This window comes from Sphingobacterium sp. CZ-UAM, assembly GCF_002000245.1.
Classification (GTDB): domain Bacteria; phylum Bacteroidota; class Bacteroidia; order Sphingobacteriales; family Sphingobacteriaceae; genus Sphingobacterium.
The window spans coordinates 57,672-111,462 of sequence record NZ_MTCM01000011.1 but is presented as its reverse complement, the minus strand read 5'-3'; the positions used below and the strand labels follow the sequence as shown (position 1 = coordinate 111,462).

41 protein-coding genes (1 of these 41 running past the window's edge) are annotated in these 53,791 nt (G+C 40.4%); 16 read left to right on the top strand and 25 right to left on the bottom strand.

All coding sequences use genetic code 11. The features are described 5' to 3' along the window. Positions 1–76 precede the first annotated feature (76 nt). The gene (locus BWD42_RS24185) at positions 77–382 is read right to left on the bottom strand and encodes a hypothetical protein (RefSeq protein ID WP_139351156.1); all 306 of its coding nucleotides are present in this window, start codon (positions 380–382) and stop codon (positions 77–79) included. A 793-nt stretch (positions 383–1,175) separates the two neighbouring features. On the opposite strand from BWD42_RS24185, the gene BWD42_RS24180 reads away from it, so the two are divergent. Then, positions 1,176–1,943 (top strand): hypothetical protein, encoded by a 768-nt coding sequence (locus tag BWD42_RS24180; protein ID WP_077439038.1) that lies wholly within the window; start codon positions 1,176–1,178, stop codon positions 1,941–1,943. Positions 1,944–2,158: 215 nt separating this feature from the next. Here the strand turns inward: BWD42_RS24180 and BWD42_RS24175 are convergent, their stop codons facing one another. From BWD42_RS24175 to BWD42_RS24155, 5 genes are all read right to left on the bottom strand, one after another. Next, complete coding sequence (locus BWD42_RS24175) at positions 2,159–3,757, bottom strand: M60 family metallopeptidase (protein WP_254846313.1); 1,599 nt, start codon at positions 3,755–3,757, stop codon at positions 2,159–2,161. A gap of 120 nt (positions 3,758–3,877) precedes the next feature. After that, positions 3,878–4,945: a DUF5007 domain-containing protein gene (locus BWD42_RS24170; RefSeq protein ID WP_077439034.1), complete on the bottom strand. Its 1,068-nt coding sequence runs from the start codon at positions 4,943–4,945 to the stop codon at positions 3,878–3,880. 17 nt (positions 4,946–4,962) lie between these two features. Continuing rightward, on the bottom strand, positions 4,963–5,658 hold the full coding sequence (locus BWD42_RS24165; protein ID WP_077439032.1) for a hypothetical protein: 696 nt from the start codon (positions 5,656–5,658) through the stop codon (positions 4,963–4,965). Positions 5,659–5,668: 10 nt separating this feature from the next. Then, positions 5,669–7,189: a RagB/SusD family nutrient uptake outer membrane protein gene (locus BWD42_RS24160; RefSeq protein ID WP_077439030.1), complete on the bottom strand. Its 1,521-nt coding sequence runs from the start codon at positions 7,187–7,189 to the stop codon at positions 5,669–5,671. Positions 7,190–7,200: 11 nt separating this feature from the next. After that, positions 7,201–10,374 (bottom strand): SusC/RagA family TonB-linked outer membrane protein, encoded by a 3,174-nt coding sequence (locus BWD42_RS24155; RefSeq protein ID WP_077439028.1) that lies wholly within the window; start codon positions 10,372–10,374, stop codon positions 7,201–7,203. 215 nt (positions 10,375–10,589) lie between these two features. On the opposite strand from BWD42_RS24155, the gene BWD42_RS24150 reads away from it, so the two are divergent. Beyond that, positions 10,590–10,850, top strand: coding sequence for a hypothetical protein (locus tag BWD42_RS24150; protein WP_077439026.1), 261 nt, complete (start codon positions 10,590–10,592; stop codon positions 10,848–10,850). A 133-nt stretch (positions 10,851–10,983) separates the two neighbouring features. On the opposite strand, the gene lepB is transcribed toward BWD42_RS24150, so the two are convergent. Both lepB and BWD42_RS24140 read right to left on the bottom strand, forming a co-directional pair. Next, positions 10,984–12,561 (bottom strand): signal peptidase I, encoded by a 1,578-nt coding sequence (lepB, locus tag BWD42_RS24145; protein ID WP_077439024.1) that lies wholly within the window; start codon positions 12,559–12,561, stop codon positions 10,984–10,986. Between the two features lie 20 nt (positions 12,562–12,581). Beyond that, positions 12,582–13,316 carry a hypothetical protein gene (locus tag BWD42_RS24140; protein ID WP_077439022.1) on the bottom strand — a complete coding sequence of 245 codons (735 nt, stop codon included), beginning with the start codon at positions 13,314–13,316 and terminating at the stop codon, positions 12,582–12,584. 356 nt (positions 13,317–13,672) lie between these two features. Here BWD42_RS24140 and BWD42_RS24135 point away from each other — a divergent pair, with 356 nt between their 5' ends. Continuing rightward, the gene (locus BWD42_RS24135) at positions 13,673–16,099 is read left to right on the top strand and encodes a TonB-dependent receptor (RefSeq protein ID WP_077439020.1); all 2,427 of its coding nucleotides are present in this window, start codon (positions 13,673–13,675) and stop codon (positions 16,097–16,099) included. Positions 16,100–16,309: 210 nt separating this feature from the next. On the opposite strand, the gene BWD42_RS24130 is transcribed toward BWD42_RS24135, so the two are convergent. Further along, positions 16,310–16,783 carry a hypothetical protein gene (locus BWD42_RS24130; RefSeq protein WP_077439018.1) on the bottom strand — a complete coding sequence of 158 codons (474 nt, stop codon included), beginning with the start codon at positions 16,781–16,783 and terminating at the stop codon, positions 16,310–16,312. Between the two features lie 264 nt (positions 16,784–17,047). Between BWD42_RS24130 and BWD42_RS24125 the strand changes: the two genes are divergently transcribed. Genes BWD42_RS24125 through BWD42_RS24115 form a run of 3 tightly spaced genes read left to right on the top strand, consistent with a single transcriptional unit; the run spans position 17,048 to position 20,836 of the window. After that, positions 17,048–19,225, top strand: coding sequence for a TonB-dependent receptor (locus BWD42_RS24125; protein ID WP_077439016.1), 2,178 nt, complete (start codon positions 17,048–17,050; stop codon positions 19,223–19,225). A 37-nt stretch (positions 19,226–19,262) separates the two neighbouring features. After that, on the top strand, positions 19,263–19,760 hold the full coding sequence (locus BWD42_RS24120; protein WP_077439044.1) for a DUF4625 domain-containing protein: 498 nt from the start codon (positions 19,263–19,265) through the stop codon (positions 19,758–19,760). Positions 19,761–19,819: 59 nt separating this feature from the next. After that, positions 19,820–20,836 carry a DUF4625 domain-containing protein gene (locus BWD42_RS24115; RefSeq protein WP_175992141.1) on the top strand — a complete coding sequence of 339 codons (1,017 nt, stop codon included), beginning with the start codon at positions 19,820–19,822 and terminating at the stop codon, positions 20,834–20,836. Positions 20,837–20,918: 82 nt separating this feature from the next. Here the strand turns inward: BWD42_RS24115 and BWD42_RS24110 are convergent, their stop codons facing one another. The 3 genes from BWD42_RS24110 to BWD42_RS24100 all read right to left on the bottom strand — a co-directional run bounded on the left by BWD42_RS24110 (position 20,919) and on the right by BWD42_RS24100 (position 23,394). Further along, complete coding sequence (locus BWD42_RS24110) at positions 20,919–21,368, bottom strand: PepSY-like domain-containing protein (RefSeq protein ID WP_077439012.1); 450 nt, start codon at positions 21,366–21,368, stop codon at positions 20,919–20,921. 65 nt (positions 21,369–21,433) lie between these two features. Continuing rightward, positions 21,434–22,720, bottom strand: a complete 1,287-nt coding sequence (locus BWD42_RS24105) for a sensor histidine kinase (protein WP_077439010.1) — start codon at positions 22,718–22,720, stop codon at positions 21,434–21,436. Then, positions 22,717–23,394, bottom strand: a complete 678-nt coding sequence (locus BWD42_RS24100; protein WP_077439042.1) for a response regulator transcription factor — start codon at positions 23,392–23,394, stop codon at positions 22,717–22,719. Before BWD42_RS24100 ends, BWD42_RS24105 begins: the two co-directional genes overlap by 4 nt. 211 nt (positions 23,395–23,605) lie before the next feature. On the opposite strand from BWD42_RS24100, the gene BWD42_RS24095 reads away from it, so the two are divergent. From BWD42_RS24095 to BWD42_RS24085, 3 genes are all read left to right on the top strand, one after another. Continuing rightward, positions 23,606–24,466 carry a helix-turn-helix domain-containing protein gene (locus tag BWD42_RS24095; RefSeq protein ID WP_077439008.1) on the top strand — a complete coding sequence of 287 codons (861 nt, stop codon included), beginning with the start codon at positions 23,606–23,608 and terminating at the stop codon, positions 24,464–24,466. A 122-nt stretch (positions 24,467–24,588) separates the two neighbouring features. Then, complete coding sequence (locus BWD42_RS24090) at positions 24,589–25,938, top strand: amidohydrolase (protein ID WP_077439006.1); 1,350 nt, start codon at positions 24,589–24,591, stop codon at positions 25,936–25,938. Between the two features lie 125 nt (positions 25,939–26,063). Further along, a complete protein-coding gene (locus BWD42_RS24085) occupies positions 26,064–27,305 on the top strand; it encodes an amidohydrolase (RefSeq protein WP_077439004.1) in 1,242 nt (413 codons plus the stop codon). A gap of 143 nt (positions 27,306–27,448) precedes the next feature. On the opposite strand, the gene BWD42_RS24575 is transcribed toward BWD42_RS24085, so the two are convergent. The 4 genes from BWD42_RS24575 to BWD42_RS24065 all read right to left on the bottom strand — a co-directional run bounded on the left by BWD42_RS24575 (position 27,449) and on the right by BWD42_RS24065 (position 31,286). Then, positions 27,449–27,892, bottom strand: a complete 444-nt coding sequence (locus BWD42_RS24575) for a hypothetical protein (RefSeq protein ID WP_139351273.1) — start codon at positions 27,890–27,892, stop codon at positions 27,449–27,451. A gap of 184 nt (positions 27,893–28,076) precedes the next feature. Continuing rightward, complete coding sequence (locus tag BWD42_RS24075; RefSeq protein ID WP_077439000.1) at positions 28,077–29,021, bottom strand: FimB/Mfa2 family fimbrial subunit; 945 nt, start codon at positions 29,019–29,021, stop codon at positions 28,077–28,079. An 11-nt stretch (positions 29,022–29,032) separates the two neighbouring features. Then, complete coding sequence (locus tag BWD42_RS24070; RefSeq protein WP_077438998.1) at positions 29,033–29,944, bottom strand: hypothetical protein; 912 nt, start codon at positions 29,942–29,944, stop codon at positions 29,033–29,035. Between the two features lie 295 nt (positions 29,945–30,239). Next, complete coding sequence (locus BWD42_RS24065) at positions 30,240–31,286, bottom strand: acyltransferase family protein (RefSeq protein ID WP_077438996.1); 1,047 nt, start codon at positions 31,284–31,286, stop codon at positions 30,240–30,242. Positions 31,287–31,497: 211 nt separating this feature from the next. Here BWD42_RS24065 and BWD42_RS24060 point away from each other — a divergent pair, with 211 nt between their 5' ends. The 3 genes from BWD42_RS24060 to BWD42_RS24050 are packed head-to-tail and all read left to right on the top strand — an operon-like array spanning position 31,498 to position 34,242. Then, positions 31,498–32,022 carry a hypothetical protein gene (locus tag BWD42_RS24060; RefSeq protein WP_077438994.1) on the top strand — a complete coding sequence of 175 codons (525 nt, stop codon included), beginning with the start codon at positions 31,498–31,500 and terminating at the stop codon, positions 32,020–32,022. 23 nt (positions 32,023–32,045) lie between these two features. Beyond that, entirely contained in the window at positions 32,046–32,849 is an 804-nt protein-coding gene (locus BWD42_RS24055) for a molecular chaperone (RefSeq protein WP_077438992.1), read from the top strand. Then, positions 32,824–34,242, top strand: coding sequence for a hypothetical protein (locus BWD42_RS24050; RefSeq protein WP_175992140.1), 1,419 nt, complete (start codon positions 32,824–32,826; stop codon positions 34,240–34,242). Before BWD42_RS24055 ends, BWD42_RS24050 begins: the two co-directional genes overlap by 26 nt. On the opposite strand, the gene BWD42_RS24045 is transcribed toward BWD42_RS24050, so the two are convergent. The 4 genes from BWD42_RS24045 to BWD42_RS24030 all read right to left on the bottom strand — a co-directional run bounded on the left by BWD42_RS24045 (position 34,239) and on the right by BWD42_RS24030 (position 41,854). Then, complete coding sequence (locus BWD42_RS24045) at positions 34,239–37,070, bottom strand: hypothetical protein (protein ID WP_077438988.1); 2,832 nt, start codon at positions 37,068–37,070, stop codon at positions 34,239–34,241. The genes BWD42_RS24050 and BWD42_RS24045 overlap by 4 nt on opposite strands. A gap of 85 nt (positions 37,071–37,155) precedes the next feature. Further along, the gene (locus tag BWD42_RS24040; protein ID WP_077438986.1) at positions 37,156–37,764 is read right to left on the bottom strand and encodes a LuxR C-terminal-related transcriptional regulator; all 609 of its coding nucleotides are present in this window, start codon (positions 37,762–37,764) and stop codon (positions 37,156–37,158) included. Between the two features lie 549 nt (positions 37,765–38,313). Then, on the bottom strand, positions 38,314–39,375 hold the full coding sequence (locus BWD42_RS24035; protein WP_077438984.1) for a hypothetical protein: 1,062 nt from the start codon (positions 39,373–39,375) through the stop codon (positions 38,314–38,316). A gap of 502 nt (positions 39,376–39,877) precedes the next feature. Then, positions 39,878–41,854, bottom strand: a complete 1,977-nt coding sequence (locus BWD42_RS24030; protein WP_254846312.1) for a polysaccharide biosynthesis protein — start codon at positions 41,852–41,854, stop codon at positions 39,878–39,880. A 391-nt stretch (positions 41,855–42,245) separates the two neighbouring features. On the opposite strand from BWD42_RS24030, the gene BWD42_RS24025 reads away from it, so the two are divergent. Continuing rightward, complete coding sequence (locus tag BWD42_RS24025; protein ID WP_077438980.1) at positions 42,246–43,043, top strand: tyrosine-protein phosphatase; 798 nt, start codon at positions 42,246–42,248, stop codon at positions 43,041–43,043. 161 nt (positions 43,044–43,204) lie between these two features. Here the strand turns inward: BWD42_RS24025 and BWD42_RS24020 are convergent, their stop codons facing one another. Both BWD42_RS24020 and BWD42_RS24835 read right to left on the bottom strand, forming a co-directional pair. Continuing rightward, positions 43,205–44,710, bottom strand: coding sequence for a hypothetical protein (locus tag BWD42_RS24020; protein ID WP_077438978.1), 1,506 nt, complete (start codon positions 44,708–44,710; stop codon positions 43,205–43,207). Between the two features lie 45 nt (positions 44,711–44,755). After that, positions 44,756–44,929, bottom strand: coding sequence for a hypothetical protein (locus tag BWD42_RS24835; protein ID WP_175992139.1), 174 nt, complete (start codon positions 44,927–44,929; stop codon positions 44,756–44,758). A gap of 1,205 nt (positions 44,930–46,134) precedes the next feature. Here BWD42_RS24835 and BWD42_RS24830 point away from each other — a divergent pair. Both BWD42_RS24830 and BWD42_RS24015 read left to right on the top strand, forming a co-directional pair. Then, positions 46,135–46,308 carry a hypothetical protein gene (locus BWD42_RS24830; protein ID WP_175992138.1) on the top strand — a complete coding sequence of 58 codons (174 nt, stop codon included), beginning with the start codon at positions 46,135–46,137 and terminating at the stop codon, positions 46,306–46,308. Positions 46,309–46,344: 36 nt separating this feature from the next. After that, complete coding sequence (locus BWD42_RS24015; RefSeq protein WP_077438976.1) at positions 46,345–48,162, top strand: hypothetical protein; 1,818 nt, start codon at positions 46,345–46,347, stop codon at positions 48,160–48,162. A gap of 473 nt (positions 48,163–48,635) precedes the next feature. On the opposite strand, the gene BWD42_RS24010 is transcribed toward BWD42_RS24015, so the two are convergent. From BWD42_RS24010 to BWD42_RS24000, 3 genes are read right to left on the bottom strand one after another with little or no spacing between them, the layout of a single operon-like run. Further along, the gene (locus BWD42_RS24010; protein WP_077438974.1) at positions 48,636–49,424 is read right to left on the bottom strand and encodes an HAEPLYID family protein; all 789 of its coding nucleotides are present in this window, start codon (positions 49,422–49,424) and stop codon (positions 48,636–48,638) included. Between the two features lie 39 nt (positions 49,425–49,463). Beyond that, positions 49,464–50,654 carry an aminopeptidase C gene (locus tag BWD42_RS24005; RefSeq protein WP_077438972.1) on the bottom strand — a complete coding sequence of 397 codons (1,191 nt, stop codon included), beginning with the start codon at positions 50,652–50,654 and terminating at the stop codon, positions 49,464–49,466. Between the two features lie 9 nt (positions 50,655–50,663). After that, a complete protein-coding gene (locus BWD42_RS24000) occupies positions 50,664–51,791 on the bottom strand; it encodes an acyltransferase family protein (RefSeq protein ID WP_077438970.1) in 1,128 nt (375 codons plus the stop codon). A 301-nt stretch (positions 51,792–52,092) separates the two neighbouring features. Here BWD42_RS24000 and BWD42_RS23995 point away from each other — a divergent pair, with 301 nt between their 5' ends. Then, positions 52,093–53,791: the 5' portion of a TonB-dependent receptor gene (locus BWD42_RS23995; RefSeq protein WP_077438968.1), read on the top strand. It continues 623 nt past the right edge of the window; only the first 1,699 of its 2,322 coding nucleotides appear in the window; it begins with the start codon at positions 52,093–52,095; the stop codon falls past the right edge of the window.

Genomic DNA, 53,791 nt, shown 5'->3' with positions numbered 1-53,791 from the left:
AAATGAAGTTTTTGATTCTAACTATTTACATAATCAGAATTCTTTTTTTATATCTCTGATCTTGGATCGAATTGAACTAATTCTTGAATTTGTTCATGACTTTCGTTTGTCTACTCGTCACGCTACATGATTGTGTTTTCTTAAAGAACTTTTTGCGCTTCAACTTCCGTATCCGCTTTATTCCGATGGACATTGCATCCCTCTTTATCTTTTTCTGTTTCCCTCCGTTTCCGTTGGGACTGCAAAGGTAGAAATCTTTTTTGAACTTCCAAAAAACTTTTGAAGTTTTTTTTTCTTTTTCTCTTTTCTGATTTCCGCGTTTAAAATAAGCTGAACGGGATTTTAAATCCTGCCAGGCTCTCTTAAACCTTTCTTTTTTCATGGCTGCCTGCTCTGGCGGCAACCGTCCCTCCCTTGCGGAGTGGTGCAAAGATAGGGAGTTTTTATAATCACTTCCAAGACTTTTGTTCTTATTTCTTTTGTTTTTCTGCTAACTGGCTGGAACGGTGGGGGATTGTTTTTCCCAGCAGGGGGTCTAGTGGGGCCGTGAGGCTCCGGCGGGGGCCGACAGCGGCGAAGGGGGTGTCGGTAAAGACAGATGGTGGGTTATTACCGGATCTGCGGCGGGATTGGGGGCGGGATTGGAGTGTAATCTGACGATTGGCCACAACGGGGGTGAAAATAGCTCGCTGGCGAGGGTATCTCCATCAGAGCCGTTGCAGATCTACTAGTTACCAAAACGCAAATCGGCTCTAACCAACACAGAAACTGAAATGAACAGGAAGCCTATTCGGAACCTCGCATCCAAATGTTTATAGGCAGCATACTCTTAACTTATGAACACGTTACGACTTTATTTTGCATTCATTTAGACATCGTTTAGGTTTTGCTTAGATAAAAATTAAACGTTATTTAAATGAATAGCTAGAGCTAGCTTAAATCTAACTTATCGCTAGTTAATGAAAGATTTCATGAAAAGAAGCAGCAATAGAGTGACAGGGGGCCAAAAGTCTATTAATAAATCCCTCCACCTAGTTTGTAGCGAGAAGATTGATTATAACATTTTATTGCAAACTACAATTAAAAAGCAAAAATAAAACCATACAAAGAAATCAAAACTCTTCTATGATTTAAACATAAATAAGTATATTTAAGTATATTAAACCAATTCAATTATGAAAGTCAAATTAATAGTATTTATCTTATTGGGGATATGCATCTTTGCATGCAAAAAAAATGAAACTTATCCTTCCCAAAACTTGGAAGCAAAACCACAAAAAAAAGTAGGATCTACCTTTAGCTCACCAAAAATCGAAATTCAATTATCTAAAAACGGTACGAGTATAACAGTGAATGTGACAACCTCTGGCTACGTCAGCACAACCCCTCCTTCAGTAGAAGTTGGTATAAGCGGTTCCGACGGATTTATGACTAGTCAAACACTTGGTCCAGCAGGTGGAAGTTTTATCTTCAATGGTACTGCGGGGGTAAGTTATACGTTTACAGGACAAATGCTAATAGGAAGTGTAAAAGTAACCACAGTTCGTTTTATTTCATTATCTCCTAATAGCCCAACCACTAGTTGTACCTATCCAAGCTCGTTAGCAACTCCATCATTTCCAGAATCAATACCTTACGCATCTCCAACTGGAGAAACTTTATATCAAGGAGATGGAGAGCTTTTACTTCTTTTTCCTACGGATGCACAACTAGGCGTAAAAATTGTTTTGAGGTATAAGAAACAATATTCCGCTGAAGACTGGCGTTACACAGCACCATTTACCTGTGCAGGAACTCAATTACAAAACGGAGATATAAAAACATTTTATATCATAAACAACTTAGAATCTGGCACCACCTATACTGTTCAACCCGGCATTTTATGTAACGACAAATTCATCGAATGTCCCAATACATTCAACAGAACAACAATAGTACTCTAACCAGGTTCATATTAAGCTTAAAAAATTGTGTTTCCAAACAGTAAGGTCTTTTTTTCGGCTGTAGTTCGAGTACTGTTCAGAGTTAACCCTGAATCACTATGGAAAAATACGGATTCATTCCGAGACTGCACCCACTTTATCTTTAAATAAAGATAAAACTAAAAAATGTAAAGCTCCGAACGACAATAGTCATCCGGAGTTTTACAATTATATTATTAATTATCTCTTAGCGCAGTAAGATCTACTTTGGGTTGAGGCAAGTTCATATTCCTAATAGCCTTCTTACATTCATCAACCATTTCCTGCGTCATCGTATACGTATACTTTCCGTAATCATCATACTCCAATGTACCGACATAAAAGAAGCCATACTTATCAAAGAAATCTGTCAGATCTATTTTAGCAACCTCACACGCTGTTTTGACAAAGTTTAATTGATTAACAGCTGGATTCCGCTCCCCCATCATCCGATCGGAACTCCAATCCGAGCGTCCTCTTCTGGACGGTTTACTCTTATTCTGCTGACGAAAAGCCTCAAACAGATCGGCATAAAAATCCGGGCGCTTTCCAATTCCCTCAAAGTACAACTGCAATTGCCAGAAAGGGATCAAACGGTTAAATACATCAGGATCGGATAAGTAAGAAATTCTCTTTTCAATTATACTGGCTTTAGCTTTTTCAAAGTTATTCTGCTCAGAAACCCGTGTTTTATTACCAAATGATCGTGTTACATACAGGGAAAATAGATTGTTGCTCACTTCGCCCAGGCCACCCCAATTAAACATTGGTCGCGTCTGGTGCACATGCCCGACTTCATGACTAAAGCCCCAGCAGGGATCTCCTTTAATTACCGAAGCAGGATCAACAACCATACGCATAGCATAACCGACCTTATCCCCCATGTAAGCAACCCCATCTCCATCACGGAACATGTAATAATTATAGTTGACCCGTGCGAGAATACGATTCTTAGGAACTTTCTTATATTTTTCCAAGCCCATCAAGCGATGCTGCCTGAACAGCAGAGAATCATAATTGCGAATAAGCTCAACGCCTTTTCCATAAGCATATTTCTTCATTGCCTCAATGGGATAAACAGTTTGTATATGTTCACCTTTGGCATCCATAATCGGAAATACCGCATGATCAATCAAACTATCCCATTCTTTATTCCCCTGTGTTTTAAGATCAAAGTAACCGTTTACCTGTCCTGTCGGAAAGTGAACCGTAATCGGGTTTTCTTTTTCTGGTTCGTCTGAGAAATAATCAATATAAGCTAAGCTTCCATAATCATTGAGTTGGATAATATTTACGCCGTTGTGTAATCTAAACTCCTGTTTCTCCACCCCCCATCCTTTCGGGTCTTTTGTTGGCTCCTGCGGATTAGGAGCTTTCCGCAACCAGTTGGGCACAACAAGATTTACTTCTTTACCTGTTGCAATGCCATCTACGATGACGATATGCTTGCCTTTGGGAAGATACACACCGGTCATATTTTCATATTTACTATAACCGTCTCCAATACTTAATTGACGGCCCAAGGTGGATGGATTTAACAAGGCCGAATAAGTCGCATATCTATAGTCTTTATTGTACTTGCCTGCAAATATAGACAAGGCTACGCTGCGCAATGCTGTATCAGCCATCTGATCGATCTGTTTTTTCTTAATACCTTTTTTTAATTTTAACGCGAGCGCATCTTCGAACACGGAAAGGTCTGTATAGGTCTGTTTAACATCTTGCGCAGATTGTGCCATTAGATTTGCACTCATCAATAGGCCCAAACCAAAAGCTATAAATTTTCTTCTCATCATTAATTAATGTAAATATATTAGAGGTTATAATTCTCTGTTAGCGAAAAAAGGGGGAGTATTATTTCAAAACTCCCCCTTGCTGTATATTCAGTTATATATAGGATCTAAACAAAGCGGTTCCTACTTCGCTGTGGGATTTTTCGTCGCTTTTAAATGTAGCTCATAAATATACTTTCCGGCTTTGTAAATCTTCGTATTAAATCTTATGTTAAGTTTAACAGGTTGATCATAAGTCAAATACTTCATATCTGTTGGCGGGTTCCAGTTTTTAGTATCCGCATAGTCTATTGACTGAATCCATTTCGATTGGATTCTGTAATAGCAGTTGATACCATTCGACTGACTATCCCAATATACATCCGGGAATCTCACTTGTGCATAATCGTAGACCACAGCAGTATCTGTAACTGTTGTTTTATAAGCGAAGGTCGCTAATGTTTTAAGGAAATCATTGCCAGATGGCCTTCTGTCCAAAGCACTACCAGGAAATAATGCTCCATTTTTGTCGTAAACCTTCAAAACAATTTGATTTGGTCCATCAGCAACACGTTTAATTTTTAACGTCAAGCTAGTACTCTGCCCTTTGGTCTGATCAATCCATTGATCATCATACGGAAAGCGAATTCCAGTTTCACTATTTGCATCGACCGCAATAAAGTAAGGTACATTTTCATAAGTATATTCTTTTACTGGAGATAACTTGATAGTTGTTATATTCTTATAATCTTTTGTACCTTTTGGATTTTGGACACGTATATCAACCTCATATTCGCCCGTCGGAACATGATCTGTCGCCTGGGTGAACATAAACTGACCACTTTTCTCTAAAACCGTAAATGGTAACTTCTTCTCTATACCGCGTTTACTATTAATCAATTCAAGTGTTGTATCTGTTTTCGGATCGTATTTCTCTTTCCAAACAGTAACATCATATTCCTTAAAAAAAGTTTCTTCCCTCTTGCCTGTTGCTTTATTACGGACGTCCAATAGCGTGACAGTAAACGGCGGCGTTGAAGCGTCAGGAATAATTCCTGTTGCTATATAAAAAGTTCCCTGATCTACAGCAATCGGATTTGATCCATAACGGATATTGTCACTCAGATATCCAACTTCAATTTTCTTACAACCTGCATACATCAAGGATGTCAATACACCGATGTATGCAAATATCTTATATCTATTTTTCATATTAATACCAATTAAATTTATCTTCTAAATGCCCAAATATGCTGGTTGTTCAACACATGGATTATCCCTGTTGTGGAAATAATGCCTGATGTCTGACAGATCAGTTTCGTATCATTGAGGCTTGCTTTTCCTGAAGGGTCGGATAGTGAACCGTTTTTCATGACATCGCGTTCGCCATAGATCTTCGTCAAATAGAGCAATTTTGGCCCCTGAGAAATGATACCATCCTCCAAATAATCACCACTAGTTGATTTTTCCAATGTTACCAATAGTTTGGTCGCTGGTTCCTGTGTTTGGAACATTGTTCCAGATTCGGTTAAATTATCCCGAACGATACGATCAGAGAAAAGATAGACACTCATTGTGTCCTGGAGCATTTTTTGCGGATAGTATTTAAACAATGAATCCAGATTAAAATTAAGTCGTTCATCCTTTTTGCGCCATTCATTCTGTTTTGCTAACAGGAAATTACGAATGGAATAATTTGTAGGTACAAAAAAAGTTCCCGCACTATTCACTTTATCTTTTAATCCAGCCTTATCGATAATCATCAAGGTAGTATCGAATAAGTGCTGCGGATGCGATTTCAAGAAATCATAGGTTGTCATGTTGACATGTGGATCACTTACGCCACCATCTATTACAGCTTCTTTTTTACAACTAAAAATTGTTACCAAAGCAATAATACTTAAATATATAAATGTATTTTTCATGTTGATTCGCTTAATATTTACCCATCCAATAAGGATTCTGAGAGATTAATCGGTTTGAATTTAAAATGCTGTTCTCGATTGGGAACAAATAGCCTTTTTGTTCCATACGTGTAGCATCCATACTCCAGGAAGCCAACTGTACGAAAAGGTTATTATTTTTTGTTTTCCAGGCATTTCGAACAATATCAAAATAACAATGACCTTCGCCAATCAATTCGCGTTGTCTTTCTTTCAGTATATCCCGCTTAAGATTTGCGCCAGCGCTGCTAATCAAGGTTTTGGCACCAGCTCTACTTCTAATCGAATTTACGGCTGTCAATGCTTCAGCATCTTTTCCTAGCGCATTTAAAGCCTCCGCTTTTAATAAGACCATATCTGCCAACCTAAAAATCACTAAATTACTTTCAACCCTAGGATCTGAATTTGTCGCCGCATTCTTGTATACGATATCAGAATACTTCATCAGTGAATTATTCTCCGAATTGGTAATATTCCTGAAGAAGTCTGTTCTTCTGGTATCACCATCTTCCTCTTTGCCATACATTTCTTCCAGCTTTGTATTAGTCACATAGTATGTTGGTAGTAAATCTGGCATATTTACATAGATTGTATTGCTTACTGTAATAAAACCCACTGCTCCTGAAAATACCCCCATGCCTTCATATGAAGCAGATTCATTTTCTGCATCTTTATTTGTAAACACAAATATGTTCTCCTTCGCGTTAGCTTCCTTAAAAACGTTACGGACATTTCCTTTTGCCTGCAATGCAAAAAGATCTGGGCGACTGATGATAGAATCCGCGTATGTTACCGTCTTCGTATAGTCATTTTGCCAGGCAGTCGCATGTGTTAACAAGGCTAAAGCAGCTGCTTTATTCGCCCGACGACGGCCAAGACCATCAACTCCTTCCCAGGTCAATAAACCTGATGCTTTCTGCGCATCATTTACTATAAATTTGAGGATATCATCGGTTGACGTCCGACCAACCAATACAGCTTGATCAGCTGTTTCTGTTGGTTCAGTTTGTAAAGGCAGATCCCCCCAAACTCGTGTCATATAGAAATAGGAAAGTGCACGCATAAAATACGCTTCGCCAAGAAGGTAATTTTTCGTTCCAGCAGGGAATTTATCTTCCGAGATTTCCGGAATCCTTTTGATGATCAAGTTTGCAGCATTTATGACACGGTACCAGTTTGTCCAGTTGAGCCCGCCCCCTTCTCGATAAGGCAATTTAAAGTTACCACCTGTGTAGATATCTGAGTGCAACGTACCTTTACTGGTTGTTAAAATTCCAACAGGCGTATCTCCCCACGCGAAAAAGGCTTGATTCGTAACCATTGCTTTTCGAAATAAACTGTACATTCCCAGGGTTGCACCCGTAAAATCTTTTTCATTCTTCCAAAAAGTATCCGCATAGGTATCATTAATTAAATTATTCTCCAATTGCTTGTTACATGATCCCAGAATCACAGCGGAGAAAAGAGTTGCAACGACCCCTATCTTTTTATATGTTATTTTTAAAATTTTCATATTGCTAGCTATTAAAATTCGAATTGAACACCTAAAGTATACTTAGATGGCAATGGATACCCATCCCCGTAGTCGAAGCCTCTTGCATCAACCATTTCAGCATCTACACCAGAAAATTTCTGGAACATGTGAACGTTATCCACCGTACCATATAATCTAAGTGAATTGATTCCTAAACGATCCATCCAAGGATTTTGACCTTTATTGAAACGATAAGCTAAGTTGATATTTTTGATCCGCACGTACCATCCTGGTTCCATAAACATCGATTGACCTGCTCTCCAAGCATACAATCCCATATATGGATTTGCCGCAGGATATCTAGCCATATCGCCCTCTTGTTGCCAGAAATCATATTTGCCTAAATCTCCGATAGATGCTTTAGATAAATCTGTCGGATTTCCATAGAAAAATCCATTGGACATGCGACGTGCGAAAGTACTGTTGATAATATCTCTACCGAAGGTGAATGTTGTTAAGACTTGTAGAGAAAAACCCTTATAAGTAAAATTATTAATAAAACCGCCAGTCACTTTAGGATTGGGGTCTCCGAAAAAGGTCATATCATTTTCGCCAATGGCATCGGAAATTTTATAATCACCATTTACATCTACCCAATTTGGATAACCTGGTTTCAATGTTCCCCACTTTGTAGCTCCTACCGCTCCAGTGTATGGGTTTACGATAATATCGTTGGATGAGCTAATGGCTCCGTTCACAAGGTAACCATAAAACATATTCAAAGGTTTACCTACGACATATACCCCCTGATCATAGTACAAATCTCTGTTACCATTAGGCAATGCTGTAACAACGTTCTTATTAAATGATAAATTCAATTGCGGAATCCACTGAAACTCTTTACTTGATTCAAATACTTTTCCTTGGATATTAATTTCCACTCCAGAATTTCTCACTCCTGCAGCATTCGTAAATGTTTGCAGATAGCCCGAATACTCTGGTATCCAAATCTGCAACATCTGTCCCGTCGTTGTTCTTATATAAGTATCAAAATTGACCGTAAGTCTGCCTTTTAATAAATAGGCATCAAATCCAGCATTCCAAGTATCTGATTTCTGCCAGGTAATATTATCATTGGTTATACCCGAATAATTTGGAATTACTGCGGTACCACCGCCATAAGTATTCCCAGAATTTCCTGGATAAGATCCGTCTCCGGCCACAAAAGCATTATAGCGATCATTATCACCTATACTACTTTCGTCACCTGTACGTCCCCAGCTCGCACGCAGTTTCAATTCATCTACCCATTCTTTGGATTCCATAAAAGGTTCTTCCGAAACAATCCATCCAGCACCTACAGATGGGAAATAACCCCATTTGTTATTCTTACCGAATCTTGAAGAAGCATCCGCTCTCCATACTGCATCCAATAAATATTTACTTTTATAATCGTAGTGAAACGCACCGAGGAATGATAACTTAGCATAGGTCGATTGATCAGAATATCCATTCAGATTTTGAGAACTCACACCTTTAATTACCTGAATATTATCATTTGGAATATCCTTCCCTAACAAATACAACCCCTCATTTTTACGTGTCTCATATTCCTGAACTGCCGTAGCTGTAAAGTTATGTACGTCATTTAATGATTTTGTCCATAATAAAGAGTTCGTCAACAAATATTTTCTATACTGGGTATAGGTAGATTTAGCGTAGGCTAAACCATCAGAGTTCAAAATAGACGGTGAAGCAAAATCATTTTTTGCCGTAGAATAGTTGATAATACTACGCGTGCTTAAACGAAAATCTTTTAAGAAGGTATATCTTAACTCACCAACTCCACTTAAATCCACATTGATATTATCGTTGCGCTGATAGTCATAGGGATTCACAATACTATTGATATCGTCTTGACTCATACCCAGCAATGATGTTGGCATATCCACTGGATTAATAGCAAAAACACTGCGGTATCTATTGGTTTTTAAGAACTCCGTACTTCCTTTACCATCCATACGTCTGTTTGTCGAAGCCTTGAAATTGGTCAGAAATTCCAATTGTTTGGTGATATTAAAAATCAAATTACTTGTAAAAGAGTAGCGTTTTAGACCGGTACTTTTTACAATTCCTTTTTCATTATACATCCCCCCACTTACCCTATAGTTCAAATTCTCGGTAGCGCCAGAAACGGAAAGATCATAGTTCTGTACATATCCCGATTGATAAAATAAATCCTGATAGTCATTGTTGTTATTAAATGATGGATTCAAACTATCTGTCAATAGCTGAGGTATCGTTTGAAGTTGAGCATCATTCGCAAACTTATAGATCAATTCCAGTTTCTTTCTTCTTTCTGCAGCACCAATTAAGGTTGCAACTGTAGCTGGTTTTGTGACATATCCCTGATAAGTGTTTAAACTGAATTTAGGCCGTCCTTGCTGACCGCGTTTGGTTTTGATCAGTATCACGCCATTATTCGCTCTTGCACCATATAATGCAGCTGCAGAAGCATCCTTCAAAACGTCAACAGACTCGATGTCATTTGGATTTAGACTTGCAAGAAAGTTGGTCCCTGTAACATTAAAGCTTTTAATTTCATCTTCTGAAGTGGGAATTCCATCAATGACATACAATGGATTACTCGTCAAATTGTCGGCATCAAAATCATTATTTGATCGAGGAATATTGGTATTTCCACGAATGACTAGCGAGGTCTTCATACCAGGTTGGCCGGTGAAATTCTGCACGTTTACTCCAGGTAACTTTCCTTGAAGCAATACGTCGATACTAGCAGCAGGAAGGTTCTCAATATCTTTACTGGTAACGCTGGCAATCGAACCAGTACTTTTTTTGCGATTGATTGTTGTATATCCTGTCACAATCGCCTCTCCAAGATCATTACTCGATTCTACCAAGTTGACCGTGATATTTTGCCTTCCGCCTACGGGAACTTCTTGTGTATCAAAACCAACGCTTTTGACTACTAAAATATCATCTGATTTGGCTTGAATTTCAAATGCTCCCATCTGGTTACTTGACGTCGCTGATTTCGCATTGTTTTTAATAAAAACCGTTACTCCAGGCAGGGGTCGGTTATTGTTTAATATCTTTCCGGATATCTTCGATTGCGCAAAGGAAGATAGCTGGAAAAGCATTAGGCTAAACAGAAGTGGGATTATTCTAATCCACCTCTTTTTGGTGTAGATGTCCATTTCCATAAATTGGGTCTTGGTTTATAGTGTTCTTTTCAGCACTAAAATCTCCCAATTAATTAATATATCAAAACAGTGAATTAGTCCGAAATAGCCACTTTTTTTACGCAATCGATTGTATTTTGTTACGCAATCGATTTCGCTATTTTAAAAATGTTAAATAATCTTAAATTTATTTGTAACGGATGTAATTATTGCTATTAAGTCATGCAGACCAGTTTATGTTTTTTTTTATTAAAGTTGAGAAACATCTAATAAATACTGTTAATTCTATCTCCAAAAATAAAGGACGTGGGATAGAAGACAAAATTCAAGGGATTAGTATCGGCGGCGTTAAAAGTTCCGGCAGTAAAAATGCTTATATCTTTGGCGGACAATTAGGCTATGCATTCATTGTTAAGGACAATATCGCGATCGAACCTGCTGTTCGTTATGACCGTGGTTTAAATGACAATCCGGATGGCGTGGTCATTCTTAGCTAAAACGGGGGCTATCCAAAAAGGTTGGATAGCCCCCGTTTTTATGCGGTTTTAACTGTAATTTCTCACAGCATCATTTCGGATGTTCAATACTCAAAGGATTGAGCGGCTCTTTTGGCCATCTTCCCAGTTCGTTTTATTTTATCCCCTTAAAAATCCGGTTCCAACGGATTTTAGAAAGACCAGCTCCATCTGCATTCCAGCTCATCCAGGTAAACAAGGCTTTACCCACAATATGATCCTCAGGAACAAAGCCCCAGTCTCTGGCATCCAACGAATTATGCCTGTTGTCCCCCATCATCCAATAGTAATCCATTTTAAAAGTATAAGAATCCGTCTTGCTCCCATTTATGTATAGTCCATCGGCCTTCTTTTCCAAACTATTATGTTCATAGACCCGAATCGCGCGTTCGTAAAGCGGCAATGTCTGCGCATTTAAAATAACTTTCATCCCCTTCTTTGGAATCACAAAAGGTCCAAAATTGTCGTAGTTCCATTTGTACTGTGGATCATTTGGGAATGTATTGGCCTGGGCTTCCCCTGGTTTGCCTACATTCATTTGCATGGATTTGACATTAGACCATGACTTCACCATTTTTGCCTGCTCCGGAGTCAGGAAAACAATATAGGCTCCGGGCTGAACCAGCGTTGCCTCGATTCCCATATCTTTCAACCGTTGTTCATCCAGACCTGTTTCATCCGTCATCACGATATAATCCATCTGACTTTCCGGTGCGACAAAACCAGGTTGATCATTTACATACAGTACAGCATTCTGCATGCTAATCTTATCTCCCGGCATTCCAACACAGCGTTTGATCAAATGTTCCCTTTTATCTACAGGACGGGTTTTAATGGTAAATTGCTGATGAACGGCATTATAGCCCATTGAACGGACCAGGTCATAATAGGGCTGATCCTGGTTTTCGATCGCTACGGTATCTCCTGCTGGCGCATTAAATACGATAACGTCATTCCGCTTGATTTGCTGAAACCCCGGAAGCCGTTTGTATGGAAGCTCAATCAATTCCGAAAATGCATTTCCACCAATAACAGGCATCGTATGATGTGCGAAAGGAAAAGCGATGGGTGTATTCGGGATACGGGGCCCATAATTCAATTTACTCACAAATAGATAGTCCCCTATCAAAAGCGATTGTTGCATGGAACCCGAAGGAATCATAAAGGCTTCCAATAGGAAACCACGGATCAATGTTGCTGCAACAGTCGCAAAAACGATCGCATCTGCCCATTCACGGACCATGGATTTCTTATACGGATACTTAACTTTGAATTCGTTATAGGATTCGTGCAATAAGGCTAGCTGCTCATCTTTGGTCATTGTTTTTCCTTCACCGCCAGCCGTTTTAAGTTTTTTGGCATAAATTCCATTGAGAAACTGAACATTTTTATCCCGCCCCCATAGCGGCAACACAATAAATGGGAACAATACCGCAGCACAGTTTTCCCAAAACCTCCTTTTGCCAAAACAATGGATAAAATCGAGGTATAAGTTATAAAAGACAAAGACGTTCACAATGGGGACAATCAGCAAAGCAATATACCAGGTAGGTCTATTGGTGATCTGTCCCTGAATCCATTGGCTATACACCGGAACGATACCCTCCCAGCCACGACGTCCCGCTTTCTCGAACAAAAGCCAAAAGCCATATGCGGCAATAATGGTCAGTACACTAAAAATAATAAGCGTCATATTCTTTTTTTATCGAAATGTTAATAGATAAACAATCTGGATGAATCCAAGGGTGATTCTTTCGACCGTTGTAACTCATTGTATCTCATGATATATTTAATAAATATATCATAATTATATTTCTGTTCCTTTTCAAATTCGGCAAATAATTCAGGTTCATCATTTATCAGACGGCCCAATGTCAGTGTCCGTTTCTTCTTGCTACTACTAAACAGGCCACTCGAATTGCTGTTTATTTCAATAACCTCACCTGTTGCTTTCTTGAGCGCATAGGCATATTTTGACTTGGTAAATCCCACTCCAATCATGGGTGCAGCCCCGCCACTCCCGATCATCATTCCACCACTGCCGCCAAAATGCAGTTCAGATACATAGTAGGCCATAATCTCCCCATCAACGAGCACTTCAGCAAAAGTCGGCTCCAGGTCCGGCGTCTTACGGATCTGATAGGTCTGTGGAGAAGTTCCCGGCACAGGTTCCAGCCCATTTTCTACATAGGACGGTGCATATACTTTCTTTTTGGATTTCCAATAGGCACGGAACACCTGGTCGGGCGTAAAAGTCAGCTTCTCTTTTTGCAGACTCTCAAATTTTAGTTTACGATCCTTGACCGAAGAAATCTTTCCGTACAGCGTGTCCGCATTCATCAATACAAGATAATCTGAATTTGTCTCAGTCACCTGTGCATGAATTACAGTTGAGCTCAATAAAAAAAATGAAAAACAAACAGTCTTAAAATTTGATATCAGTCTCATAAACCACTATTTATACTTGTAAAGCTACATAAAAATACATGATTCGACTATAATTCTTCCAGCTTTAACCTTTCTTAAGGAAATCCCCGTCATTGATAATATATATCCTTCTCTACTCTTACTCTCGGTAAGTACAACCTGTGGGCAGAAAACATACGCACAGCTAGCATCGGCTTTTTCGAGTGAATATACAAGACATTCTCAAACCGTATAAAAAATTCAAATCCGAAAAGATTTGAACAGATACTAATCAAAGTCTTCCTTATTGAAAATCATATTTTTTTAAAAAAACACTTTTATTTAGATTTATTATAAACTACTTTTGTCCCCCAAACAAGAATGATTTTACAGCTCTTATGAAAAAAAGATTTCTGCTCTCTATATTAGGACTAGGTACTATAACTTTGGGTTATTCCCAGAAAATTCAGGGATACGTAAAAAATGGCGAAGGAAAGCCCATACCGGGAGCGACAATCACTTTTGCCAAAGAAAGTAAGACCCGGAGTGATGAAAACGGATTCTATACTATTTTTGTCAAACCGGGGACCTATCAAGGGCAAGCTAGTTATCTTGGCAAATCGTCCGAGTTCAGTGTATTTTCGATACAAAGCGAAGATTCAAAACAATTGGATTTTCAGATCAATGAAGGTCATCATTTGGACGAAGTCGTTGTTGTTGCCAATCGCAAACCGACTAATATCTCTGAAGTTGCCGGTACCGTTTGGCTGGTAAATTCCGAACAGATACAGCAGCAAGCCAAAAGTGGTGTCCCAATTAAAGAAATGCTGGGGTTACTGATCCCAGGCATGGACGTGGGCCCACAAGGACGGACGAACTATGGACAGAATATGCGGGGCCGTAGTATGTTGGTCATGATTGATGGTGTAAGTCTAAATAGCCTACGTGGAATAAGCCGTCAACTCGATGCCATAGATCCCTTCAATATTGAGCGGATAGAAGTCCTATCTGGAGCCAACTCAATTTATGGCGGAAATGCAACCGGAGGGATTATCAACATCATTACGAAAAAAGCTATAAAAGATGGTTGGGGAGCTTCCACAGAGGCTGGTGTACGATCAGGTCTCCGTCATGGTGGCGATGCCGATTGGCGTATTGCACAATCCGTCCAAGCAAAAGGGGAAAAAATTGATGGCAGGCTCGCTTTCGCATATCAGCAGAATGGAGCGACCTACGGCGCAGATAATAAGCAAATATTCACCGATATCTCCCAAACTGACCTCCAATACAATAGATCAATGGACCTTCAGGGAACATTCAATTATCGTATTCATCCCCAGCATAAAATTGCTGTTTTTGGCCAATACTATAATTCAAAGTTTAATGGTGACCGTAGTTTATTTCTTGGAGACAGTATCAAAGCATTCACTCCTGGTAACGGAAATCTATTGGAAATGAGAGATGGATTTAAATCTTCCGTTAACCCAGGTACCAAACGATGGATGGGAACGCTAAACTATACCGGCAATAACATTCTCGGGGGGCAGGATCTTTATGTACAAATTGCGAGTAGAGCAGAAAAAATTGATTTCTATCCCTTTCCAAATAATATCAGCCTCCAGCAGGGCAAAACCATATATACCTCCTCTTCTCGTCAAAACACCGATTACACAGGTATGAAACTTTTGCTGAGCAAAGAGTTGGGCCGCCTAAACTTATCTTATGGAGCCGATGTAGATTTCGAAAAATTTGAGGCAACCCAAGCTATTTACGATATTCCAAAGGCCTTGACATCAGGCGGTTTAGTGAATGAACAGATTTATGCTGTCGGTCGTTATCCTACCATCAAGTCAAAATCATTGGCTGGATATGTACAAGCAGAGTATCAGGTCGCGGATCCCCTGAAATTATCGGCCGGCATACGTTATCAAAACGCCGCCATTGATGTAGCAGATTTTGTAGGCAATACACAGCAGGCTTTACTTGCTTTTGGCATGGGCAAATCCGCCGATCAGATACCCGGTGGAAAAAGTAATTATGGGATGACCACGATCAATGCCAGTGCGCTTTACAAAATCAATGCACAACAACAGACCTGGATAAGTTATGCTGAAGGCGTCGCACTCGCCGATCCTGCAAAGTATTTCGGTTATGGTACCTATAAATATGATGCTAATGCAGCACATTATATATTACAGTCCAGTATCAATATTGCTGAAGCTAAACTGCAAGGTGTAAAAACGAATCAGTTTGAATTGGGCTACCGACTCAATCAGGACGGCCTAAAAGTCCAATTATCTGGATTTGTAAGTCAGTCCAACAAATCTGTGGAGAGCGACCGCAGTACCTACCAGATTTTGGTAAAAGATAATCCGATCCGTAATATCGGTATCGAGGCACAGATTGATTACAGAATCAAAAATATCCTGGTCGGAGCCAATACTTTGGTTATTAATTCAAAAAACAGAATTGAAGGTGAATGGCGAAAACAAGATATTAATTATGCCAGTTCCAATAAATTCAATGTATATGCGGGTTATACCTATGGAGAATGGTCGACCCGTTTACAGATGCTCCAGATACTGGATCTCAAAGATGCAGATGACAAAAAGTTAAAAGGATACAATGCTGTTGACTGGTTTGTCACTTATGCGACCAAATATGGCCGCTTCAATGCAGGTGTCCAAAACCTTCTAAACACCAAGTATCAATCAATCTGGAGTCAACGGGCCCAACTTCTTTATGCTGGCTACAAAGTCCCGGAAATGTTTTACTATCAGGGGCGTGGACGTACATTTACAGTCAATTACAGTATTGATTTCTAAAAAAAGAAACTGCACAAAGCGTCAATCAGATATTCGAATATCTGATTGACGCTTTGTGCAGGTGGGACTAAAATCAAGTAAAAACGGGGCTATCCAATGCTTGGATAGCCCCGTTTTCCAATTTTAGCCAGTCCCTTTACCAAGAGATTCTCTTATTCAGTACGCTGTGGACATCCTAAATTTACATCTTAATCAGCGAAAGACTGGTTTCTACCCTTTATACTTACCTTCAAATTCGGTCGATGCCTTATTTACGCCATTACTCATGCTTTCGAAGGCTTTATTGATATTATCCAGTAGTGTTGATTCTGTAGTCGCATCGGGATTTTTGCTTTTTCGCAATTCGATCAGCTTTGGATAATCCTCGGTCACGATTTTTTTGTAACCATTCAGGCCGTCGAGTACCGCTTTTTGAAAGCTGGCATCGCCTTTAAAATCGCCCAAATCTTCTACTTTCTTCATATCCGCGTTCAGGGATTTTTCCCAATCTGTGCGCACTTGCTCTGCTTTTGTATAGTCGGCTGCGTTCATGGCTGCATTCATCGCCTCAATATGCTTTTCACTGCCATTGATGACCGTGATAATTGAATTGTTGTACGTCGCAGGATCCTTTGTTCCTGAATTACAACCTGACATTGTCAGCACCGCTACGGTTAAGATACCTGTTAAGAATTGTTTCATCATTGTTGCTATATTTTAAGGTTTACTTATTCCTATATAATAAAAGTGCTTCGCACGGTAGTCGCCCCCTAGATTTTAGTCTAGGTCGGCACAGAAATCTAACTCACTTATTCAAAGATAGTTGACCCGCAATACTTTTTCTATCACTGAATTCAGGTATTTATTCTTTTAGCATAATTATGCAACATGGTTGCTTTTGATATCTTTTTACCTATATTTGTTGCAACTTAATTGCAATACATAATTTACAAAAGCTTAACTCCGTTGATGAACAAACGTACAATTTTCACACTCTTATTAACGTCTATACTGTCGGTTCCTAACTATGCACAGGAAAAAGTCACAAAAACTGTTGGACTAAAGGAGGTACTGGTCGAAGGAAAACGTTATGGACAATCAGCTGAAGGAGCAATGTCTGTAGCTATCCTGACCAATGATTCATTACAGAAATATCAGGCGGGCAGTTTGATGCAGACTTTAGATAGAGTTCCCGGAGTCAATGCCATAGGCATCGGCGCAAGTCAATCCAAACCGCAAATCCGGGGCCTCGGCTTTAACCGGGTGGCCACCGTCGAAAATGGAATCAAGCATGAAGGACAACAATGGGGACTGGATCATGGGCTGGAAATTGATCAGTTCGGCGTAGGCGCAGTCGAAATTATCAAAGGTGCGAGTTCATTTATGTACGGATCAGATGCCATTGCCGGTGTCATCCGTCTATCCTCGCCAACAGCGCCACAAGAAAATGGCTTGCAAGGTCATATCAACCTATTTACAAGATCCAATAATGCCAGCTATGGCGCTGCGTTACAACTCCAGGGCAGGAAGAACAACTGGATTTTCGGCGGTGGAGTGACCCATCTCGATTATGCCGACTACCGTGTACCTACAGATACGGTCTATGTTTACAATTATGCCGTCCGTTTAAAAAATCGGCAGGTGCGCAATACCGCGGGAAGGGAAACAAGTCTTCAATTCCGGACGGGTTATGTCTCCGAACGATTTTCTTCTATACTCTATCTAAGTAACTATCATACAAAAATCGGCTTTTTCGCCAATGCGCATGGTCTTGAACCGCGAGGTGTAGATACAGCGCTATACGACCGTTCGGACCGGGATATCCTTTATCCAAGTCAGCAGGTTAATCATTTTAAACTCATTAGCCGAAATAATATTACACAGGGTGTACATAAGATCTGGCTGGATCTTGGCTACCAAAGAAATTATCGCCAGGAATTCAACAACTACACGGCACATGGATATATGCCCCCGGTATACCCGCAGGACATGGCCATTCCGATGAACCTTGAACGGCTGTATGATAAAGAGATCTATCATATTACACTAAAGGACGAATTTAACCTGGCTTCACATCGACTGACTATAGGCGGAAATGCTGAGCAACAACTTAATCACATCGATGGTTGGAGTTTCCTTATCCCAGGCTACAGACAGAAGGCAATGGGCGTATTTATTCACGACCGCTATACGATCAACGAGCAAACCATACTCTATGGTGCCTTACGTTATGACCATAGCACTATGCACAGCTTTCCTTATCAGGACTGGTTTGCGTCGAGACTGGAAAACAATCAATCTGTCCATGTCGTCCGGGCAGATGAACTTCATCGGAGCTTCCATAGCCTCATTTGGTCCCTTGGTGCGACACGACAAATAGGTCAATGGGAAACGAAACTCAACGTGGGTAAAAGTTTTCGCGCCCCCCTTGCGCAGGAGCTTGCGGCCAATGGTGTAAATTATCATTATTTCAGTTACGAAAAGGGAAATACTTCCCTCTCTCCAGAGCAGTCCTACCAGATGGACTTATCTGTAGCCCGATCTATCGGAAGCGCCAATTTCGCATTTACGCCTTTTTTCAATTATTTCTCCAATTACATCTATCTCAATCCCACATCAGGTTATGACCAGTATTATGGGGCAGGTAATCAAATATTTGAATATGCCCAAAGTAAAGTGCAGCGTTATGGGGCCGAACTCCAAGTAGAATATCGTCCCTTAAAGGATCTAAAAATAGAATTATTGGGTGAATATGTTCGATCCAAACAACTTTCGGGGAGCAAAAAAGGCTATACATTGCCCTTCTCTCCTGCGCCCTCACTGGTATTGGATGTAAGTTGGTCTCCAAGAAGCAGCCGCTATTTTAAGGAGCCTTACCTTTCTTTAGATTCCAAATGGACCGCTAACCAGCAGCATATTGTACCGCCAGAGGAAAAAACAAAAGGCTATCAGGTACTCAATCTGCGCGCGGGGACACAGCTGCCCCTGGGCCGGTCAGCGCTCCAATTGCGTTTGCAGATCCAGAATATTTTGGACACAAAATATATGAACCACACCAGTTTCTACCGGCTAATCTCGCTACCTGAGCAAGGACGAAATATCATCCTGTCTCTCGGAATACCCTTCGGTGAGCAAAACCGAAGCTAACAAATTAATCGATGAAAAAATTCATCGCGAATTAATCATGAACAAACTACACATACATATGCAAATACGCAAGAAATACGCAGTAATGGCCCTCATGGCCGCATTCACTATCGCCTGTAAAAAAGAAAAGGAGCCTATTGACAGCGAAAAACCAACCATAGATATTCGAGCAGAGAGCGCTTTTCCAAAACAATGCAGTCAAATCAAACGCGGATCAACTGTTACATTCCGCGCACAATTATCAGACAATGTCGCCCTGGGCAGCTACAGTATTGACGTTCATCACAATTTTGACCATCATTCACACAGCACCGAGGTAGAGGAATGTACATTAGAGCCGATCAAGAAACCCGTTAAACCTTTTGTTCTGGTCAAATCTGTCAATATACCCGGACAAGTACAACAGTATGATGCCCAGCTTCAGATTGATGTCCCTGCAGATGTTGACCCCGGCAACTATCACTTTATGATCCGGGTAACGGATCAGTCCGGCTGGAGCAGCCAACGTGGAATCAGTGTGCGTATTGTTGAATAGCAGCATCCTCACAGAAAAAAACTTCAATTATTTCTATCATAACATTTAAATCAATGAACATGAAAACCAGAAACATTCACTTTTTATTACTGCTTACCGCGATTTTCTTTGGCTTCCTTTCTTCCTGTAAGAAAGACAATGCCGATGTTCCGGTTGCAACAAAACCTGAGATCGGCACCCTAGAAATCGGATCTGGCAATAATAAAACAGTAAAAGCAGGCGAAGATCTCCATCTTGAAGGTGATATTGTGGCCGAAGCACTTATCGACAAGATTGAGATCGATATCCATCAGGAAGGTGGCACTTTCAAATTTGCCAAAGTCTATACCGACGAAAAATATGTCGGCAAAAAAAATGTGACTTTTCATGAGCACATCGACATACCCTCTGAAGTTCCGGCCGGTCAATATCATTTTCACCTTACCGTAACGGATAAGGCCGGCAACACGACGAGCGTAGAATCTCCGCTGACCATTCAAGCATCAGATGTGAATGTGAAAGCAAGCTATAAGCTTATTTTTACGGAAGTTAATGGTTCAGTACATGGCGACCATTTTCATGACCTTGCCGATAAGGACAATGTAGAACCCTCATCTATCATCTTTGACAATACCGGCAAAGCAGTAGCTGGACACGCGCATCTTAAACCGGACGGAATTTATAAAATTGACTTCAAACAGTTTGACGCCACAGGCCAGGAAATACAGGGGCAATATATTAAAGATAAAGCTACAGCAACGCTATATAAAGCGTTCTTAACTGGTGGTGCTTTTATCCTAAATTCTGGCAATAACTTAACAGGCGCCATTTTCCAACCAAAAGAGTCGACTTACGGTGATGGTTCGGCAGTAACCGGCGCTATTGAGACCACCGGTATTAGGTCTTATTTTACTGCCGGAAAAGACAATGCAGGTGAAAAGGAGGTTGTATTCGTTCTACGAAAATTTAAAGATCCTGCAACCAAAGCTACTATTACCCGAGCAGACTGGAATCGTACAGATTATGCAGCCAAATATCCTGGGGAGGACATTATTCGCCTATCTTTCGAATTGCATGCCGAAGAGGGTGAAGACTAATTTCGGAAGAAAGAGCATTCAAATAAAAAACACCTTGTTAGCACTATTAACAAGGTGTTTTTTTGTGTAGGTCCGGCATGGCCTAATCTCTTCGCTTTGCTAGCACATTTCCATTCGGATCAACCACGAGTTTCCATTCCTCTGTCCGACTTTTTACTTCGAATGCATACGTAATCTTTTGCTCTTCACTGATCCTTTTTACATCCTCGATGCGATAGCCCGGAAAATCCCTTTTCATCTTTGCCATAACAGCTTTTGGCAAATCATTTTTGGCGAGCGCCTCCTTGTGACGGACAATCTTACCATTACTTTGAATCCATACCTCATGATCTGTTCCAAACAAACCTGTTTCGAATTCAGCTTCATATAGTCCCGCTTTTAGTTCCCAATCTACCCCTTTGGCTTTTGGAAACTTTTGTTGAAAACTATTTACGACCACCGCAGGCACCTGACTTTGTGGAATATCCTGGGCAAACGCTCCCATTGTTGATAGTGTGAGAAGACATGCACTTAATATTGTTTTACGATTCATGATTTTACTAATTTTAATGTACTACAAAGTAAAACCACGATTCTGTAAAGATTTGGGAATATAATTTATGCAGGGCGAAAATCTAACTTGAATAGGTGCTGACCAATCGCATACTGATAGGAAATAGAAAAGCCATATACATGACATATTGCCTGAACGATTGCTAACCCCAATCCCGTCCCTTGGGATGCAGCGTCCGATTTATAAAACCGTGAGAACAGCTGCGCCTTATCCAGCGCTGTCTGCGCACTTGTATTGGCAACTACCAGTGTATTTTCAGTAATGGTTATATTTACATCCCCGCCATCCAGGTTATGAAACAAAGCGTTACGGATCAAATTGGAGACCATGATGTTGGCGAGGGAGCCGTCTAATCGTACATTAAGTTCATCTTGTTGACTGACATTGATCTTAATATTTTTAAACGCGGCAATATCTTCCAATTCATCGGTGATATGCGTTACCAGCTCATTGATGGAGAGATCCTCATTGTGCAGAAATTGTTTATTCTCGATCTTGCTGAGCAGCAATAATGATTTATTCAGTCGCACCAGTCTTTCCGCGGTGTTCAGTACTTCGGCGAGCGTCTGCGAATGTTCAGGCTGCAGCCCTTCTGTTTCGGCCATCATTTCCAGCTTATTGATCATAATTGCAAGGGGCGTCTGCAGCTCATGTGAGGCATTGCCAATAAACTGTTTTTGCTGTTCATACGTTTCCTCATTATGATGGATCAGTGTAGTTACCGCAAGCTGTAGATCTTTAAACTCCTGAATGTTTGTCTCCATAGCGGGTCTATCGTCAGATTTTCCCAAGCGGAATCTGGTGAGCTGATCCAAAAATCGATATAAGGGGCTCCATAGCCGTTGTATTACAACTTTATTGATCGATACGATACTCACGACCAAGAGGACAAATAAAATCAGGACAGAATAAAACAGGTTTTTGATCAAATCACTTTCCTCGATCATTGAGTTGATAATCGACAGCTCATAATAGTGTCCCTTATGTTCAAAAGCTGTGGTCAGCATACGTACCGGTTCCAATTCCGGCTCTGGATCATCATCATCCTGCATATACAGCATGGTATCTCTATACACATTCTGCATTTTGATCGCCTGTTGCTCGGAAATTTCACGTACTTTATAATTGTTAATTCCAAATTCCAGATCTGGAGCTACAATCGCCTCAGAAGCCAGCTCCTGAATAATTAAGCGTTTTTGGTTCTCCAATTCCTCATCTATATTATCATGAATTACCTCCAGCATAAATAAATAAAAAATGGTTGACCATACCGCAATGACGATCAGTACCGAAATCGAGAGATATTTAAGCGTTTGATTGGCTAATTTCATTTCTCAACAAGTTTATATCCTATTCCGTAGACCGCTTCAAAATCAACTTCCGCTTTTTTCGTCAAAAATTTCTTCCGCAAGTTCTTTATCTGTGAATAGATAAAATCGAGATTATCTGCTTGATCCGTATTATCTCCCCAAACATGTTCTGCCAGTGCATTTTTGCTAACAAGACGATTTTTATTCAGCAAAAAATAATTAAGGATATCAAATTCCTTTCTATTCAGCGGTACGGGTTCACCGGCAATCGCAAGGCTACGTTCGTTTAGATCCAGTACGAGATTACCCATTTCCAATGTATTCTTGCCATCCCGTTGTTTTCTGCGCAGTACCGCTTTAATCCGCGCATTTAATTCCGCAATATGAAAGGGTTTGGTCAGGTAGTCATCCGCACCAAGTTCGAGCCCCTGGAGCTTGTCATCCAGCGAATCTTTGGCCGAGATAATAATAACATTATCCGACTTCCCTTCTTTTTTCAACCGGTCCAGCACCTGTAACCCACTTCCACCTGGGAGCATAATGTCCAATAAGATACAGTCATAATCATAGACCAAAACCTTATCCAGTGCTGATCCAAAATCAATCGCGGTCTCTACAATATAACCTTCTTTAATCAGCGAATCTTTCAAGGTTTCCCTCAAATCTGCTTCGTCTTCAATTACAAGTACTTTCATTGGACTTTGTTTTTTATTACGGAATTTCAACGTTATTCTCCCCGGATATTACTTTACCGCTACAAATGTATTTCGAATTTAGGAAACAATTGGGAAAATGGCTATTCTTAGTTGCCTATAATGGCTCACTGCTATGCCTATGTGGGTTTATTTTTACATATAGGCGAAAAAACAAAGCGCTTTTCGTATTTTAGGTTTTAGATGATCTACTATGGACAAACGTAATGCTAACATCTGGGCGCCTGTCATCGGACTGGACGGTTTTCGCAAAGCACAGACAGCCGGTCGTGAAGAGCTACTTTTCAATGAATTACATGGCGAGAGGCTAATCGAAAAGCCGCATAAGCACGACTTTTTTATTATCAATTTATTTGATAAAGCTTCCGGTGTCCATACCATTGATTCCATAGATTATCCCATTAAAGACCATCAGGTACATGTGCTGTTTCCCGGTCAGATGCACAAATGGCATATCTATGCAGGAACTATTGGCTACCAATTGATGATCGAGCGGTCGTTTTTTGAACATTTTGCACCCTTCTTTCGCTTTTCCTTTACCAATTATCAGAATCATCCGGTCATTGACCTGACCAAGGAGGCCTTCATTCAGCTACATTATGAATTTGAATCTGTCAAAAAGGAACTGGAGCGCGAGCATTCACTGATACCTTTGATTACGGCCCGCGCCGGTGTGATCGCAGCCATCGTTAGCAGAGAAGCAGAGCATGTATTCACCGAATTTAAAGTCTATCAATCTGTCCCGCGGCTTGCCAAATTTAACCTGCTTATCGACGAGTTTTTCAGGGAACAAAAATTGGTCGCTTTCTATGCGGACAAGCTGCATATTTCCCCCAATTATCTCAATATTCTATGTAAAAAGCACCTGAAAATATCTGCCACCCAGCTTATCCACCAACGAATTTGTGTTGAAGCAAAGCGCCTGCTCCAAAGCACGGAATCCTCCATCAAGGAAATTACATTTGAACTGGGCTTTGCAGACCAAGCTTATTTTTCCAATTTCTTTAAACAACAGACCGGTGTAAGTCCGAGTGATTTTAGGGAAAAGAGATAAATCACACAAGAAATGGCAGAAATTGCCCAGTGATACGAAAGCTTAGTGTATATATCTTTGTCTATAGAAATTGATCCATTTATGGATCGTTCATTTAGATTGTAACGTAAATAGGAAATAAAATGAAACCAATAGCGCTTACACGCAAGGAATTTATCCGCAACTCAGCCCTGGCACTTGCTGGAGCAACATTGATCCCCGGGATGCTATACGCAGAAGAAGCTGGTTCAATAGCCCATCAGTCCTTGTTGGACGGACATCAAGGCAAAAAAAGTTATACCTTAAAAAATGTGCTGCTGGAAACAGGTTTTGAGTATGATGGCGATGGGCAAGTGATCGCAACCAAAACCGGTCTTTTCTCCGTACAGATCGAAGCCGGAAAAATCAAAGAAATAAGTCCAAACAGTACCGATCCTAATGCCATAGACGCGAAGGGCAGATTGATGCTTCCTTCTTTTAGAGACATGCACATCCATCTGGACAAGACATTCTATGGTGATAAATGGCAAGCTGTAAGACGTGGCGCAGGCGGAGTAAAAGGAATGATTGCACTTGAACAACAGATCCTTCCGGAACTGCTTAAAAATTCAACCTATAAAGCGGAGAAACTCATCGAATTACTGCAGTCCAAAGGTACAGCCTTCGCACGGAGCCATGTCAACATTGAGCCGACCTCCAAGTTGGATTCCTTACGTCACCTACAGCGTGCACTGGAAAACAAAAAAAATAGTTTCGGTGCCGAACTCGTTGCCTTTCCGCAACATGGCGTGTATTACACCGATTCCGTACCTTACCTGAAAGAAGCAGCCAAGACCGATATTGATTTTATCGGCGGAGTAGATCCTTTTACCATCGATGGCGCCATTGAGAAAACAATGGATTTTACCGTACAGCTGGCACTGGATCACAACAAAGGGATTGATATCCATTTGCATGAGTCCGGAGAATCGGGACTAAAAACAGTGGAGTATCTGATCAAAAAAGTAAATGAAAACCCGGCGCTGAAAGGCAAAACCTACCTCAGCCACTGTTTTGTACTGGGGCGTTTGGAAAAAGCCAAACAACAGGAAATAGCTGAAAAGCTGGGAGCGGCCCAAATCGGAATTGTTTCTACCATTCCTTTTGCAGGACTCATTATGCCTATCCCTACACTGCTAGAAAATAAGGTCACCGTCATGACGGGAAATGACAGTATTGTCGATCATTGGAATACTTTTGGTACAGGAAGTGTCCTACAAAAAGCCAATATGGCGGCACAAGTCTATGGCCAGGTCACAGAGTATGGTTTATCACGCATGCTGAAACTGGCTACAGCCGGCCCGATTCCATTGGATGACAAAGGAAAACAGCAATGGCCAAAAGCCGGTGATGATGCCAATATCGTACTTATCGATGCCAGCTGTTCAGCAGAAGCCGTTTCACGGATTTCACCCGTAGGATCCCTTATCTACCAGGGCAATATTGTCTACTAGCTTGCAGACAAGCGATATCATCACGAACTAGATCTTTTAATACACCATGGGGGTCAATTGCTTACTCTAAGCATTTGATTGCCCCATTGTGACCTATAATTGCTATTAAAACAGTATTAAACATCATGTCAACTCCTTATACAGGCCCGCTAAAGGGCAACTATACCCTTAAAAACGTGCTTTTGGAAACTGGATATGTTTCCGATGATAGCGGAATAAAAGCAACTAAAACTGAACTCTTCTGTCTAGAAGTCAATGCCGGAAAAATTATCCGGATATTTCCAAATAATCCACAACATGCCACAGCGGTTGATGCTAAAGGCTATTTAATGCTGCCCGCTTTCAGCGATATGCATGTCCATCTGGACAAAACATGGTATGGGCTACCATGGCAAGCGCAATCTCCAAAAAAAAGAACCGTGCTGGAGATGATTGCTTATGAACAGGAAATTATCCCCGAATTACTCAAGACATCGACCATACGGGCAGAACAACTTATTGACCTGTTGCAAAGCTATGGTACCACCTTCGCACGGACACATTTTAATGTGGACACCACTTCTGGGCTCCGTTCTCTTGAAAATCTCCAAAAAGCACTGGACAACCGAAAGGAAAGTTTCAAGGCAGAATTGGTCGCTTTTCCGCAACATGGATTTTTTTATACCGACTCTGCGCCACTCATGAAGGATGTAGCCCAGATGCCGAGTGTGGGTTTTATTGGCGGGGTAGATCCCTACGGAATCGACAAAAATATTGAAAAAGTACTCGATTATACGGTAACATTAGCGCTTGACAATAATAAAGGGATTGACATCCATTTGCATGACGGTGGAAAAGAAGGTATACACACGATTGAATACCTTACCGAACAAGCGCTGCAGCATCCGAAGCTACAGGGGCGCAGTTTTGTGAGTCATGCCTTTGTACTGGCCCAGTTACCGGTAGCCGAAGTAGAGCGCATTGCCGAAAAATTAGCAGCAGCCAAAGTAGGGATTGTTTCGTCTATCCCTTTTGGTGACCTAGTCATGCCTATTCCAACGCTGTTGAAGCATGGTGTTGAAGTTTTGGTCGGTAATGATAATGTGCAAGACTATTGGAGTACATTCGGCCCCGGAAATATGTTGGCAAAGGCCAATTTAATGGCTGGCATGTACGGTTGGGGATCTGAGTTCAATCTTTCGAGAACCCTTCGTTTTGCCACCAACAATGTATTGCCATTGGATGACAAAGGCCATATGCAATGGCCTAAAGTGAATGACAGGGCGGAGTTTGTACTGATCAACGCAAGCTGTTCTGCAGAAGCTGTTTCGCGCATATCCCCAACCATGGCTCTGGCCCATGAAGGAACATTCTACTGGAAAAAATAAGCCCTACATTATACTATGAAAAATAGGAAAAAGCTCAGCATCAAATAATGTTGAGCTTTTTCCACTGTAGCCTTCTCATCCCTCGCAATCGAAGCTATCGTACTTATCCGACAACCATAATAGGGCGCATCAAGTCAATAGTATTATCGCTTAAAGAACCTCATAATACGAGGCTCTACCCAATCGCTCAGGATATAGGCAATACCCAACATCAGGAGTGTAACGGCAGAAACAAGTACATATTTATTTACGTAGTCTTGAAGTTGATTGAAAATAATAAAACCAATATGCTGATGAATAAGATATAAGGGATAGGGCAGCATCGCAATTTTGACCAATATGCTGATGAATAAGATATAAGGGATAGGGCAGCATCGCAATTTTGACAAATTTAGATGAATTGAAACGCTGCAGTCTTTTAGAGAAGACAAGTCAAGTAACATGACCATGTAAAATACAACAATGGTTGCAGCAATAATATAGGAGGAAAAATCGCTATGGAAAGTTCTCGCTAACCAATGTATTCGACCAAAAGCACCATCGATCGATAAGTACAGGCACAAGGGCAATACGATAAAATACTTCAATGCGGGCCCCTGTAAAAAATTACACTCGCGATGTACAGCCCGTATGATTAATTTTAAACCTGAGGATTCAAAATTAGATACTCTTATCTAAGTCGCTTTAGTGAGGAAAATTTACGGACAGACGGCATAATAACTACAGAGAAGAGGTCATTAGTTACTATTTTCCTCCCATGTCCCTCTTCTTTCAAAAGGAAAAACCAATTTTTCCATCAAATTCCGTTTGCAAGTTTACCGAAACCCCACTTTTATCATCAAACATATTGCCCTTGACTTGAGTTATTTTATTTTTTTCGAATTTAATGTTTTCAACGGTTCTCGTTAAAAACAGAGTATTATTATTATCATAAAAATACATTTTTAACGATTTAGGACTATTAACGCCTGTAACTCCTGAAAAAAGAGGTACTGTTATCTTAATTCCACTTTTCCCCACAGCGTTTTCTAGATTTTTATAATATTGTAATTTAGTATTTTCATTATTTTGTTGGCGAAAGAAATAGTAATCAACTGTCGAGGGGATTTCCAATAATACTCTATGCGTATTTACTGGAATAACATTTTCAAAAACTAGATCTAATTGAGAGGAAACTCTAGTTAACAATAGCTCCTTTACAACCACACCACCACTATTATTAACTTCAAAATTAAGCAATTCACTACAAAAAGCATGTTTGATTACATGGTAACCTGTCTCAATTTGGGTCATGTATAAAATCCTAAACTCCTCCAAATTAGGCATAAACATGCGGTGACCACCAAAAGGACCATTACTATAATCTGAAGCTCCCACTACTGCTATTCTATAACTTCCTATGGGAAGCTTAACTTCAACTTCGCCAAAATTTATTGTTTTTAGGGTATCCTGACTAATAGTTTGAACCATTTTCCCTTGAGAATCGAAAATAACGAAATGTAAGTGAGAAATCAATTTGCTTGACTTAGGCGATTCGTTGTTAACGCTTGCCACCTTGGGACTTCCTTCACCAAAATCTTTAATTGACTGTGTAAAGCCCACTGCTTTAAATTTTACAACATATAGATTATTTTCAGGTTCTGGCGCATGCTTAGAACAGCCTATAAACATTAAAACAATGCTTAGATTGTAAACAATCGAGATTATAAGTTTCATGTTATGATATTTTAAAATGTAAAATCTATTTGTCCATTAAAATCGGATGAAATCTTGGTTGAGAAAGGAGTCTTTGGATCATCGAAAATATTCCCTTTAACCTCAGTAATTTTATTTTTCTCAAACTTGATATTCGGGACAAATCTCGTTATAATAACAGAATTATTTTTATCATAAAGTGCAATTTTCAAGTCTTTTGGACTACTTGAGCCATCTTTTCCCGACAAAAGAGTAGTCGATACTTTAACTCCTGCTTTACCAGTTAGTCCTGTGAGATCTATCTTATTTGGCCAACTAACGTTATCCGAGTTTGGTCCAAAGAAACTATATTTTGATATTTGCGGGAACTCAAGGATCACATATTGTACATTTTCGGGAATTACATTGTCAAAAATAACATCCAATTGTGATGAAACACGTTTAATTAACAATTCCTTTTCAAGAGTGATGCCTTCGGAAACTTCAAACGGAAATAGATCGCTACAAAAAACGTGGTTCCCTCCTGCTATAATATTAAACTTGTCTAAACGTGCTATTTCTGTATCTAAATGCTCTATTTCTATAGTATGTCCAATTGATGCACCAACAATGGCTAATCTATACTTACCTATTGGTAAATTGAATTCTGCAGATCCAAAATTCGCGGACTTCACAGTATCCTGCTTGATTGTTTGGATTGCTTTACCTTGTGCATCAAAAACAACAAAATATAAATTTGAAATTAGTTTACTATCAACAACACTACTATTTGCAGCTTTGGAAAGTTTATTCCCCACATTAAAATCATCAATTGTTTGGGTAAAACCTAATGCATTAAATTTAACTAAATATTGTTTTTCGTCCAGCCCGAGCTCACCCTTTTTTGAACAAGCAGAAAACATAATAGTTACTACTAGGCTAATTATAAAAATAACTGATTTCATAATTTTTATTTCGTTAAAAAATCTCTCTATAAATATAAGTAAAATATACTTTTATTTATACAAAAATATTTATTTCAAAACATTTTCTCAAAACAGCTCTTAACGACAATATTAATTGATTATTATGAATTCTGTTTTTTCAGTTCTGTTTTTTCAGTACAGTCACAGCAAATAAAAAAAAAGAAAGGTTTTTAAATAATTAACCACTATTAAATAACCTTTTTTTGAACAACTATATCAGAATTGATCTCTAGCAATAATACACTAATTATCAAAAACACTATTTGAGTAGAATTCAATATTGCCTTTTCTTCGCAAATAGCCTCATCATACGTGGCTCTACCCAATCGCTTAAGACATAAGCAACAGCCAACATCAGGAGCGTAACAGCAGAAACAAGTACATATTTGTTTACATGTTCATGAAACCGATTGAAAATAATAAAACCAATATGCTGATGAATAAGGTATAAGGGATAAGTGAGCATCCCGATTTTGACAAATTTTGGCGAATTGAGATATTGAAGCCTTTTACAGGAAACTAATAACATAACTATATAAAATACAACGATTGTCGCAGCAATAATATAGGGAGAAAAATCACTATGGAATGTTCTTGCTAACCAGTGGATGCGACCAATAGCTCCATCGATGGACAGGTATAGGCAGCAGGGCAATACAATAAAATGCTTCAGAGCCGGGCCCTGTAGGAAAATTTGACAGAAGACAATGCCCGCAATAAAATAAGTACTCCAATCCAAAATAAAAAAATGGTGGATGGCATCGTAAATTGCTGATGGCCCGACAAACAGGTGCAAAGCTGACAACAACAACCAAAAGTAAACCAGATAGTCCAAACTGATCTGCTTAAACCGGTTTATAATAAGAAATATGGCTATAATGAGGTAAAATTTCAACTCCACATATAAGGACCAATAGGCGCCATCTATATTACCCTGACCGAGCAGTTCCTGAACCATCGTAAAATTGGCCAAAAGCTGTTTGAATGTAACCAGATAACGCGGGGCGCCAAAGAAATAAGAGATCACAAATGTTAGGATCAAGCAGATCCAATACATCGGATACAAACGTTTGAAACGTGAATAACAAAATTTGGGCAGCGAACGATGTTTTATGGAAAAGGCGATCACAAATCCGCTGATGATAAAAAAAAGATCTACACCAAGATACCCATACTTGAAATATTCCCCAATCTCATCGAACCGCAGCAAAGACATATTTCCGCCTTTATATCCCCGATATAAATAGTGATACAGTACCACTGCGGATGCAGCGATAAAGCGAAACAGATCAATTTGATAGATTCTTTTGGATTCAGCCATTTGAGCGCAAATATAGGCGGTTTGATTTATAGTTTCGGATAATGGTTCCAAAAAAGAGTACGCTAAACCTCATTATTTACTACTGTAAATTCGACTTGCAAACGCGCATACATCCTCTAATTTATAACATCATTATGTGACTATCCTGCATTGTATTTCCTTTGTATCCTGATTAACTTTACTCCTATTATATCCGTAAAACGAGGAAATTATGAAAAAGAACCTATTAATAGTCTTTATTGCCGTCGCCGCCATATGCTTCGGTTTTCAAGCAAAAGCGCAAAATCCAACCGCAACATCAGCGCCTGTCACTGTTAATATTAATCTGACAGATGCCATCTCTATTACCTTAGGGGCTGATCCAACAGTAAATTTCAATTATACCACAGCCGCCGATTATGCGGCGTCAAAAACGGTCACGAAAGCGAATCATTTTACGGTGGTCAGCAATAAGCCCTATGACCTTACGGTAACCGCTGGTGGAACATTTACACCAGCTGGTGGACCTGCACTAAATATTGTTACAGTTACTGTACCGGCTGCAACCGCCAACGGTGGAACTCCAGTTGCCAATGTACCACTTAGCACTACTGCTGCTCCTCTGGTCAATGGTTCGACGGCATCCACAGGTGCAATCTATACCGTGGATTATACGATCTCAAATCCGGCATCGTTATTAAACCTTGCAGGATCGACTTATAGCACTACAGTAACTTATACAGCGACACAACAATAAAAATCTGACTAAACAGTTTATTCGTGAGATATTATTTAGCAGTATGTGTTATCCTGATATGCAATACCCTGGTCCACGGACAGGGTATTTCCATTTCACCTTCCCGGATATTTTTTACCGGTGAAGCCGGACAGACCGTCAGTCAGGCCATTACGTTTAACAATACCTCCGCGAGCACACTTTCCTTTATCGCAAACCTGAAAGACTGGGACCGTGACTCCTTGGGCAGCAAACGGTATTATGCCATAGGGGATAATGCCGGGTCAAATGCTTCGTGGCTTACCCTATCTGAAAATACGGTACAGCTCGCTCCTGGGGAAATAAAAGTGGTCAATCTTTCCATGACAATCCCTGATCATCCGACAACAAAACAGCAGCGCCATAGCATGCTTTTCTTTACGCAGGTTAAAGAGCAAAAAGCTGCGCAGGCAAATGGACTGCAGATGAACGTCCTGATTGAAGTCGGTATTCAAGTATACCATACACCAACAGGTTTAAAAGCTGGTGATCTGGAATTTCTTGCCTATGAAGATAAAGGCGCTATTACTGTTCAGGGCGGTAACGCTGTACGCCGGATGGAAGTCAAGGTTAAAAATACAGGCCAGATCAATAAGGATGCTTATGTACGGTTTGAGCTGACCAATATAGAAACGGGAGAAGAGACACCTGTGGAGGCTGTGGCCGTAGCCATGCTTCCCGATTCCGAACAATGGGTCCGTGTAGACCTACCTGGTAAACTTGCCCCTGGTCGATATCTCGCGGTTGCGATACTTGACGCAGGCAGCCAATATGATTTAAAAATTGCGGAGAAGGAAATTACATATTAGTTTTGCTACATTGTTGATTAGTATAGGTCACTGTATATCTTTTGCTAGGGCACAAGTCACGATTAATCTGCCGCAAGCAAATATCCAAGGGCGTACGGACTATATCGAAAGTTTTACCGGTGGCCAATATTCTTTTACTTTAATCGCCCTGCTCCCAACAATCAGTACCCGGGCAATTAACAGCACGAGTTTTGTCAGTACAACAGGCGGGGGAACAGTCCCCTTAAATGTAACACACCTTAAACTAGAAAAAATTAACAACCTTTCGCTTCTCGGATCAAGTAATGATGTCACCCTATCAACTACCGATCAAGTTTTAGTCAGTTCGCTAGCCACAGTAAGTGTTTCTGCAGGACCGGTTATTCTCAACTCACGTTTTGTTACTGCAAATCAAACATGGATTGCAGGCATTTATAAAACTACGCTATCGCTTACCGCCTCAGGCATTTTAGGCGGCAGCATTACCCCCGCGAGCCAAGATTTCTCCATCAGTGTCCCCGGATTTATAAGTCCCCCGGCGAGTATCGGTACAACGAGCATTCTAATCAATGATTTGAGCTATTATCGTGCTGCGAATGGCATCAGTAGTAACAGCGTTATACCGCTATCGACCACCGTCCCTTATATACCAAGTATTAAAACTGGGAATACTCAATTTAGCTTTAGCAGCACCTCAGCCTATAATGCATTACCGGTCATTCCTGTCTCAACCGTGAATACAACCTTAACGGGTATTGCGAATGCGACATCCGGGGCTCTATCCACCACGGATCAGTCTTTGACCAATACCAGTGGTATCGCTGTTCCGACCAACAACAATCAATCCTTGACCTATTCCTATCGTATTGGAGCAAGCCAACTGAAAACAAACTTTGTACAGGCAGGCACATATACTGTTCCGCTAACCTACAGCTGGAACAAACTATCGTCAGCCTATCCCAGTGGCAGCCTACAGGCACAGGCAAACGGAAGCCTGTCTGTCGTCGTAAGCGACCTCGGCGAAATCGTTGCCAATCAACAAACCGTCAATCTTGCTTTTGCAACAGCCAATGATTATAAAAATGGTGTCAATTTAAATATGCCAGCCCATCTTAAGGTGAGTAAAACCACGCCATACAACCTTTACGTGCGCGCGACATCGACAAACTTTGCTTCAGGAGGCAATAGTATCCCATTAAATGTATTGCGCATTGGTCCGATGGCTGGTCAAAGCGGCATGAATACCATTACCCTATCCACCACAGCCCAGCAGCTTATCCAGAATGCCGACCCTGTGATAGACCGTAATCTCAACATTCTTTACAGTATCCCTGCGAGCGCGACAAGTATGCTCCTCAATAAGCCCGCCGGTGCCTATTCGGCCAATATTATTTTTAGCTTTGTCGCTCCTTAAAAGCGTTTAACACCAACTTTTCTACGCTCATCCCGATAGTTAAAATCGGGAATCACAGCATCCTTATCCGTTTTTACTTCTATCTCACAATTTTGATTTTCGATCGAGAAGGGCATTCCTTCGGTAACAACAGCTATGCGGTAGTTCCCCAATGGAAGATACAACATATACTCACCGTTTTCTGAACTTAATGTACTGTAGGTTTTCCCTTGGCGGTCTACCGCGGTTATTTTTATTCCCCCTAGCTGCGGTCTTGATTTTAGATACCTATTCTCGACAATCTTAATACGGCCTTTTAATGGCCTTGTTTTTATCAGTGGAATTTCCAACCGCTGGTTTTTAGTCATCAATACATTGATTGGCCCCTGCGAGACCCAGCCTTTGCCATTCTCCACCTGTACGCTATATGGGCCGGCCACCATATCCACAAATTTCACACGACCTTTCTCGTCTGTTAGTGCCACCTCCTTTCCAATTCGCACCAAAACGGCCTGGGCTTTGGCTTCATTACCATCGTTTATACCATTATTATTACCATCTTCAAAAAAAGTAAGTTCCAGCTTACGACCTTTCTGACCGGCACGTCGACCAAAATTCTTTTCTATACCCAGTCGAATCTGTCTGTTATTAAAAGAATATCTATTCAATGGGTTAGGATCAGGCGGGAAATTCGGATCTACAAGAAACAACGATTTTCCGCTTATTGCGGTATAGAATATATCGGCTGTCAGATTCCAATTATCTTTTATCTGCCAGCGGACATGACCATTTACCGACAGATTATTACTTCGGGAGAAACCATAATAGCTATACATGGTCGAAAACTGTACATGCAGCTGATTATTAAAGGCGTAAAATTGCGTGTTTGGCCCCAATGAATAAATGCTGTAATTCGAATTTACGCTGGTTGCCAAAAGATCACTTAAGTAGTACGGATTAATCTGGATAAATGTATTAAATCCAAAAAATGCATTCGTATAATTACCATTGATGCGGACCGAATGAAATGGCGCAATAGGTCTATTGGAGGTATTTCTGTAGGTATATCCATAATCTGTTTGCAGCGAGAACCGGTGCTTTGAGGTAAAAAAATTAAGATCGGCTACTGTACGAAGGGAATTCGACTTCCAGTTCCCCGGATTAGTTGCCATTTCCCACCAATTCTGGTATGCAGCATGTTGTGCCATAAAATAGGGCCTAAGATCAAGTTGCAACTTTCCAAGGCCAGTATGATACCCCAACTCATAAATCAGTATCCTTGAAGCATTATTAAAAAAATAGTTTCTATCCCCAGTAAGGTACTTTGGTTTATTATCCATATAGCTGATCCGGGCAGAGAGGTTTCGATCGTTGTCCAGCAACATCGTTATACGCGAATCTGTTTGGGTAAGACCTCTGCGCAGACCCACATAGTACGGTGAGCTATAATAGTTGACACTTGTAATCTGATAGTTACGAAAGGCGTTATTGTAATTTATACCCCCTGCTACGGCTAGCCTATTATTTCCGCTTTCAACCTGCTCGATGCTTGTGCCTCCTTCCAAGAAAAGGCTATTATTATTGCCTAAATCAATAGCACCTTTACCACTGAACAGACTGCTGCGCACACCACGATAGTCATTATTGCTATGTAAGTAAGCGATGCTGTTCTCCTGATTTTTGTCGGATTGAATAGCATATTTAAGGCCAACAATTTCCCCACCAGAAATTGGATTATCCATCTCCGTGAACAACATGTAATTGTTCTGGATTGCATACAAACTGAGGGAACGCCGATGATCGAATTTGTAGGTCCCTTTTATCCCTCGTCCATTGATGAACTGATCAAGATTTTCATAGATATTCCCCAGTTTCACGCCCCATTTATCGGTATCATAATCCAGGTAGGTATCGTATAAATTAAAAGTACGTTGATCCTGATAATAATCGAGATTCATGCGATAGCTCAATCTATCTTTATCGTTTATATCAATTTTACCATCCCCCTGCAACTGGTAAACTGAAATATCCTTCCCCAGATTGATATAACGTAAAGCAGCACGATTGTCAAAAGGTTGATTTTGCAAATTCATATTGGAAAAGAAACGCTTTACACTTCCCACGGTCATTACACGGATACGATCGGTGGCCAACACGCTACCACCGCCCTCGATGGCCTGAATATCAACATCAAAATCCACATTTGTATTTTTTTTCCGCAACCGGGTCGTAAAAGTCAACAAAGACTGACCTCCCGCGGCTATGGTGAATGGCATGATCTCACCAATGATCTCCAGATCAGGAGAAAGGTTAGGAAAACGCAACTGAGCCGTCAGCGGTACCAGCCCCCGATTGATCGCCCGCACTAAAAATTGTGTCTGCCCCGTGGCCTGGTCCAGGTAATATTCAGCTTGTTCAGTCTGTATGAGGAAAGACTGTTCCATAGCCAACTGTGTATAAAAAGACTGATGTTCCTGTATTTTTATTGAGGGATCATTCGATTCAAATCCGATTGTAAAGGTTTGTGTTCCCTCAGCAATGGTCTGGCGATCGGCGATATATTTTAGCGGAAACAACTTCGTTTCTTTGGGCTTTAAAGTAATCGACAGCGGCAATTTTATTAAGCCCCGAAGAGCCGCAGTGTTAACTGCTGTAGGCTTTAATTCAATTGGTCTATCTGTGCGATTACTAATATTTAATTTATTGGAGAATGTTTGTGAAGATGTAATTTGTATTGTATCACGTTCAAAATAATACGCAATATCGTACTGTTGCTGACTTTTCGCTATGGATAACAAAACAGCAAAATAAAAAAGAAACAGGAAAATCCAGCGGCTTCTTATTGGCATATCGTACGGTTCAACTATCCATAAAATTCAGGCTAAATTCGAAGAGATTGAAATATTGTCGGTCACATGTTCATGTAACAAAATATTAAGCTGTCAACTGCGCGATCAGTTCACCTTTACTGTTGATCTGTAGCTTTCTGTAAATTCGTTTGATATAGATCCGCACGGTATCCAATGAAATGCTATACTTTTGGGCGATCATCTTGTAACTTAACCCTTCGATAATTCCTTTGGCAATCTGCAATTCACGGGCGGTCAACAGATCTTCCACTTTTTTTGATTTAAAACTCTGTTCGATCAAGGCTCTATTGACACTGGGGCTCACAAATGAACCTTCATTTAGGGTAATATAAATCGCGGACACCAAAGATGGCAGGCAAGTCTGTTTCAATAGATAGCTGACCGCCCCATATCGAAAGCAGTTACGCACCGTTCTTACATCAGCCAGCTCGGTTAATACGATAATTTCAGTTTTTGGAAAGGCATTTTTTGCATGTTCAACAAGTAAAGGTTCTTGATCTGCAATATCAACAATCAATACATCTGGCGCAAGCATAGCCCGATCTATATGTCCGCTGCTTGTATCAAACAGAAGTTCGATCCTATTTTCACCCACTTCATTTTCTTGATCAAGTATTCGCTGGGTTTCCATTCTTGCGCTTTCGTCTCTATCAATAATGCCTACCGTAATCATGTGCTTGTTTATTATTCCGTCTTATAATCAGTCTTATACCCAGCTATATCGCTTTTCGGTATATTTGGCGTTTACTCGAAGATCCAAAGGGAATCTGAGCCGCTCATGCATCAATTACCTCTTTCTTAAAAACAACTATTAGAAAAGAATTGTTTTACAAAAGAAAAACACATAAATATAGTAGAAATTTTTACGCATAAATCGATTCTTGTCCATATACCCCAAACGGGGAGAAGGACAATGTGTTTATGTTGTAAAATAAGTCGAAAACATCCTGCAATTTACAGGAATAGAAACTTTTCATAGCGGATATTGTGTGTAATACGATGACTATACACAATATAGCTTTTTTGGAAGAAAAATCAAGATCTATTTTATTTTCCTTATCTCTTTATTATAAAGATCCTTTTGCGGTGTAGAAACCTACGATAATAGTTATTCATAAAATAAATCTGTTTAAAACTCAGTATTTACCAGTTTCCTCTTCACCGTAAATGGTGATTTTTCTATATATTTAATTGGTGATTTAAGTTTGATATTAATCAGACATTAATAGGTCAGATTTTGTAAACTATTTCCCATCGCTATCCCCAAGCCCCATGAAAAATTATGCGCCATCGCAGAATAATATACTATATAGAGCTTATCAATTTTGATGAAAGAAGATCTATAGATCATTTTCCCATTCCATTTATCTTTCTGATCAGGAAGTATAATTGAGGGTTTAAATTCATCCCAATTCAATCCATCCTTTGACAACGATGACATTAAAAATTTTGTATTAACCTCCTTATTCCTATTATCTGATACGTTTAGCAACATTTCGTATCCCAAGTCTGTATTCTTTACTTCAACATGCCATGCTGTTATATCTTTCGGAAGCGGAACCTTTAAATTTATAGGATTTGTCCATTTTATTCCATCAACAGCTTCTCTATATTGAACCCTAAAAGGACTCGCGGTCACTGCCCACATTTTATATTTTCCATCTTCCCATATCACGGCAGGTGACATAATCATATTCTTCGGTTGCGCATCAGTCTCTATTACCAATTCTTTCTTTGTCCACGTTATTCCATCTTTTGAAGTTTTTCTCCAAATTTGCTCCAAAGCTCCATTTTTAGAATAACGGTACCAACATTCTAGGACGTTAAGATCTTCTCTAAAAACTAAAGCACCATCTGAATAATGATATTTATTATCATTATCTTTCTTTTCGCAATAATCCAAGGGGTTTTCTAGCCCGACAGGTGTTGTCCAATTCACACCGTCATTGGAAACAGCAATACTTGGGTTTTCATAATAGTCTCTAGAAAACGGATAAGGCGTGTGCACCATCCACAATTTCCATTTGTTCCATTTTTCGGGAAAGTAAAGAACTGATGGATGTGTTGTCTGATTAGCTCCGTCATAAGTCTTCAATTTTAGAGAGGGGCCTATGAATGGAAGAAAACGAATAGAATCAGAATTTTTCTTTATAGCGCCAAAAATTCCATCTGTGGAATCTTGCACTTCAGCCTTAGGTTTTGTAGGAATATCATTATTTCCTTTTTTACAAGAAAACGTTAGCACACAAATGTATAGTGCCAAAAAGACATGGAAAATTTTCATAAAATAAAAAATATGGCTAATAGAAGGATCAATGCGAACTTCTTTGCATTTTCTCACTCGTTGATAAAGTGAATATACAGGGCTACGTTACTTTCATTTCTAACACGCTAATATATGTATAGCGAAATTATGTAAAAAAAATCATATTTCACAAATCATTCTTGAACAAATACTTGTAATGTAGAGATATTACTACAAAACATTTGAACACTCTTCAACAACTAAGTATCAAGAATATTATAAGATCTACAAAATTTGATGATTTCCTGAAATCTACAGTAAATAATAGACCTTTTACCTAGCCAAGAATTTCAGCAATTATTCATGTATGATCATATTAGGAGACACCATCAGATTAGTGATTAACTATTTATTTTTCAGATAGGTAAATCATCTTCTCAACCTTTGATTAAAAGACATTATGAGATCTAAAATCAGAACTTCCCTCACTATTAGCCATTAATAGAAAATAGCAGATAATTAAGAGCAAAAGGATTCTACACTACATTTTTTTTATCAGTGAATAAACGGGAACATCGTCAACAAGCTCCTGTTCAATCCGATTATCCAAAGCCTCATACTCCGAATTTTGAGATTTAAATTCAGGGACGATTCGTTTCATAGCCGCAACCAAGTCCATAAAATCCGGCAAGTGCTGATCCGCATCCACAATCTGCTGACAAACCGCATTGATGCGTTCCGCCTTTAAATGCAATTCATCGTGGTTTACTTTTGCAATCATAATTTTCGGATGGTGCGTTTTGACGGTGTTTTCATTATTGGCCAAAAGTTCCTCGTAGATTTTCTCTCCCGGGCGCAGGCCGACGATTTTGATATCAATATCCTCCGGATACCGGTAACCTTTTAACTTGATCATCCGTTTGGCCAAGTCCATTATTTTAACGGATTTACCCATATCAAAGACAAATATCTCGCCCCCCTTACCCATTACGCCAGCTTCCTGTACCAACTGACAGGCTTCCGGAATCGTCATAAAGAAACGTGTAATCTCGGGATGCGTCAGGGTCAATGGCCCACCACTGGCCATCTGTTTCTCAAACAGCGGAATGACCGATCCATTTGAACCGAGCACATTTCCAAACCTAGTGATGATAAAACTGGTTTCGGATCTACCGCTACAGCTACTCACATAAATTTCAGCCATGCGTTTGGTCGCTCCCATCACATTTGTCGGGTTGACTGCTTTATCCGTAGAAACCATCACCATTTTCTTGGTGCCATATTGCATACATAGATCGGCGACATTTTTACTTCCCAAAACATTTGTCTGAATGGATTCATAAGGATTCGCTTCCATCAATGGCACATGTTTATAGGCGGCAGCATGGAAGACCAGCTCAGGCTTATACTGTGCAAATATGTTTTGCATAAAGGCGTAGTTGCGCACATCGCCCACAATACAATGCAGATGTTCGGGCTGCGTTGCCTTAATTGACTGCTGGACATCATATAAAGCAGATTCCGCCTGATCCAATAAAATCAATTTACTATAATAGCGTCTGGCAATTTGACGAGCGAGCTCTGAGCCAATGGAACCCGCGGCACCAGTAACCAAAATCACCTTACCTTTCATCTCCTCTTCGATCTCCGGATGATCCAGCTTAATTGGCTTACGACCAAGTAAATCTTCGATTTTTAAGGGACGGATCTCCCGTTTGGCGCCAGAATTGAGCAAGATACGGGCCGGTGGCATAATTTTAAGTTCAAGGCCCACATTTTGAAACCAGTCCGACACATATTCCAAGCGCTCCGGATCATTATTCTCGACGGCAATAATTACCTGCGTGATTGCATGTTTATCAACATATTCCTTAGTAATTTCGGTAATGTCCTTAATTTTCAATCCCGCGAGACGTTTTCCGATGCGCGAGACTTTATCCTCTACAAAGGCAAGCACCTGGTATTTAATCCGTGGATCCTCCTTTAATAAGGAAAAGGACACGAGTCCCGGACGGGAAGCACCGAAAATCAATACATTTTCGCCTTTTCGCGCCGGCAAGAACAAATACTCAAAAATTGTTCGGTAGACCACCCTTGCGCCGACCATAATCACCAGCAAGATACAGGCCTGCATCGTTAACACTCCATAGGAAAGACGAAGGTAGTCAGCTGTCGTAGTTCCCTTTTCCACCAGAGCCTTAACAAGCAGTGTTAGGAACATCAATATTAGATAGGCAGATGCAACAGTTTTAAATATTTTTATGGTATCGCGGATACCGGTTTGTCGTACAATACCTCTATAAGTATTATAACATATGAACATGATAAAATATATGGGTAAAACAAGCACCAGTTTCTTCAACATCAGTGCTACATCGAAGACGCCCTTAAAATTATTGACCACATAATTTGAAAACACATAGCTTGCGAATACAAACCACATATCGATCAGCAAAATGACCCATCGAGGATTATCTTTCCGCAACCGTTTTCTTAAATCCCATAGAGATCCCATCATAGCTTTCTTCCCGTTTTAATTTATTTTCTACTGTCGTATTCTCCCCCTGAAGTTAACACAACGCATATGGCTTATTTCAATTTCGTAAAGATTGACCAAGATACTTGAAATTTTTTAATCATTTGGCCTTTTTACTCAAATTTCAATAACGACAATAGCATCATACGCGAGCTTTGTATCATCGTGGACTAAGCAACTATTATACCGAAAATATTACAAACAACGATAAAAGTTAAAAATTTGCCCATAAAACACCGTTAGATTTTATTATTATTCAATAAATCGTTACTTCTTTTATACGCTTCCTCTCATACCTAAACGTTAAAACTGGCATATTGTTTGTAAAACATCCTGTAAGACAGGCAAAACCATATAACTGAATATATATATTATGAATTTTTTAACCAATTTGTTTAAACAGAAAAAGCCTTCATCCATCAGACCGCTGGCTCAGCTTGAATTTTTGGAAGTGGATATGCACAACCACCTGCTCCCCGGAATAGATGATGGCAGTACTTCCGTAAAAAATTCGATTGCTTATATTCAGGAATTACAGCGTCTGGGTTTAAAGAAATTTATATGCACGCCGCATATTATGGCTGGCGTACATCCCAATACTAAGTCAAGTATTGAGGCCGCACAGACCGCCCTTGTCCAAGGGCTAAAAGACAATGGCAATGCAGCCGATATTTTTGCTGCGGCAGAGCATATGATTGATGATGGCCTCGCATCGCTTATTCAGCATGACGAACTCTGTGTCATGCCTGGGGGTTATATCCTGATCGAGATGTCCTATCTGTCTGAATCCAAAGCACTTTTTCACACGATTTTAGCCATCCAAAAACTTGGCTACAAACCTATTCTGGCACATCCTGAACGCTATAACTATTATCACGGTAATTTTAATATTTACAAACAGATCAAGGATGCAGGCTGCCTGTTGCAATTGAACTTATTGTCACTCAGTCGCTACTACGGTGTAGATAGTAAGGCGATAGCGATGACCTTGCTCAAATCGGGCATGTATGATTTTGTGGGTACAGACCTGCACCATGAGCGGCACCTTGAAGCGCTCAAAAACATCGCCGAGAAATATCCCGTTCGTGATATGCTAAAAACCTCGCCCATTTTAAATCAGACCCTACTGGACCATTTAGACAGTAGAAAATCGCAAGGAATTGCAGGCTAAAAAAACCAACTGTCCTTTTTTGTGTTCAGCAGGGATCAGTTGATCCGGCAAGCAACAATACATATGGACATAGAAAGTTTTATATAAAAAAACGCATTCCCCAAATTAGGGAATGCGTCGCCATTAAATTTATTATCCAAATAAGTTATCTCTAATAACCCCTAGTTTCTTACACAACGAATCTGGAAAGCATTGGATTTGTTATCTACACCTGATACATTATTTGGTTTATTATACCCGCCAAACTGTAAACTAGATGCAGTAGATTTATCCGCATTGTCCGCAATATTAGAAGAAGTCCAATAAGGCGATGTACCTCCTGTTATTGAGGGAAAGAACAGGTATTTTGTAGGATCTGCAGACATTGCCTGTAAATTATTTGAACCATAAAACACACCCTCTGTCCCATTATATTTATACTGCCAGTCTGTCGCCGCACCAGATGTTGCTAATAAAGAATTATAATCTTCTTTCGTTGGTGTACGCCACTCTGCACTCACCATTTTACAAGGATCCCTATCCACACTATAATCAAGCATCTCCTTATAACTAGGTACAGCTCCCACGCCAGCGGGTGTCAACCAGTTATAATACCAGTCACTACCCAATTGATTTGCTGCGGCAAAACTATATTTACCATTATTATATACAAGATTTCCCGGAGCCCAGATGTGCCCTCCCACGTTCAGTCCACCCAATGGAGCCTTCAGTTTAAATTCCAGTACATACTTTACACCCGGTTTCAGGTTCCAGCCACCTTTGCTGATATCCTTCGCTGCACTTCCGCCTATGGACAAACCTTTTAACCCTACCAGGCCATTTGCTGTAGCCGCTGTCGCTATAAAGGTAGAGTCAGAATTGATCACTCCACCCGTTGTGTTTTTCAATTTAAAAGCCACCGGGTTCACCGTACCTTTGAACGTAAGGGCGCTTGTATTCAGGTTGACATCAACAGCTGCATTAGAAGGTTCGATTGTCGCTCCAGCAATACTGCTGACTGTGCCGACAGCCGAAGCGTCAAATTTCAGGGTCACCTGTGTAAATAAGTGTTCAAGATCCGCATTCAATACATTTTGACCTTCTTTTACATCAAAAGGCACCTGATCCAGCATAAAGTCCTGATCAGCTGTAAGCCCTTCAAAATTTACCGCACTTAATTTTGTACCCGGCGCAATAGACGGTAACGTTTTATTTGAGCCTGAGGCGTAGATGACAAATGTGTATTTTCCCTTCTCGATCGCAAAATCCTGTGCAGTATTTCCCTGTGTGAAAGATTTCGTCTCTTTATAATCACCTGCTGCGTCAAAAATTGCCACATAATATACGGTTCCAGGTTTCAAGGCCTGTTGTTCACTGCCAGTAGCGACAGTTGCCGCGCGGCTTGAAGCTTTCAGACCCGGAGTAGCGGCTTCCTGAGCAGTTAAGCTCGCCACCAATGTATATTGATTATCAAAAGGTATTTCAACGGTCTGTGTTGCCGAAGCATAAGAACGGCCCGCCGAAGCGGCTTTAAACGGACCTGTTTTTGCAAAGGCTTGACCAATATTTAAACGTACTGTTGTTCCTTCAGGTACTATGGCACTGTTATTATCCTTACTACAAGAAGAGATCAATAAGGCACAGGCCAACATAGAAGCGAAACCAAATTTTATTGTAAACTTATTCATGAAAAATGATTGTTTATATCACTAATTAATTAAACACCTTATCTACTACCAATCGATTTCTTGCGTCTGTGTTTCAGTCTGCCAAGATTCGGTTACTGAACTGTTTACAGAACCAGCTGCAACACTATATTCCAATTCTACGTTTTGAGCATGCATACGAGGAGCTTCATAAGGTAAGCGGCCGTTTAGATTAGCCAAGTTTTCTTTGTTCGTTTTCATTTCCTATATTTTTAAAAATGTTCTAAAGCGATTCCCTGTTAGTGTAAATAATACACTACATTAAAAAGATTGTATATAATTCATACAAAGCCTTTTAAAACCGAATAATATGACACTTCTCTAGTTCAGAAGTTGGGCAAAAGTAGCTATTATCCGGGATTGTAGGCAGGATTTGGGGACATGTTTGTTTTTCTGTAGCTAAGCTACTACAACCCATCTCGGCGCAAGCATTTTACATGACATTCAGATGAGAAATAAAGGTGGAAAACGGTAAAGGGGAGTTGAACAAGGTAATCTGATCGTCTTTTTTGAGAAGTTTCCGACAGGCTGTCGATTTCCAGCACTTCAGTACCCGCTATTAATTGCCTAAACAATTTACTTATTAAGAAACCTAAATACTTAACCCTATAGCTGAAAAATTAAACCCAAAAAGAATAGCATGTTTTTCTAATAAAAAAATAAATAGAAAACAAAACTTAATAACACAGGTCGAAATACAGAATATATAAAATCAAATTAATCTTTCAGTAGATAGATTTCCTAATTTAAAAAAAGGAGACAATATATATCGTGTCCCTGTTATCTGTGGCAAAAAAAGGGGAGCGTAAATAATAGCAGATATAGGGGGCTGACAAAACAAACAACTGACCTAGACAAAGGCCTTCGGCATACTTGTTTAAACATATTAATTAAAAAAAAATAAATTCACAAATTAAAATATTTTAAAACCATGCAAACAAAACATAAATTAATTTGTTCCAATATCTGAGCTAAGGAGATCTCGGCCTAAAAACAGAGATTAATGTGTATTTTTTACATTATAACAAGTATAACATAATATAATAAAAGAGCTACATAGCACTTAAAGAAATTGGTTTTCCAACTTGTGAAAAATTATACAGATAAAAATTTTAATAATTTTTTTTGCACAAGTTGATATTTAGTCGTAATATTACAATTCAAACGAAGAAAAGTGTTGTGAGCCGTATATACAAGATGTACAATACAATATAAATTTAAGTAGTAAAAAAAAAGAATAAGTTAGATCAGATTCAATTGGCAAACATTGTGTTTATTGTCAACGCAGGCATATGCAATGTTAGCTGTAATGTAACGCAACATTATTAAATATTGAGCTTTTAATTTGTCCATTAAATTTAAAAATCGCGTTATTTATAACGCGGCATTATCCAAATAATAATATCATGAATAAGAACGCAAAAAAAATGTACGTTGCCCCTTCCATCAGGGAGCACGTCGTAGAACTTGAGCAAGGCATTGCTGCAGGTTCACAACCTGCAACACCAGGAGCAGGCGGAGTTACAGTTGATGACGCTGAAGGTAGCGGCGGATCAGGTTGGGATACGAGCGGTTTCTAATCATTTTATCCCTACACTAACATTTTTATTAAAATTATGAAAACATTCAACAAAAACTTCGCAAGCAAGTTTGCACTTGCTGCATACCTGGCATTGGGTACATTAGCCGTAACAAGCTGTAACAAAGACACACAAAACGGACAGGAAGTTCCCAATGGTAAGGCTCAGGTCATCGTTCGCATCGCTGGCATTAGTGATGGTGAAGAAATCAAAACAAAAGGTAGCAACCGTGGATCATCCGCTCAACACAACTTACAACTCGTTCAAAGCAATGGCTTTGACGCATTGATCGGTGTTGACAATCAACTTCCGGTTTCAGAAATCGCGACAGCGGATCAATCGGGTATTAAAGCGGCAAACGGAACGCGTGCAGCTTCACCAGTAGTTACTGGCACCAAGTATCGCTTATTCTTATACAAGAAAAACGGTACCGATTATACCTTTGAGAAATCTGTAGAATTGTCGGCAGGCACAGAAACACCTGTTAGCGTAACGGATGGTGCAACATACAAATGGGTTGCCCTTTCTTACAATTCTACTACAACGCAAGTTCCTGAAATGCAAAACATCGCCTTACCGGGAAATACGGATGTACTTCGTGCAACAAATGAATTTACGGTAAGCGGCGCCGCGGTTCCGATCAATGTTAATTTCAGCCGTGTATTTGCCCGTATCGGTATCGAATTGAATACCATGGGTATGTTTGCTCCGATTAATTCAGCAACAGTTGCCGTAACTGGGAACAACGCAAAAACAGGAACACTTGACGTAGCCACAGGTACATTTGTGGGAGCACTTACGGATGTAACTGCAGCGCTTACGTATGCTGATTTTGTGACTGCCCCAGGTTCAGACGGTCAACAAAAAATCGCTTATTATTATACAGCCGATCAGACACAACAAAGCCTGAATGTATCTGTTAGCGCGCTTAAGATTAAATTAGAAGACGGTTCTGAACGTTCTTTCGGTGCAACATTAACAAGAGGTCAAGTGATCACACCAGAACGCGGTAAAAACCACCGTTTCTTGTTGGGTATTACTGAATCCCCATTAACTTTCGGCGGTGTTCAATGGTCAAGATCTAACCTTTATTATCAAGCAGGTTATAACCCCTACCGTTTCTACCACTTCAATCAACCAACGACAGATGCGAAAAGTTTCTTCTCGTATGGCGCAGCTAAACCAGGTGTTTTAGGTACCTATGCATCTCCTAAAGACCCTTGTGCGCTGGTATACCCGGCGGGTTTATGGAAAACCCCTGCTAAAGCTGATCTAGATCCAATTAATTCCAATGGGTTGACAGGTTTATTAGGCGATCTTAATTTAAATGTATTGGGTAGTACACTAGACGCGTTAGTAGATGTTCAAAATGCATTGGCTGCCAATGTCACAGGTGCAACAGCTCCTGTCAATGCCGGTTACTCGGAATTTACTGCAACAGGTGTTAATGCCGCTTATGGCGCAGCGACTTCGGCAACCAACAAATTGCGCTTTAACTTTAACGGCTTTATGAGAGACCTATCGCTTGTAGAAGATCTTATTACACTAGATTTAGGTACAACTGGCGGTAAATATACAGCATTCTGGACGAATGACAGGTCATTACTCGATCCTCTTGAGCCAATTGCAGGCTTGGGCGTGACGCATTATTTAGGAAATAGATATGCTGGTGTGCCTCCTCTAAACTTAAATGCCGGATACAAAGGATTTAGATCAACAAATGTCTTGGGTATCACACTTCTCAATAGCGTAAATGTCATTAAATCATCCTTGATGAACGTGCGTTGCGTGCGCAATGGTGCTTGGAATCCAAATGCTGTAGGATACAACCCTAATCCGGTTCTTCCGAACTAATATTGGAAATAATATCTTTGTTTATCCCTCCGGATAATCAATCAAGGGGTGTCTAGCTTTTCTAGACACCCCTATTTTTATGTCCTCTTACGGTCTCGTTTTAAATATTCTATCCACAAAGGGTTTTATCTTACTTTGAACAGCGCCGTTTTTTTTAACAGGTTCGCCATTTGACCTATACCCTCTTATTGTCACTTTCCCGCTACATTTAAAATTTATTTGTAAAGTTTCACAAAATTTAACTATTAAATTCCCATTTATATTTTCTACATTTGGCGCGTCAAGTCATTTTTTTTGCGTTCGACTTGATAAAACTATTTGGATAATGTGGAACGGAGGCGTCCGTTCCACTATTTTATTCCACCCTATAAACCAATACATTACATCGGGAAAATAGTATTTTTCGTCCCATCGAACGTTTCCTATTTTTATCCGAATTGGACGATCAGCAATCATCCCAAAAAGTTGTCCATTTAAAGTTGATAAATCAGACGAAAAAATGAACTGATCGTCTCTTCCCTGCTTCCCACCGGAAAGCCTACCGCCATACCGATTGCCAATTTATCGCTAATTCCCAGTTTTACCTGTGGCCGAAGCGTTGTCTCCAGACAACCAGACTCGACCTGCTGATTGACCTCGAGTCCAATAAAATGATCGGTCTGCGGCAATGTATAATGGAAGGAAGTATTGATCTGCCAGTTCATCTGCGTCTTTCCAGATTTATAATGATAGGCTATTTCCGGTCCTGTATAGACCAAGGTATGCCAGTTGCTATACCAACTCTTCGCCGCCACAAAAAAGGGATTAAAAGCAGTTCCGCCCTCGACAAAATTAAAAATCTGTGTATAACCTACGGCCAATGTTGTTGCATGCTTCTTGGACACATAAAATGAATACTGTGATGACAACCTCAATCGTTCGAGTTCATTGCTGGAGGCTATGCCTGCCACTTTGCTCTTTGAATAGGCAAAATCTGTCTCCACTTCCAGCCCCAGTCGATCGATAGGTGCAAACTCGTATTCCATTAGATAACCGTACTCATCCAGCCTGCGCATCCGGGTGATATCTGCACCGATATTGAATTCCTTTTCCCCTTTTCTTGCGCCCAGGTCGCGCACAAGATCATTGTACAGGGGTTCGGCATGGTGCACCTTATCGGGTATCGTTCGGCTTTCTTGCGCCTGAGCAATCGTAGAAAATGAGAGTATCCAGGTCATCAGGAAGACTCCGGAGCATTGTATAAGGATGTTGTTGTTTTTCATACAACAAAGCTCCCCCCGAATTATGGAAACAATTGGGAATTAGCGTTCTTTCCGATCAATTTTAGCTAACAGCTCCGGACTGAGCCCATTTTTATTTAACATCAGTGTAATCGTTTTATATCTCACATAGGCTTTGCTGATATACATATAGCCTTTAAAATCATTGGCCTTACCCCAAGAATTTTTAACAAGATAGTATTCCTTGCCCGTTTGATCCCTGGCCAGTCCAACGATATGCATGGCATGATCGTCCGTGGTCGCATAATTGTCAAAAGCCGCCTGTCTTTCTTCGGCTGTAACCTTTTTCTCCGGCATTGGTTTTACGAACATTTTCTTTTTTTCTTCCTTCGTCATATCGTCAACTGATTTCTCAGGCACATAAGCAATTCCATACTGCCAGGAGAAACTTTTTTCGGACACGTCTGTCGTCCAGGCAAGCGTATACCCCTGCTGCAATGCATGGTCAATGATGTCGGTGAGTTCTTGCATAGGTACATTATAAAAGCGGTCAAAGGACCAGTTATCCGGCACCAACAGCACAAAAGGCTTATAATAAGGCTGATCGGTTACCGACGCAAAGCCGATGTAATTGTCCGGATCAATCCCGATCACCTGATCCGCAAAGGTACGCGCCGTATAAATCTTTCCCTTATAGTCGAATTTTTCGGGCAGCTCTCCAAGATGCGTATCCAGTATAGCGGTATAGGCACGCTCCCAATTAGGTACCAGTGGCCTATTCTTGACCAATACCTTAAGCATGGTATTTAACATGGGCGTCATCTCCCTGAAATCATTATAAGTGCGATTGCCCCGTAGGCCCGCATAAGCTGATCTGGGCATCGCACCATATTTGCGGAATACATTCAATACATCATGCAATTGCCCGCCTTCACCCATGGTCAGCCCACCATGGAGCCGCACAAAATTATGCGCCTTATCCAAGTAAGCCTGTCGTGCTGTGAAGACCTGGGAAATCTCAACAGGCGCTTTTCCCATCCGGATCATTTCCGACTCCAGAAATGAATTGCCCGTATAGGACCAGCAGGTATTCGATGCGCCCTGTTGTTTGACCGAAGTACAGCCCAGGTTGATGACATCTGTAAATACATACTCGGTTTTGATTCTTTTGTATTTATTTTTATTGTATATCTTCCGGCCAAAGGTGGCCAGTATTGCCCCGACAAGCAGTACAAGGAGAATAACAACAAGCTTTTTATATTTTTTTTTCATCGTTTTTTATTAACGTCCACCACTGATGATGGCTGTAAACCTAGGCCAAAACTGCCTTAATAAACTATATATGACTAAGCCCGATACAATGATTATCGTAGGGCAAGCCAGGTAGAGAAACAATAATAACCCCTCCGACTGTGGATTAAGCACCTTAAATAAAAATTTGATCACAAAGACCAAGGGTAAGCGATGGTAGGCATAAATAAAAAAGCTGCTCTCGGCCAGAAATGCATTTGTACGCCAGCTTCCCTTTTCAATGAAATGCGCAGCTACCGTCACTACAGTAATCAGTCCAATGATAATTCCGGCACAATATAAGGTGGTCCACCAAGCTGAACCCCGGAAGACAAGCTGTGCCGCTACGAGCAGGACATATAATATCAGAGCCACCGATAACATGGGCTTCATACCAAGGACGAAGTTTTTGTTGTTTATGCTAAAATAAGCACCCGCTGTAAAGAAAAAGAAAGAAACGGTACTCAATCCCGGTAAATAAAAAAAAGGATTAAAGATCCAGAGCAGTCCCAGCAGGATTACCGCATAGGCCTTCAGCTTTTTAATCAGCACATAAATCAACGGTGATGACAGCACTACAACCATTAAGTCACGAATAAACCAGAATGGCGAGTTGACCGGTAAGGTTTTCCTCGCATGTGGATTGACATGCGAAGTATCCCATAAAGACCAGAGCCAATCCGTTAGGCTATAATCCGTTATTAGTTTGTTTCTTCCGGAAACTAAAGTTCCCGAAAAAAAGGTCTGTGCAAGCAAAAGAAATACAATGACGGCCAGGTTCCAGAAAATATAAGGGACCAAAAGTGACCGTACACGCTTCTTTAGCTTTTGCAGGTAAATTTCCCAAGAGAATCCAGCTGTTTTATAGAAAAATAAAAAACCAGAGATAAAAAAGAAAAGTGGCACGCAAAGCTCAAAGATCACTTTGGAAAACAAAGAAAAGATGAAGCTGAAAATAGGATAATTCACAAAACTAATCTGTTTTACACCGCCCATGACAATATCCGAAAAATCTGTATGGATAAATACCACCCCTACAATTAAGGGAAAACGCAAAAAATCAATGGTCTTTGACTGGAGATCTTCCGCAGCCGTTTTAAAAAGATAATCTTTATCCATTAGTTAGATTTACTACATTGTTTAGCTGCCCTTAAATTACACATTTCTACCTAAATATCCATCCTGTTGTTTTGCCTTCCTGTAAACCAATATGCCGACGTTAGGTAAATCCATTGCTTAAATAAGCGGTTTAGAACAATATTCAATGTACCAAAAGCGTTACATACATAAACTAAACCGAACAAAAGAATGAGACATTATGCAGTAATCTTCACCTAAACTATCAAAACAAATATTAATAAAGGGTTAATACGTCATTCCAATTTTATTGTATACAAAATCAATCAGGTAAAAGCTTCAAATGCAATCGATCATCTCTTATTTTCTTTCCGTTTCCCTGGCCTTATCCCCTTTTATTGTCTCCGCACAGGCAACTGTATTAAGCGGTACTGTTCGAGACGCCATTACGGGAAAACCGCTTCACGGAGCAGTTATCCGTACAGTCAAAGACAGCATTGCGACCAGTTCAGACGTCTATGGGCATTACCGTATAGCACTGCCCAGGGGGACATATGACCTTCAGGTTAGTTACCTCGGTTATCAGCAGCAGACCTTGCCCATTGAGCTGCGCGAATCGCTTGAACGAAATTTTGAACTAAAGCCGATACCCAATCGCATCGCCGAAGTGACGGTATCGGCTAAAGAGCAAGGTCAAAGCATCGATGCCCCACAGATGAGCAGCACGCAGCTCAATATGAAGGACATTCAGCATCTGCCCGTATTATTTGGCGAAAAAGATATACTCAAAACCATACAGCTCTTACCGGGGGTACAAGGTGGCGGAGAAGGTTCAAGCACCTTTCATGTGCGTGGCGGGGATGGCGGACAGAACCTAATTCTGCTCGACCAGGCTACGGTCTATAGCCCTTCGCATCTGCTGGGATTTTTTTCGACCTTTAATTCGGATGCCATCAAGGATGTGCAGCTCTACAAGGGGGGAATACCCGCGCAATTTGCCGGACGGATCTCCTCTGTATTGGACATCTCCCTATTGGATGGCAACAAAAAGCAGTTTTCCGGCGAAGGTGGGCTAGGGATCATCAGTTCGCGGCTAAAACTTGAGGGACCGATTGAACAAGATAAAAGCTCTTTTCTATTCAGCGCCCGGCGTTCCTATGCGGATTCCTTTTTAAGGCTGGCGAAAAGTAAAGACATGGATCAAAATAGGCTGTATTTTTATGATCTGAATGCCAAACTCAGTTTTAACCTGGGCAAGAAAAGCACATTGTACCTATCGGGCTATCGGGGCAAGGACAAATTAAAGTACGGTGACCTTTTTAACGTTGCCTGGGGCAATACCACGGCCACGGCACGACTGAGCCACCGGTTTAATGATAAACTATCCAGCAGTAGTTCCCTTGTTTACAGCGGGTTCAATTATGCGGCCGGTGTTTCCAGCGAACAGATCGATTTTCAGGTCGCCTCCAATATCCGGAACATCCAGGCCAAACAGGATTTTTCCTACCATGCCAATGCCAATCATACCCTTCGGCTCGGTGTAGGCGTATTGGGCCAGTCCATCCGGCCGGCCAATCTTTCTGCCGGAAAAAATCAGTCCGTCAACCCGACAGCCGTTGAAAGCCAGCGCGGAGTTGATCTCGGCGGCTATATTTCCCATGAATGGAAGCCTACGGCTAACCTATCTTTATACTATGGTATCCATGTCCATGATTTTATGGTGCTGGGCAAGCGCAGCTTTTATCAATTTGACAAAAATGGGAAGCCTATTTCCGAAAAACGCGATAACAGCCGGATTGCCAAACATTACATCAATCTAGAACCCCGCCTGTCCGCCAGTCTGCTACTGGATGAACACAGCAGCTTAAAAGTTTCGTACAACCGCATCGCCCAGAACCTGCATCAACTGAGCAATAGCAGTGCTAGCCTGACCACGGACCAGTATGTACTCAGTAGTCTCCTTATCAAGCCACAACGTGTGGACCAGGCTGTTGTAGGTTACTTTCATAGCTTTTCAGCCAAGCAATATGACTTCTCAGTAG

Bases quoted from the DNA above. Each gene is read 5' to 3' on its own strand.
- BWD42_RS24185 (WP_139351156.1), bottom strand. From the start codon at position 382: ATGAAAAAAGAAAGGTTTAAGAGAGCCTGGCAGGATTTAAAATCCCGT.
- BWD42_RS24180 (WP_077439038.1), top strand. From the start codon at position 1,176: ATGAAAGTCAAATTAATAGTATTTATCTTATTGGGGATATGCATCTTT.
- BWD42_RS24175 (WP_254846313.1), bottom strand. From the start codon at position 3,757: ATGATGAGAAGAAAATTTATAGCTTTTGGTTTGGGCCTATTGATGAGT.
- BWD42_RS24170 (WP_077439034.1), bottom strand. From the start codon at position 4,945: ATGAAAAATAGATATAAGATATTTGCATACATCGGTGTATTGACATCC.
- BWD42_RS24165 (WP_077439032.1), bottom strand. From the start codon at position 5,658: ATGAAAAATACATTTATATATTTAAGTATTATTGCTTTGGTAACAATT.
- BWD42_RS24160 (WP_077439030.1), bottom strand. From the start codon at position 7,189: ATGAAAATTTTAAAAATAACATATAAAAAGATAGGGGTCGTTGCAACT.
- BWD42_RS24155 (WP_077439028.1), bottom strand. From the start codon at position 10,374: ATGGAAATGGACATCTACACCAAAAAGAGGTGGATTAGAATAATCCCA.
- BWD42_RS24150 (WP_077439026.1), top strand. From the start codon at position 10,590: ATGTTTTTTTTTATTAAAGTTGAGAAACATCTAATAAATACTGTTAAT.
- lepB (WP_077439024.1), bottom strand. From the start codon at position 12,561: ATGACGCTTATTATTTTTAGTGTACTGACCATTATTGCCGCATATGGC.
- BWD42_RS24140 (WP_077439022.1), bottom strand. From the start codon at position 13,316: ATGAGACTGATATCAAATTTTAAGACTGTTTGTTTTTCATTTTTTTTA.
- BWD42_RS24135 (WP_077439020.1), top strand. From the start codon at position 13,673: ATGAAAAAAAGATTTCTGCTCTCTATATTAGGACTAGGTACTATAACT.
- BWD42_RS24130 (WP_077439018.1), bottom strand. From the start codon at position 16,783: ATGATGAAACAATTCTTAACAGGTATCTTAACCGTAGCGGTGCTGACA.
- BWD42_RS24125 (WP_077439016.1), top strand. From the start codon at position 17,048: ATGAACAAACGTACAATTTTCACACTCTTATTAACGTCTATACTGTCG.
- BWD42_RS24120 (WP_077439044.1), top strand. From the start codon at position 19,263: ATGAACAAACTACACATACATATGCAAATACGCAAGAAATACGCAGTA.
- BWD42_RS24115 (WP_175992141.1), top strand. From the start codon at position 19,820: ATGAAAACCAGAAACATTCACTTTTTATTACTGCTTACCGCGATTTTC.
- BWD42_RS24110 (WP_077439012.1), bottom strand. From the start codon at position 21,368: ATGAATCGTAAAACAATATTAAGTGCATGTCTTCTCACACTATCAACA.
- BWD42_RS24105 (WP_077439010.1), bottom strand. From the start codon at position 22,720: ATGAAATTAGCCAATCAAACGCTTAAATATCTCTCGATTTCGGTACTG.
- BWD42_RS24100 (WP_077439042.1), bottom strand. From the start codon at position 23,394: ATGAAAGTACTTGTAATTGAAGACGAAGCAGATTTGAGGGAAACCTTG.
- BWD42_RS24095 (WP_077439008.1), top strand. From the start codon at position 23,606: ATGGACAAACGTAATGCTAACATCTGGGCGCCTGTCATCGGACTGGAC.
- BWD42_RS24090 (WP_077439006.1), top strand. From the start codon at position 24,589: ATGAAACCAATAGCGCTTACACGCAAGGAATTTATCCGCAACTCAGCC.
- BWD42_RS24085 (WP_077439004.1), top strand. From the start codon at position 26,064: ATGTCAACTCCTTATACAGGCCCGCTAAAGGGCAACTATACCCTTAAA.
- BWD42_RS24075 (WP_077439000.1), bottom strand. From the start codon at position 29,021: ATGAAACTTATAATCTCGATTGTTTACAATCTAAGCATTGTTTTAATG.
- BWD42_RS24070 (WP_077438998.1), bottom strand. From the start codon at position 29,944: ATGAAATCAGTTATTTTTATAATTAGCCTAGTAGTAACTATTATGTTT.
- BWD42_RS24065 (WP_077438996.1), bottom strand. From the start codon at position 31,286: ATGGCTGAATCCAAAAGAATCTATCAAATTGATCTGTTTCGCTTTATC.
- BWD42_RS24060 (WP_077438994.1), top strand. From the start codon at position 31,498: ATGAAAAAGAACCTATTAATAGTCTTTATTGCCGTCGCCGCCATATGC.
- BWD42_RS24045 (WP_077438988.1), bottom strand. From the start codon at position 37,070: ATGCCAATAAGAAGCCGCTGGATTTTCCTGTTTCTTTTTTATTTTGCT.
- BWD42_RS24040 (WP_077438986.1), bottom strand. From the start codon at position 37,764: ATGATTACGGTAGGCATTATTGATAGAGACGAAAGCGCAAGAATGGAA.
- BWD42_RS24035 (WP_077438984.1), bottom strand. From the start codon at position 39,375: ATGAAAATTTTCCATGTCTTTTTGGCACTATACATTTGTGTGCTAACG.
- BWD42_RS24030 (WP_254846312.1), bottom strand. From the start codon at position 41,854: ATGATGGGATCTCTATGGGATTTAAGAAAACGGTTGCGGAAAGATAAT.
- BWD42_RS24025 (WP_077438980.1), top strand. From the start codon at position 42,246: ATGAATTTTTTAACCAATTTGTTTAAACAGAAAAAGCCTTCATCCATC.
- BWD42_RS24020 (WP_077438978.1), bottom strand. From the start codon at position 44,710: ATGAATAAGTTTACAATAAAATTTGGTTTCGCTTCTATGTTGGCCTGT.
- BWD42_RS24835 (WP_175992139.1), bottom strand. From the start codon at position 44,929: ATGAAAACGAACAAAGAAAACTTGGCTAATCTAAACGGCCGCTTACCT.
- BWD42_RS24830 (WP_175992138.1), top strand. From the start codon at position 46,135: ATGAATAAGAACGCAAAAAAAATGTACGTTGCCCCTTCCATCAGGGAG.
- BWD42_RS24015 (WP_077438976.1), top strand. From the start codon at position 46,345: ATGAAAACATTCAACAAAAACTTCGCAAGCAAGTTTGCACTTGCTGCA.
- BWD42_RS24010 (WP_077438974.1), bottom strand. From the start codon at position 49,424: ATGAAAAACAACAACATCCTTATACAATGCTCCGGAGTCTTCCTGATG.
- BWD42_RS24005 (WP_077438972.1), bottom strand. From the start codon at position 50,654: ATGAAAAAAAAATATAAAAAGCTTGTTGTTATTCTCCTTGTACTGCTT.
- BWD42_RS24000 (WP_077438970.1), bottom strand. From the start codon at position 51,791: ATGGATAAAGATTATCTTTTTAAAACGGCTGCGGAAGATCTCCAGTCA.